Origin of the sequence: Streptomyces sp. NPDC088354 (assembly GCF_044753585.1) — a bacterium.
In the GTDB taxonomy this organism is placed as follows: Bacteria; Actinomycetota; Actinomycetes; order Streptomycetales; family Streptomycetaceae; genus Actinacidiphila.
In genome coordinates this window covers 55,235-110,164 of record NZ_JBIVNJ010000021.1, presented here as the reverse complement: position 1 = coordinate 110,164, position 54,930 = coordinate 55,235, and the positions used below count along the sequence as shown (strand labels likewise).

Here is a 54,930-nt window from a genome sequence, read left to right as displayed (position 1 = left end):
CTGACCACCGCCAACATCTTCATCGCGGTGCTCTGGACCTGAGTCCCTCAGCGGGGAGGCGGGGGACTCAGGCCATCCGGGCGTAGCCGTAGATCGGCATCTCGGTGATCGGGGCGATCTTCACCACGGTGCCCGTGTGGGGCGCGTGGATCATCTGCCCGCCGCCGATGTAGAGGCCGACGTGGGTCACGTCCGAGTAGAAGAAGACAAGGTCGCCGGGTTGCAGCTGGTCCGCGGTGACGCGGGTGCCGAAGTCGACCTGGTCGTAGGTGGTGCGGGGGATGGAGACGCCCGCGGCGGCCCAGGCGCCCTGGGTCAGGCCGGAGCAGTCGAAGGAGTTGGGGCCGGTGGCCCCGTACACGTAGGGCTTGCCGATCTGGGCGCGGGCGAAGTCGATCGCCTTCTCGGCCTTGGCGGCGTAGCTGCCCGACGCCGTCGAGGTCGTGGTCGAACCGCCCCCCGCGACCGAGGTGCCCCCGGCCGCCTTCCGCGCCGCCTCCTCCTTGGCGGCGATGGCACGGGCCTTGTCGGCGGCCTCCTGCTCGCGCTTCTTCTCCAGGGCGGCCAGCCGCGCCTTCTCCTGGGCGGTCAGCGTGTTGAGCAGTCGCTGTGCGGCGGCCAGCTTCTCCTTGACCGCCCTCTTCTCCGTGGCCAGCCGCGTCTGCGCCTCGGTGAGCTTCTGCAGGCTCTGGACGGCCTCCGTGCGCTTCTGCGTGGTCGCCTCCTGCTGCGTGCGGAAGGCCTCCATCGCGTACTCCTGGCGCTCGGACAGGCGGTCCATCAGGTGCGCCTGGTCCAGGAACTGCTGCGGGTCCGAGGTGAGCAGGAAGGTCGTGGTGCCGTCCAGGCCGCCGCCGCGGTACTGGGCGGAGGCGTACTCGCCGATCGTGCGGCGGGCGTCGTTGAGGGTCTGCGTCTTGCGGGCCACCTGGTCGAGCAGCCGGTCGGCCTGCGTCCGCTGCCTGTCGGTCTGCTCCTTGGCGCCGTTGTAGCGCTCCGTGGCCGCCTCGGCCTGGTGGTACAGGGCGTCCACCTTGGCCTTGACCTCGGTGATGGAGGGCTTGTCGGGGGAGGCGGGTGCCGCGCTGGCGCTCTCACCGAGGAGGGTGACGGTCGCCAGAGCGGCGGTCGTGAGCCCCACGGCCGTGCGCGGGCCGGGGACGGTGAGCATGCGGGGGCGCGGCTTGCGGTGCGTCGCCAAGTCGGACGGCTCCTTCCGTGGACCGCCTACCGGGTTAGCTGTCGGGTTCGGGCTTCGGAAGGCCGCCCTACGGTCGTCCGGGCACACGCGCGGTGCGCCCGTACGGACCGATTCACCCCAAAGTGGTGGGTCCCCGGCTCCGGCGGTCGCCGGACTCAGCGGAGGCGGCCGTGACGGCTCGGTCGCCGCCGTTCGGTGCGGACCGCCTGAGGGGGCACGCTAGTCAACTGGGGTGGCTCCTGGGAAGGCTGGTGTTCGAATTGTCCGCAATCATTTCGTGACCTTTACGCATCCGGGCCGTTGCCCGCCCCTCCGGTGGTAATGCGGCGGCCCCCCGGCAGGCGCCACCACCCCTCCCGCGTCCGCGGGCTCCCGGAAGCGGCGCACCGGTGTCGGTCCCACCGCCTAGACTCGGGAGGCGATGAGCAGCCTCTTTGACGACAGCTTCCTGGCCGGCTTCGAACCGAGGGAGGAGCACCCGCCGCCGCCCCCCGAGGAGGAGGCCGAGGCGGTTCCGCACGACCTCTTCGAGGGGCGCTTCGACGCGCCCGCGGACCGGGACGCGTACTACCGGGACGGCGCGCCGCGCCCCGCCGTCGACCCCGCCGCACTGCTGGAGGGACTCAACGAGCAGCAGCGCGCAGCCGTCGAGCACACCGGCTCCCCGCTGCTCATCGTCGCGGGCGCAGGCTCCGGCAAGACCCGGGTGCTCACCCACCGCATCGCCCACCTGCTGGGCGCCCGCAAGGTGCACCCCGGCCAGATCCTGGCGATCACCTTCACCAACAAGGCCGCCGGCGAGATGAAGGAGCGCGTCGAGCAACTCGTCGGTCCGCGCGCCAATGTGATGTGGGTCTCCACCTTCCACAGCGCCTGCGTCCGCATCCTGCGCCGGGAGTCCAAGAAGCTCGGCTTCACCTCCAGCTTCTCCATCTACGACGCGGCCGACTCCAAGCGCCTGATGGCGCTGGTCTGCCGCGACCTGGACCTGGACCCCAAGCAGTTCCCGCCGAAGTCCTTCAGTGCCAAGGTCTCCAACCTCAAGAACGAGCTCATCGACGAGGAGACCTTCGCCGACCAGGCGGAGAACCCCTTCGAGAAGAAGCTCGCCGAGGCCTACGCGATGTACCAGTCGCGGCTGCGCGAGGCCAACGCGCTCGACTTCGACGACATCATCATGACCACGGTCAACCTGCTCCAGGTCTTCCCGGACGTCGCCGAGCACTACCGGCGCCGCTTCCGCCACGTCTTGGTCGACGAGTACCAGGACACCAACCACGCCCAGTACACCCTGGTGCGCGAACTGGTCGGGACCGGGGAGGCGGAGGAGGGCGGCGAGGGGCCGGCCGAGCTGTGCGTGGTCGGTGACGCCGACCAGAGCATCTACGCCTTCCGCGGCGCCACCATCCGCAACATCCTCCAGTTCGAGGAGGACTACCCCCAGGCGCGCACGATCCTGCTGGAGCAGAACTACCGCTCCACCCAGAACATCCTGACCGCCGCCAACGCGGTCATCGAGCGCAACGCATCCCGCCGCCCCAAGAACCTGTGGACGGAGGCCGGCCAGGGCCCGGTCATCACCGGCTACGTCGCCGACCAGGAGCACGACGAGGCGCAGTTCATCGCCGACGAGATCGACCGGCTCACCGACGCGGGCGACGCGCGGCCCGGCGAGGTCGCGGTCTTCTACCGCACCAACGCGCAGTCCCGTGTCTTCGAAGAGGTCTTCATCCGCGTCGGCCTGCCCTACAAGGTCGTCGGCGGAGTCCGCTTCTACGAGCGCAAGGAGGTCCGGGACGTCCTGGCCTATCTGCGCGTGCTCGCCAACCCCGAGGACACCGTCCCGCTGCGCCGCATCCTCAACGTCCCCAAGCGCGGCATCGGCGAGCGCGCCGAGGCGATGATCGACGCCCTGGCCTCGCGCGAGCGGATCTCCTTCCCCGCGGCGCTGCGCCGGGTCGACGAGGCCTTCGGCATGGCCGCCCGCTCGGTCAACGCCGTCAAGCGCTTCAACGAGCTGCTGGAGGAGCTGCGCACGGTCGTCGACTCCGGCGCCGGCCCCGCCACCGTCCTGGAGGCGGTGCTGGAGCGCACGGGCTACCTGGCCGAGCTCCAGGCATCCACCGACCCGCAGGACGAGACCCGCGTCGAGAACCTCCAGGAACTCGCGGCGGTGGCCCTGGAGTTCGAGCAGGAGCGCACCGAGGAGGAACCCGGCACGCTCGCCGAGTTCCTGGAGCGCGTCGCTCTCGTCGCGGACTCCGACCAGATCCCGGACGACGAGGAGGGGGGCGGCGTCATAACGCTGATGACCCTCCACACCGCCAAGGGCCTGGAGTTCCCGGTGGTCTTCCTGACCGGCATGGAGGACGGGGTCTTCCCGCACATGCGCGCGCTCGGCCAGACCAAGGAGCTGGAGGAGGAGCGCCGGCTCGCCTACGTCGGCATCACGCGGGCGCGGCAGCGGCTGTACGTGACGCGGGCGAGCATGCGCAGCGCGTGGGGCCAGCCGTCGTACAACCCGCCCTCGCGCTTCCTGGAGGAGATCCCGGAATCGCTCATCGAGTGGCGGCGCACGGGGTCCTCCCCGGCACCGTCCGCCTCGGTGTCAGCGGCGGCCTCGATGCTGTCGCGGTCCTCGTCCAAGGGCGGCCCGTCCGGCTTCGCCACCCGGCGCACCCAGGACCGGCCGGTCATCGCGCTGACGGTGGGGGACCGGGTCAACCACGACACGTTCGGGCTGGGCACGGTCGTCTCGGTCGACGGCAGCGGTGAGAAGGCCAAGGCCACCATCGACTTCGGCGACGAGCGGCCGAAGGTGCTGCTGCTGCGCTACGCCCCGGTGGAGAAGCTCTAGCGGGCCGGGATGCCGGTGCGGCTTCCGGCGAGGGAGCCGCACGGCGTCCGGGGTCTTGCGGGAGGGGGCTCAGCGCGGGTCGAGGCCGTGCTTGAGCAGCCACGGCAGCGGGTCGATCGCCGAGCCGCCCGCGGGGCGCACCTCGAAGTGCAGGTGCGGTCCGGTGGAGTTGCCGGAATTGCCGGAATAGGCGATGACCTCACCGGCCTTGACGCTGCCCCAGCGGATCTTGGTGCTGCTCAGATGGCAGTACCAGGTCTCCGTGCCGTCCGGCGCGGTCACTATCGCCATGTTGCCGTAGGCGCTGTTCCACTGCGTGCGGACGGTGCCGTCGGTCGCGGCCATCACGGGGGTGCCGTAACTGACCGGGAAGTCGATGCCCGTGTGGACCGACATCCAGTTGACGCCCGCCTGGCCGAAGTACGCGCTCAGACCGTGCTCGGTCACCGGGAGCAGGAACTTGGGGCGCAGCGCCTCCTTGCGGGCCGCCTCCTGCGCCTTCTTCTTCCGCTCCGCGGCCTGGCGCTCCTTGATGTCCAGCCGCTCCTGGGTGCGGCTGGCACGGGAGGCGAAGTCGTCGACGTCCCGGTTCACCCCGGCCAGCTGCTGGTCGAGCTTGGTGGTGGGGGTCTTGGCACCGACGATGCCGTCCGCCTGCGTCGTGCTGGTGTCGCCCTCTTCGGTGGTGACGGTCACGGCGGCGGCGCAGGCCGCGACACCCATGACGGCGACGGAGGGAACGGCGACGGTCAGCAGCGCCGAGCGGCGGGCCGGGCGGCGCCGGCGGCTGCCGGCGGCGCGGGGGCGCGGGAGGACGGGTGCGCTGTCCGGGTCCGCGTCGTACCCGGCGTCGTCGGCGTCGTGCGCGGAGTCGTACTCCTCCGGCTCGGCGCCGTGCGGGCCATCGCCGTGGAGGTCATCGCGGTGGAGGTCGTGGCCCGCGGCGTCGTGCCCGTCGAACGCGTAGGCGTCCTCGCCGTCGGCCCAGTCCTCGATGCCGGTCCCGTGGGGACCGGCCTCCGGCTCGCGGGCGTGGGGCACGTACGCCCGGGCCTCGTGCGGGAGGGTTTCGTGGGTGGGCGGCTCGTGCGGGAGCGCCGGCTCCGGCTCCTGGTACTCGTACACCGGGGCGTGCTCGTATGCCGGGTAGTCGTACGTCTCGGCCGCGGGCTGTGCGTACCAGGTGCCCGTGGCCGCCGCGGCGGGGTCGCCGTAACCGGCGGTGGGGTCCTGGGGCTGCCAGTAGCCGGTCGCGGTGGTGTCCCACGAGCCGGTGGCCTGGGTGCCGGTGTCGTACGCGGGGTAACCCTGGCACGTGCCGAACAGCGGGTCGTCATCCGTCTGGACAGCGCCTGCGGACGGGTACGAGGCGCTGGAATAGCCCTCGTGCCCGTAGGCGTTGTACTCAGGGGCATACCCCGACGGGTGACGGTCGTTCACCGCTTCTCTTTCGCCTCGGCAGCAGGAGAATTAGCGGCGACTGTATCCCCCTGCGGCCGACGGCGACAATCTTCGGCGGGATTCCGGCAAGGACGATGCCTTGTGTTCGATGGCGTTTCGATGCTTATGGGGCACAGGTCCGTCAGGCGGCGTCGACGGCGCCGGACGCCCGTTCCTCCCCGAGCAGTGCCTGCCGGATGCCGGCCGCGATGGCCGCGTGCACCGGCATCGTCAGATGCCCGACGCCCGCGACGTGCACATTGCGGGCGATGAGGTCAGGGTGGTCCAGGCGGGCCGCCTCGACCGGACTCATCATCTCGTCCCAGTCGCTCCAGAACGCCACGAAACGGGTACGGCAGCCGGGCGCGGGTTCGGCCAGTTCCTCTATCAGGTCGGAGTTGGGCCGCATCTGCCGGACGATGGGATGCGGGTTCAGCAGGGGCGCGGCACGAGTGCCGGAGTGCGGGGTGCCGAGGGTGATCACGGTGCGCACCCGGCTGTCCCCACCCAGTCGCTGCGTGTAGTAACGCGCGATGAGCCCGCCGAGGCTGTGGCCCACGATGTCCACCCGGCTGTGCCCCGTCTGCTCGCAGATCTGCTCCACGTGACGGCCGAGCAACGCCGCGGCCGTGCGGATGTCGCAGGTCAGGGGGGAGTAGTTGACCGCCTGTACATGCGGCCAGCCGTGCCGCCGCAGGGACCGGCGCAGCATCGCGAACACCGAACGGTTGTCCACGAAGCCGTGCAGCAGCAGTACCGGAGGGTGACTGCGGCCCGCGGTGGGGATGCGGGTCGGTTCCTCCGTCTCGCCGACCGGGGGCTCCGGCCCGCGCTCCTGGAAGATGCCGGTCGGGTACAGGAAAACGTGACCGGTCAGGATGGCGATCTCGATCGCCGCGGCTCGTACGTAGGCCGCCTGACGCACCAGGCGGTCTCCGACACCGAAAGACAGGACGCCCATGGCCTACCTCCCGTGCGGCACACGGAGACGGCTCTGTCCCCCGTGCGCCGAGAACGCGAAAGCCCGCGTCGCCTGCTCAACCGATGACGACCACGGGCCGAACGCGTTTCTAACGTGAACGTGTCCCAATAGGTAATTTCCCCCTCCGGGGCCTTCGCGAAACTGTCCGGTCGGGGGATGCTGGCGATAACGTTCGTTCACAGAAGTGCCCGCTGAGCGCAGTAATCGTGTTGGAGGCAGTGATGGGAGTGTCCGGTCCGATCCGGGTCGTGGTGGCCAAGCCGGGGCTCGACGGCCACGACCGCGGGGCCAAGGTCATCGCCCGCGCGCTGCGCGACGCCGGTATGGAGGTCATCTACACCGGCCTGCACCAGACGCCCGAACAGATCGTCGACACCGCGATCCAGGAGGACGCCGACGCGATCGGGCTGTCCATCCTGTCCGGCGCTCACATGACGCTCTTCGCCAAGGTGCTGGAGCTGCTCAAGGAGCGCGACGCGAGCGACATCAAGGTCTTCGGCGGCGGCATCATCCCCGAGGACGACATGGCCCCGCTGCGGGAACTGGGCGTCGCCGCGATCTTCACCCCCGGTGCGACGACGACCGAGGTCGTGGACTGGGTCAACGCGAACATCCGGCAGCCCGCCGGCGCCTGATCGCGGCCCGTGGCCCGGCCCGGCCCGGACCGGGCCACGGGAGTCGCCCGAGAGGTGGGATCCAGCGGCTCAGGCCAGTTCCTCACTCATCGCGGCGCGCAGCCGCAGGGTGCCCACCAGGCGCTGGAAGGCCTCGGCCCAGTAGGCGCCCGCGCCCGGTGAGGTGTCGGCCGATTCGGCGGGCACCGCGGTGAGCGGGGTCGCGCGGTCCGCCTCCGCGGGGTCCAGGCAGCGCTCGGCGAGGCCCATGACCCCGCTGAAGCTCCACGGGTAGCTGCCGGCGTCGCGGGCGATGTCCAGTGCGTCCACCACCGCCCGTCCCAGGGGCTCCGTCCAGGGAACGGCGCACACCGCGAGCATCTGGAACGCCTCCGACAGGCCGTGCGAGGCGATGAAGCGCGCCACCCATTCGGACCTCTCGCCGGCCGGGAGCACCGCCAGCAGCTTCGCCGGGTCGCCCACCGGGGCGACCGCCGTCGCCGCGGTCGGTATCGGCCCGAGCAGCGCCCGGGCCCAGGCGGTGTCGCGCTGGCGGACCGCCGCCCGGCACCAGGCCGCGTGCAGGTCGCCCTGCCATTCGTCGGCGACCGGCAGCGCGATGATCTCCTGCGGCGTGCGGCCGCCGAACCGTTCCGGCCATGTCCCGAGCGGTGCGGCGTCCACGACCTGGCCGAACCACCACGACCGCTCGCCCCGGCCGGCCGGGGGTATCGCCACCACGCCGTCGCGCTCCATCGCCGCGTCGCACTCGTACGGAGCCTCCACCACGATCCGGCTCTCCCCGGCGTCCCAGGCGACGCAGGTCCGGGCCCTGGCCGCCATCCGGCCGGCCAGCGCGGAGCCGGGCAGGGCGGAGAGCAGTTCGGCGGCGGTGGCCCGCACATTGCGGCTGCGGTCGGCGAGCGCCTGTTCCAGGAAGGGCTCGTCCGCGGCCGACAGCCCCTCGCGCAGGGAGTCCAGGAACATCAGGCGGTCCTCGGCGCGCTCACCGCTCCACCCGGAACGCAGCAGTTCCAGCGCGCCCCGGGGGTCGCGGGACCGCAGGTGCGTCAGCAGTGCCACGCGCTCGGCGAACAGGCCCTCCTCCCACAGCTGCCGCACCTCGGGGCCGTCCGCCGCGTCCCCGGCGGGCGGTGCGGCACCGGAGGCGCCCGCCCGCAGCGCGAAACGCCAGTCCGTGTTCAGCTCCGCCAGCCAGAGTCCGCGCGGGCCCGCCAGGGCGAGCGCGTCCGGTCTCAGGTCGGTGCGGGCGCGGGCGGCGTCCAGCAGGGCCGGCAGCAGCTCCGGCGGGGCCGCGTAACCGCGCGCGGTGGCCTCGCCGAGCCACTGCGGCAGCAGCTCGGCGAGGTTGGGCGCCGCGCCCCGGCGACCGCCGCTCCCGCCGGACCGGTCCGCCAGCAGCAGTCCGAGCCGCCGTCGTGCGGCGGCCGGCAGGGCGGGGCGTGGATCGTGCGGGGCGGTGGCCGGCCGCTTCCCCGCGGCGGCCGGCCGCAGCCCCGCACGACGTCTCAGGACGGCGAGCGCGGCGGCGTCGAGCAGTTCGGCGGGCGTCCCGCCCTTGCGTTCGGTGCCCATCAGGGCGGTCCCGACCAGATCGGCCCAGGTCGCCGTCTCCATACGTCCCCCTTCGGTGTCGTTCGCATCCGTTTGTGGTGCGGCCGGCGGCGGCCGCGGTGCGCTACGGCGCCAGTGCGACCGCCGCCGTGCCGCCCTCGCCCCAGACCGTGTACGGCCGGAATCCGCGGTGTCCCAGCTCGCCGAAGACCGTCACGGGCCGGCCGCCCGAGACCGCCGCCAGGCGCCACAGCCCCCCGGCGCCGCTGCCGCCCCCCGCGGCCACCGGCACCGCGTCGGCCCCCTCCCCGTCGGCGAGCTGCCAGCCCGTGTCGCCCGGTACGGGCACCACCCCGGCGAGGACGGTGGGCCAGGCGTCCAGCCACGGGTCGTCCGCCAGGGCCTGCCCGTACACCGCCAGTGCCGCGCCGACCGGCAGCCCGGGCGGCACGGAGCCGGGGCCCGGCGCGGCATGTCGGGTGCCGAGCACGGCCCGCAGCGGCCGCGCACCCGGGTGGTACGCCAGCTCGGCGTCGACCCCGAGCCCGACCGGCAGGGCGAGCTCGGGGGCGCGGCCGGCCGCGCCGAAGGAGAGCAGCAGCGCGGGGCGCCCGGTGTCGCGGCCGTGCAGCCATATGCGGCGGGTGGTCAGCCGGTCGTCGGCAGCGTCGTGCTGGGCCAGCACCAGCCAGTGGTCCCGCACGGTGGGGCCGGACAGCAGCTCCGCCGAGTCCACCGTGAAACCCACCCGGCTGCGCACCGTCGCGGCCAGTGCCCCGGGAAGCCGCTCCTGCCCCAGACAGCCCCGGTTCAGCAGGTGCAGCAGCGCGGTCTCCTCCAGCAGCCGGGACGGCCAGTCGCCCCCCGAGGCGGCGACCGCGCCGAGCTCGCGTACCCGCGACGCGAGCCCCGGGGCCTGGGCGTCGACCATGCGGGCGGCGGTCTCCTCCCAGCGCCCGTAGCCCTCGCGGTCGGCGCCGGCCAGCCCTCCGAGCAGCAGGTCCGTCAGCCGCTGTTCCAGTTCGGCCGCCCCGGCCGCGACCCGGCGCTCCCGTTGCTCGGCGCGCTTGCGCGCCGCCGCGGGGTCACCACCGCCCGCCGGGGCGCTCTTGCGGTCCTCACGCGCGCGGCGCGCTTCGAGCCATTCGGTGACCCAGTCGGGCCGGCCGCCCCCGTGTGCGGCCGGCCCGACCTCGCCCCCGGACCACAGGAGCAGCAGTCCGATGGCGTGTTTGCAGGGGAACTTGCGGCTCGGGCAGCTGCACTTGGCGCCGGGCCCGGCCGTGTCCACGACCGTCTGGTACGGCTTGCTGCCGCTGCCCGCGCACAACCCCCACACCGCCGTGCCCGACGTGCCCGTGCCCGACCAGCGCGCGGCCGCCGCCAGACCCGTCCCGGCCTTCCGCGACGACGCGTCGGGCGCGAGGGCCAGGACCTGGTCGGCGGTCCACCGCTCGGGTCGCTGTTCGTCCATCCCGTCCATGCCCAAGACGGTAGGTCCGGGCACTGACAATCGGTTCTGACCTGGCGTTACATGCGGGGCGAGGGTGATTGTCAGTGGGGTCGTGCATCGTGGGAACCGCGGACGACGCAGGGGGTCTGACGGATCGTCCGCCTCATCCGACCTGCCCGGAACAGGGGGAGAACCATGTCCGCGGACACCGCACTCCGGCCGCATGCCGAAGACGCGTTCGCCGAGGAGCTCAAGGCTCTCGCGGCGGCCGACGACCGGCCGCGCCCGGCCCGCTGGAATCTGTCGCCGTGGGCGGTCGCCATGTACCTGCTGGGCGGCGAACTTCCCGACGGCACCGTCGTGACACCCAAGTACGTGGGACCGCGCCGCATCGTGGAGGTCGCGGTCAGCACCCTCGCCACGGACCGGGCCCTGCTGCTGCTCGGGGTGCCCGGCACGGCCAAGACCTGGGTCTCGGAGCATCTGGCGGCCGCCGTCAGCGGCGACTCCACCCTCCTCGTGCAGGGCACGGCCGGCACTCCGGAGGAGGCGATCCGCTACGGGTGGAACTACGCGCAGCTGCTCACCCACGGCCCGACCCGGGAGGCGCTCGTGCCCGGCCCGGTCATGCGGGCGATGGCCGAGGGCCGGATCGCCCGCGTCGAGGAACTGACCCGTATCCCCGCGGACGTGCAGGACACGCTCATCACGATCCTGTCCGAGAAGACGCTGCCGATACCGGAGCTGGGCGCCGAGACCCAGGCGGTGCGCGGCTTCAACCTCATCGCCACCGCCAACGACCGCGACCGCGGGGTCAACGACCTGTCCAGCGCGCTGCGCAGGCGTTTCAACACCGTCGTGCTGCCGCTGCCGGCGACCGCGGAGGAGGAGGTCGACATCGTCAGCCGCCGGGTCGGCCAGCTGGGCCGGTCGCTGGACCTGCCGTCCGTGCCCGCCGGAGCGGACGAGATCCGGAGGGTCGTCACCGTCTTCCGCGAGCTGCGCGGCGGGGTCACCGCCGACGGCAGGACGAAGGTGAAGTCCCCGTCGGGCACGCTCTCCACGGCCGAGGCGATCTCGGTGGTCACCAGCGGGCTCGCGCTCGCGGCCCACTTCGGCGACGGGGTGCTGCGCGCCGGCGACGTGGCGGCGGGCATCCTCGGCGCGGTGGTGCGCGACCCGGCGGCCGACCGCGTGGTGTGGCGGGAGTACCTGGAGACGGTGGTCCGCGAGCGGGAGGGCTGGAAGGACTTCTACCGCGCCTGCCGCGAGGTGACGCCGTGACGGACGGTGTGGCGCTGCTGGGGGTGCGGCACCACGGGCCGGGGTCGGCCCGCGGGGTCCGCGCGGCGCTGGAGCGTTACGCGCCGCAGATCGTGCTCGTCGAGGGACCGCCGGAGGCGGACGCGGTCGTGGGGCTGGCGGCCGAACCGGGCCTGCGGCCGCCGGTCGCGTTGCTCGCGCACGTCGTCGACGAGCCGTCCCGGGCCGGGTTCTGGCCGTTCGCCGACTTCTCGCCGGAATGGGAGGCGATCCGATGGGCGACAGCGCGGGGGGTGCCGGTCCGCTTCATCGATCTGCCGGCCGCCCATTCGCTGCTGATGCGGGACGACCGCGACGACGGGGCGGACGGGGCGGGCGGCGAGGGAGCGGCGGCGGAAGAAGGGGACGACCGGCCCGGGGACCGGGTGCGGATCGATCCGCTCGCGGTGCTCGCGGAGGCGGCCGGTCACGACGACCCCGAGCGGTGGTGGGAGGACGCCGTGGAGCACCGGGGCGGCCAGGAGCGGGCGGACGCGGCGGACGACGCGCTCGTGGCGTTCGGGGCGGTCGCCGAGGCCATGGGGGCGCTGCGCGCGGAGTACGGGGACGGGGGACATCCGCAGGACGCCGTGCGCGAGGCGCACATGCGGCTGCGGATACGCGACGCCCGCCGCGAGCACGAGCGGGTGGCGGTGGTCTGCGGCGCCTGGCACGTGCCCGCGCTCGCGGCCACGACCGGTGTGACCGCCGACCGGGCCCTGCTGAAGGGGCTGCCGAAGGCCAAGGTCGAGATCACCTGGGTGCCCTGGACCCACCGCAGGTTGTCCCGGGCCGCCGGGTACGGGGCCGGGATCGCCTCGCCCGGCTGGTACCGGCACCTGTTCACGGCACCGGACCGGCCCGTCGCGCGCTGGATGACCAAGGTCGCCGGGCTGCTCCGGGAGGAGGACCTGCCGGTCTCCTCCGCACACGTCATCGAGGCGGTGCGGCTCGCCGACACGCTCGCCGCGATGCGCGGCCGCCCGCTGGCGGGCCTCGGCGAGACCACCGACGCGATACGGGCCGTGATGTGCGACGGGTCCGATGTGCCGATGGAGCTCATCCGGGACCGCCTGGTGGTCGGGGACGTGCTGGGCGAGGTCCCCGACGGCGCTCCCGCGGTGCCGCTCGCCCGCGACCTGGCGCGCGAGCAGCGCAGGCTGCGACTGAAGCCGGAGGCGCTGGAGAGGGAGGTGGAGCTCGACCTGCGCAAGGAGACCGACGCCGGCCGCAGCCGCCTGCTGCACCGGTTGCGGCTGCTCGGCATCGGCTGGGGCGAGCCCGCCCGGTCGCGCGCCGGCACCGGCACCTTCCGCGAGACCTGGCGGCTGCGCTGGGAGCCCGAGTCGGCGGTGCGGGTCGCCGAGGCCGGGGTGTGGGGGACCACCGTGTCCTCGGCGGCCACCGCCAGGGCGGAGGACGAGGCGGTGCGGGCGGGCACGCTCGCCGAGGTCACCGGGCTCGCCGAGCGCTGTCTGCTCGCGGAGCTGCCCGACGCGCTGCCGACCGTGATGCGGGTGCTCGCCGACCGTGCCGCGCTCGACGCCGACGTCGGCCACCTCGCACAGGCGCTGCCCGCGCTGGTGCGGTCCGTCCGCTACGGCGACGTCCGGGGCACGGACGCGGCCGCGCTGCGCGAGGTCGCCGAAGGGCTGGCGCAGCGGATATGCGTCGGGCTCCCGCCGGCCTGCGCCGGGCTGGACGCCGAGGGCGCGGCCGAGATGCGCGGCCATGTCCACGGCGTGCAGGAGGCCGTGGTGCTGCTCGCCGACGAGGGGCTGCGCGCACGGTGGGCGGGGGTCCTGCGGTCCCTGGCGGTGCGCGACCGGGGTATGCCCGGGCTGCTGCGCGGCACCGCCGCCCGCCTGCTGCTGGACGACGGCCGGCTGGCGGCCGAGGAGGTGGCCCGGCTGATGGGGCTGGCCCTGTCGGCCGGGACACCGCCGCAGGAGGCGGCCGCCTGGACGGAGGGCTTCCTCGCCGGGGGCGGGATGCTGCTCGTCCACGACGCGCGGCTGCTCGCCCTGGTCGACGACTGGCTGTCGGCGGTCCCGGCCGCCGCCTTAGACGACGTCCTCCCGTTGCTGCGGCGTACGTTCGGCGAGTTCGACGCGGGCGTGCGGCGCACGGTGGGGGAGTTGGTGCGGCGCGGTCCGGCGGCGGGGTCGCCCGAGGCGGCGGACCAGGGCGTGCCGGGCTTCGCCGCCGGGCTGGACGAGGCCCGGGCGGACGCGGTGCTGCCGACCGTCCGGCTGCTGCTGGGACACGACCGACCGACAGGGGGAACGGCGACATGAACGGCGACGTCAGGACGGACGCCGGCATCGACGGCGAGGAGCGGCTGCGCCGCTGGCGGCTGGTGCTGGGCGCGGGCCCCGCCGACGGCACGGGCCACACACTCACCGGCCGCGACGCCGCCATGGACCGGACACTGGAGGCGCTGTACGGGTCCGGCCCGCGCGCCGACGGCGGGACGTCCGGGCGGGGCGGGCCCAGGTCCGCCGGGCTGGGCGGTTCCGCGCCGCAGGTCGCACGGTGGCTGGGCGACATCCGCAGCTACTTCCCGAGCAGCGTCGTGCAGGTGATGCAGCGTGACGCCATCGACCGGCTCGGTCTGTCGGCGCTGCTGCTGGAACCGGAGATGCTGGAGGCCGTCGAGGCCGATGTGCATCTGGTCGGCACGCTGCTGTCGCTCAACAAGGCGATGCCGGAGACGACGAAGGAGACCGCCCGGGCGGTGGTCCGCAAGGTCGTGGAGGACCTGGAGAAGCGCCTGGCCACCCGCACCCGCGCCACCCTGACCGGGGCGCTGGACCGCTCGGCGCGGATCGACCGCCCGCGCCACCGCGACATCGACTGGGACCGCACCATCCGCGCCAACCTGCGGCACTACCTGCCGGAGCACGGCACGATCGTCCCCGAGCGGCTGATCGGCCACGGCCGTGCCGCGCGGGCGGTGAAGAAGGACGTCGTCCTGTGCATCGACCAGTCCGGTTCCATGGCGGCCTCGGTCGTCTACGCCTCCGTCTTCGGCGCGGTCCTCGCCTCGATGCGCAGCATCGACACCAAGCTGGTCGTCTTCGACACCGCCGTGGTCGATCTCACCGAGCAGCTGGACGACCCGGTCGACGTCCTCTTCGGCACCCAGCTCGGCGGCGGCACCGACATCAACCGGGCGCTGGCCTACTGCCAGTCGCTCATCACCCGGCCGGCCGAGACCGTCGTGGTGCTCATCAGCGACCTCTACGAGGGCGGCATACGGGACGAGATGCTCAAGCGCGTCGCGGCCATGAAGGCCTCCGGCGTCCAGTTCGTGGCCCTGCTCGCGCTGTCCGACGAGGGTGCCCCCTCCTACGACCGTGAGCACGCCGCCGCCCTGGCGGCCCTCGGCGCCCCCGCGTTCGCCTGCACGCCCGACCTGTTCCCGGCGATCATGGCGGCCGCGATAGAGAAGCGGCCGTTGCCCGTGCCGCAGGGGTGAGGCCGCGAACGCGCCGCCCGTGTCACCTGGATGGAGCAATCCTCCAGTCGTCACTGGCGCGGTCTGTGACTGTTCTCACCGCTCGTCGACGACCTGGGATTTAGTCGAGCCGCCCGCGCGGCGCTAACCTGCGAGACGGACATGCCGCGTGCTCGGCCGACGTGTGCGCCCCCCGTACGACCGTACGCATGGATCGTTACGAAGACGTCAGCGACGACCGCCCCGGCACGCTCACGCCAACAACGAACCCGCGATTACCAAGGACGGACGCGCGTGGACCTGTTCGAGTACCAGGCGAGGGACCTCTTCGCCAAGCACGGTGTACCGGTGCTGGCCGGTGAAGTCATCGACACGCCTGAGGCGGCGCGCGAGGTCGCGGAGCGGCTCGGTGGCAAGGCTGTCGTCAAGGCACAGGTGAAGACCGGTGGCCGAGGCAAGGCCGGCGGCGTGAAGGTGGCGTCGGACCCCGAGGACGCGGTGGCCAAGGCCGGGCAGATCCTCGGCATGGACATCAAGGGCCACACGGTCCACAAGGTCATGCTGGCCGAGCTGGCCCCGGAGATCGCCTCCGAGTACTACGTCTCCTTCCTGCTCGACCGTGCCAACCGGACCTTCCTGGCGATGGCCTCGGTCGAGGGCGGCATGGAGATCGAGGAGGTCGCGGCGACCAAGCCCGAGGCCCTCGCGAAGATCGCCGTGGACGCCAACGAGGGCGTCACCCCGGAGAAGGCCCGCGAGATCGTCGAGGCGGCCGCGTTCCCGGCCGACGTCGCCGACCAGGTGGTCGAGATCCTGCAGACCCTGTGGAAGACCTTCATCGCCGAGGACGCGCTCCTCGTCGAGGTCAACCCGCTCGCCAAGGTCGCCGACGGCCGCGTCATCGCGCTCGACGGCAAGGTCTCCCTGGACGAGAACGCCGACTTCCGCCAGCCGGAGCACGAGGCGCTGGTGGACCACGCCTCCGCCAACCCGCTGGAGGCCGCGGCCAAGGCCAAGGGCCTGAACTATGTCAAGCTCGACGGCGAGGTCGGCATCATCGGCAACGGCGCGGGTCTCGTCATGAGCACCCTGGACGTCGTCGCCTACGCCGGCGAGGGCCACGGCAACGTCAAGCCCGCCAACTTCCTCGACATCGGCGGTGGCGCCTCCGCCGAGGTCATGGCGAACGGTCTTGAGATCATCCTCGGCGACCCGGACGTCAAGTCCGTCTTCGTCAACGTCTTCGGCGGCATCACCGCCTGCGACGCGGTCGCCAACGGCATCGTCCAGGCCCTGGAGCTGCTCAAGTCCAAGGGCGAGGAGGTCACCAAGCCGCTCGTCGTCCGTCTGGACGGCAACAACGCGGACCTGGGCCGGCAGATCCTGACCGACGCCGCCCACCCGCTGGTCGAGCAGGTCGACACCATGGACGGCGCCGCGGAGCGCGCCGCCGAGCTGGCTGCGAAGTAAGGGACAAGGTCACCACATCATGGCTATCTTCCTGACCAAGGAAAGCAAGGTCATCGTCCAGGGGATGACCGGTTCCGAGGGCACCAAGCACACCCGGCGGATGCTCGCCTCGGGCACCAACATCGTCGGTGGCGTGAACCCGCGCAAGGCCGGCACCACCGTGGACTTCGACGGCACCGAGGTGCCCGTCTTCGGCTCCGTCGCCGAGGCCATGGAGAAGACCGGTGCCGACGTCACCGTCATCTTCGTCCCGCCGAAGTTCGCCAAGGACGCGGTCGTCGAGGCCATCGACGCCGAGATCCCGCTCGCGGTCGTGATCACCGAGGGCATCGCCGTCCACGACACCGCCTCCTTCTGGGCGTACGCGGGCAGCAAGGGCAACAAGACCCGGATCATCGGCCCGAACTGCCCCGGCCTGATCACCCCCGGTCAGTCCAACGCGGGCATCATCCCGGCCGACATCAGCACCGCCGGCCGCATCGGCCTGGTGTCGAAGTCCGGCACGCTGACCTACCAGATGATGTACGAGCTCAGCGACATCGGCTTCTCCTCGGCCGTGGGCATCGGCGGTGACCCGATCATCGGCACCACCCACATCGACGCGCTGAAGGCGTTCCAGGACGACCCCGACACCGACCTGATCGTCATGATCGGCGAGATCGGCGGCGACGCCGAGGAGCGTGCCGCGGCCTTCATCGCCGAGCACGTCACCAAGCCGGTCGTCGGCTACGTCGCGGGCTTCACCGCGCCCGAGGGCAAGACCATGGGCCACGCCGGCGCCATCGTCTCCGGCTCCTCCGGCACCGCCCAGGCGAAGAAGGAGGCCCTCGAGGCCGCCGGCGTCAAGGTGGGCAAGACCCCGTCGGAGACGGCCCGCCTCGCGCGCGCCATCCTCCAGGGCTGATTTCCCGGTACGGCAGCGGGCCCCCCCCCCCCGGGGGGCGGGCCCGCTGCCGTTTCCGGAACGGCCGTCGTCCCGGGGCCGGTGTCAGGGGGAGAAGCGGATGTCGATCAGCGGCGTCGACACCGAGAAGTGATCGCTGAGCGGGCCGAAGACGAGGCCGCCCGCGGTCAGCAGGACGAGGACGATCGTGGCGGCGACCGATCCGAGGGTCTGGTGCCGCAGCCGCTCCTCACTCATCTCGCGCACCTGCTCCGCGGGGAGCTCCGGCACGCGCGGTTCGTTGAGGAGCCCGGCCAGCCCGGCGACCGCCTCCTCGCCGAGCGCGTCACGGGCCCGGATGATGCGCGCCGCCGTCGTGGGTGTGCTGGCCATGCTCTCGGCCGCCGTGCGGCGCAGGCCGAGGCCGAGGCCCTCGTGGAGCAGCACGGCGTGCCGGGCGCCGCGCGGCAGCCGCTGGAGGTCGCCGCGGGCGCGGCGCGGTGTGCGGTGCCAGGGCAGGAGCTGCTGCCAGGGGGCGAGCGCGAGCTCGAACGCCTGGGAGCGGAGCCAGCCGACGGGATCGGGGTCGGTCGCGACCTCGGGCCACCGCAGCCAGGCCCGGTCGAAGGCGCGGTGGACGGCGTACCGGGCCAGTTCCTCGTTGCCGGTGAGCACCTCGGCCTGCCGGATCAGGGCGGGGGCGGCGTGCGCGTAGAGGGTGTCGAAGGCGGCCTCGGCGGCCTCGGCAAGGCGCAGCTCCGCCTCCTCGGCGGCCGCCTCGGCCTGTTCGGCCGCGGCCCTGGTCTCTTTCGCCGCTGCTTTCGCCGCCGCCTTGACCTGTTTCGCCGTCGGCTCGGACGCCCCGACCGCCGCGTCGTCCCCGGATGCGGGCGCGCCGGAGTCCTCCGGTGTCCCGGAGAGCGGCCCGGTGGGCGGCTGGGAGGCCGGCTCGGAGGGCGCGGCGGACCGGTCCGGCTCCGCGGGTCGCGGGGCTTGCGGTGGCTCGGCCCGGGGCGCGCGCGGCGACCCCGCCGACCCGGCCGCCCCCTCTGGAGGGGCGGCCGGGGGCGGAGCCGGTGGTGCGGTCCGCGGGGTCGTCGCGGGCTGCGGGTGGGGCCGCCGCTTCTTGGCGGTCCGTGCCGTCTTCGTCAGGTGGGCTCGGGTCATGCGATCGACCACTCGGATCGTGTGAAGATGCGCATAACGCCATATTCCGCGACACGACGGACATTCGCATGCTGCGACGGTAAAAGGGGTCTTCTTGGCAGCATGGGGTGCCGTGACCGCCGCACGCGCTGTGAGCCTTGCCTTCCGCCGTGTCCGGGCTGCGCACGAGGCCCTGCGCACCGCGGAATCCGTGCCCGCCTTCACCGGCGGCGTGCTCGCCGCCGGGCTGGGACTCGGCGGCTTCGCCGTGCTGGTGCTGTTCCTCTGGATCATCTCCCCGTTCCCCGACAGCGGGCTGTACGGGGCCCTGCACATCGCCGCCGACTGCTGGCTGCTGGCGCACGGGACGGACCTGGTGCGGGTGGAGACGCTCTCCGGTGTTCCCGCGCCGGTCGGGGTCACACCGCTGCTCCTGGCGGCCTTCCCGATCTGGCTGCTGTACCGGGCCGGAGCGGACGCCGCCGCCCCCGCGTCGACCGACCGGGCGGCGGCGTCGGCCGTGGCCTGGCTGATCGGCGGGTACGTCGCGGTGGCAGCGGGCGCGGCGATCCTCACCTCGTACGGGCCGGTGCGGAGCGACGCGCTCAGCGCCGGGCTCCATGTGCCCGTGGTCGCCGCCCTTGCCGCGGCCGCGGGGGCGTGGGCCGAACGGGGGCGGCCGCACATCCCCCTTCCGGCGGCGTTCCACCGGGTGACCGACCGCGTGCCGGCGGGGGAGACCGGGCCGGTGGCCCGGTCGGCGGCGGCCGGGGTGGCGGTGCTGCTCGCGGGCGGCGCGGTGCTCACGGCGGTCGCGCTGGTCCTGCATCCCGGGGCCACGGGGGCGTCGTTCAGCCGGCTCAGCGAGGCACTGTCCGGGCGGCTGGCAGTGCTGGCCCTGTCGGTCGCGCTGATCCCGAACGCGGCGGTGTGGGGGGCGGCCTACGCCCTCGGGCCGGGGTTCTCGCTGGGCACGGAGGCGGTCGTCCGGCCCGCCGGGGCGGTCGGCGATCCCGTGCTGCCCGACTTCCCGCTGCTGGCCGCGCTGCCGCAGGCCGGGCCGGGCACGGTGGCGACCTGGCTCGCGCTGCTGGTGCCGGCCGTGGCGGGGGTGACGGTGGGGTGGTTCGCGGTCGACCGCGAGGCCGCCGCGGGCCCGGGCCGCACGGCCGCACGCGCGGCACTGGGCGGCACGGCCTGCGGCGTGGTCCTCGCTCTGCTCACGGAGCTCGCCGCGGGGCCCCTCGGCTCCGGCGCGCTCGCCGACTTCGGCCCCTCGCGCTGGCTCACCGCGGCCGCGGCCGTCGGCTGGACCGTCGTCATCGGTGCCCCCACCGCGCTCGTGGTGCGCTGGGTCCGCCGCTTCCGTGCGTCCCGTGCCGACCTCGACGAGGCGTACGACGCGTACGACGGGTACGACGACGCCGACGACGCCGACGACGCCGATGACGCCGACGACGCCGACGAGGCGGATGAGGTGGACGGGACGGAGTCCGGGACCGGCAGCGAGGACGGCCGGACGGAGACCGCGGCCCCGGACCCCGCCTGACCGCGGCGGCATCCGCGGGGACGCGAACGCCGGGTCCGCGGCGCCGGGAGCGGCGCGGACGGACCCGGCGAGGGCGGGGTGGGGCTCAGGCCTTGCGCAGCCAGACCGGAGGGGCCGGCATGTCGTGGGCGCAGGAGTCGCGGGCCGACTGGGTGAGGGCGTCCCCGACGCAGGCGTAGTAGTCGCGGTAGGCGTACTCGCTGCTGAGCAGGCCGGCCACGAGGCCGACCGCGAGGGCGCCCATGACGATGCCGCCGACGGCGGCGGGCCGCTGGGGCTTGGCGTTGGGGTCGGCCGGCGGGGGCGGCGGCTCGGCGGGGCCGTCGGCCAGCAGGGCGGCGGCCTCGGCGCGGGCCTTGGCGCGTTCCTCCGGTTTCATGCGGAGCGCGTTGACGCCCCAGTAGAGGGCGAGTCCGCCGAGCAGCAGGGCGAGGTACGTCCAGCCGAGCAGCAGGGCGAAGAACAGTCCCCACATGCCGCACAGCAAGGCGTAGCGGGCACGCCGCTGCGCCGGGTCGGTCGGGTCGAACCGCGGCCCGTCCGGGCGCCGGCCGCCGTAGCCGCCGTCCCCGCCGGGGCGGTCGCCGAGACCGCCGCCGCGGCCCGGCTGCCGGTCGCTCCACTGGCTGCCCCAACCGGGCGGCGGGGGTGGCGTGGGCCGCTGGTCGGAGTCCTGCTCGTCCGAGGGCTGCTGCGGCCTGCGCGGCTGCCACGGCTGGTCGGGAGCGTCCTCCGGCGGCGGAGCGAACGGGTTGTCCTGCTCATGGCCGCGGCCACTGCTCATGGTTGCCTGGGTCATCCCCTTGCCGTCGACTCCTCGAGTTGTCGGACGCGTCGTTACGCCGTTCTCCCCCCAGACGCTACCGTCCGGGCGCTCCCCCGTCCCGTGGGGGGCGGTCGGGTGTGCCGGTATCGTTGCTGACGGTCGACGGGCTCGTAGGGTTCCCCGGAATGCGAGGGATCTTCGAGTCGTACGATCCTCCAAAGCGCCGGACCCGAGAGTTGAGCCGCAGTGGCCGCAGTGTTTCCGCCCCTTTCCCGCCCCGCCCGACTCGTCGTGCTCGTCTCCGGTTCCGGTACGAACCTGCAGGCGCTGCTGGATGCCGGGGCGCACGTCGTCGCCGTGGGCGCGGACCGCTCCGGCATCGCGGGACTGGAGCGCGCGGAGCGGGCCGGGGTGCCGACGTTCGTGTGCCGGGTGAAGGACCACGGCGACCGCGAGGCGTGGGACGCGGCGCTGGCCGGGGCGGTCGCGGCGTACGAGCCCGACCTGGTCGTCTCGGCCGGTTTCATGAAGATCGTGGGCAAGGAGTTCCTGGCCCGGTTCGGCGGCCGTGTGGTCAACACCCATCCGGCGCTGCTGCCCAGTTTCCCGGGCGCGCACGGGGTGCGCGACGCCCTCGCGTACGGCGCGAAGGTCACCGGCTGCACCGTCCACTTCGTCGACGACGGCGTCGACACCGGCCCGATCATCGCCCAGGGCGTGGTCGAGGTCCGGGAGGACGACACGGAGGAAGCTCTCCACGAGCGCATCAAGGAAGTCGAGCGAAGGCTGCTCGTCGACGTCGTGGGGCGGTTGTCCCGCGACGGGTATCGCATTGAGGGACGAAAGGTTCTGTTGCCGTGAGTACCAAGCGGGAGATCCGGCGCGCGCTGGTCAGCGTCTACGACAAGACCGGTCTGGAGGAGCTGGCCCGCGGCCTGCACGAGGCGGGCGTCCAGCTGGTCTCCACCGGCTCGACGGCCGGGCGGATCGCCGCCGCCGGGGTGCCGGTGACGAAGGTGGAGGAGCTGACCGGTTTCCCCGAGTGCCTGGACGGCCGGGTGAAGACCCTGCACCCGAAGGTGCACGCGGGCATCCTCGCCGACCTGCGGCTGGAGGACCACCGCCGGCAGCTGGAGGAACTGGGCGTCGAGCCCTTCGACCTGGTCGTGGTCAACCTCTACCCGTTCCGTGAGACCGTCGCGTCCGGCGCCTCGGACGACGTGTGCGTCGAGCAGATCGACATCGGCGGCCCGTCGATGGTGCGCGCCGCCGCCAAGAACCACCCGTCCGTGGCGGTCGTGACCAGCCCCGAGCGGTACGCGGACGTGCTCGGCGCCGTCCGCGAGGGCGGTTTCGACCTCCCCACGCGCAAGCGCCTGGCCGCCGAGGCCTTCCAGCACACCGCCGCGTACGACGTCGCGGTCGCGAGCTGGTTCGCGGACTCCTACGCGCCGGCCGACGACAGCCCGTTCCCGGACTTCCTGGGCGCCACCTACGAGCGCAAGAACGTGCTGCGCTACGGCGAGAACCCGCACCAGGCCGCCGCCCTGTACACCGACGGCGGTCCGGGCCTCGCCAACGCCGAGCAGCTGCACGGCAAGGAGATGTCCTACAACAACTACGTCGACACCGAGGCCGCGCGCCGGGCGGCGTACGACCACGAAGAGCCCTGCGTCGCGATCATCAAGCACGCCAACCCCTGCGGCATCGCGGTGGGCGACGACGTCGCCGAGGCGCACCGCAAGGCGCACGCCTGCGACCCGCTGTCGGCGTTCGGCGGTGTCATCGCCGTCAACCGGCCGGTGAGCGCGGCCATGGCCGAGCAGGTCGCCGAGATCTTCACCGAGGTCATCGTGGCGCCGGACTTCGAGGAGGGCGCGGTCGAGGTCCTGGCCCGCAAGAAGAACATCCGCGTGCTGCGCTGCCCCGAGGCGCCCGTCGCGCAGACGGAGTTCCGCCCGGTCGAGGGCGGGCTGCTGCTGCAGGAGAAGGACCGTCTCCAGGCCACCGGAGACGACCCGGCCACCTGGACCCTGGCGACCGGAGAGCCGCTGGCCGAAGCGGAGCTGGCCGAGCTCGCCTTCGCGTGGCGGGCCTGTCGGGCCGTGAAGTCCAACGCCATCCTGCTGGCCAAGGACGGCGCGACGGTCGGCGTCGGCATGGGCCAGGTCAACCGGGTCGACTCCGCCAAACTCGCCGTCCAGCGGGCCGGCGAGGAGCGCGCGGCCGGCTCCTACGCGGCGTCCGACGCCTTCTTCCCGTTCCCCGACGGGCTGGAGGTGCTGACCGCCGCAGGGGTGAAGGCCGTGGTGCAGCCGGGCGGTTCGGTGCGCGACGAGGCCGTCGTCGAGGCGGCGCGCCAGGCGGGCGTGACCATGTACCTCACCGGGACGCGGCACTTCTTCCACTGACGCGGAACCCGTAGCCGTGCCGAAGGCCCCCGCACCAGCGGGGGCCTTCGGCACACCGCGGGCCGGGGCGGCCCGCCTCACGGCCTCAGTACTGCGGCCGCCCGAACCATGCCGCGGTCTCCGCCTTCGCGGCGAAGACGATCAGCAGGATGCTCGGCACCAGCGGTACGACGGCCAGGAACGCGCCCGTGACCAGGCTGCTCACGAGGCCGAGCGTGCTCATCGCGCCGATCACGATGGAGCCCGTGCGCGTCCCGCTGCCGCCGGTCCGGTACTTCGCCGCCACGCCGACCGCCACCAGGGCGAGCGCCAGCGCCAGCACCCCGGCGACCCACAGCAGGCCGCCGTACTTCGCGGCCAGCCCGGTGTCGTCGTCGACGTTCGCCAGCACGACGCCGACCAGCAGGACCAGCAGCCCGCTGAGGGTCCACATGCAGGCCAGCACATAGAGCATCGCGCGGGCCGTCCTCGCCGACGACGGCATCGGCTGCGGCCCGCCCGGCTGCCCGGCCCAGCCGTACGGCGGCTGGGGTTGCTGCGGCCCGCCCCAGTGCTGCTGCGGCTGCTGGGGGAAGCCGTACCAGGGCTGGGTCGGGTGCTGCTGGGGTTGGCCGTACGGCTGCCGCGGTGGCGTGGGCTGCGCGTTGTACGGATTGCCGGGGCCGGGCGGATGACTCACTTCTGATTCCTTCGCGCGGACGGGGCCTTGGGGTCGGCGTTGCTGCTGTGGCGATTGTTGTTGCCGAACGTCACCGGGGCGACTGGGTCTTGACGACCACGGAGCTGAGGATCTTGTCGGCGAAGGTCTGCTTCTTGTCGTCCCACAGCGGCCACAGGTAGCCGATGTAGCAGGCGGCGCCGTCCAGTCCGTGGCACAGCCGGCGCACGAAGGCCATGCCGAAGCCGAGCGGGCGGCCGTCGGCCTCGCGCAGCACGCTGATGCCGAGGGCCTTCTTGCCCGGCGTCTGGCCGGTCTTGCCCTCGCGGTAGCAGAGGAAGAGGCCGCCGACGAAGGACAGCAGCGCGCCGAGCCCGATCAGGGCGAGGGCGCCGCCCGGCATCTGCGGGCTGGGGCACACGTCGGTGTTGGCGGTGTCGCAGGCCTGCACCGCGTCCACGACCACGGCGACGAAGCGCCCGTACCCGATGCCGACCAGGATCATCGGGACCAGGCCCACGATCAGGAAGTCGAGCAGCGTCGCGCCGACCCGCGCCCCCCAGCTCGCGAACGGCGGCATGCCGGGCACCGGTCCGGCCGGGTAGCCGTGACCCCCGTAGCCGTACGGGCCCTGGGCCTGCTGCGGGACCGTGCCGTACGGGGGCTGCGGCTGCTGGGGGTAGCCGTAACCGGGCTGGGCCGGAGGCTGCTGCGGGTACCCGTAGGGCTGCTGCGGCTGGGGCTGCTGCGGCGGAACGGGCTGCTGGCCGTACGGGTTTGCGGGACCGGGCGGGTAGCTCACGGTGACTTCTTTCACGCTGATGTGAGTGGGGACGGCCCACATCGTCCTGGGCGGTGTCATCCGCTGTCCAGCGTCCGGGGGGAGACCTGAGAAGATGGAGGTATGACCGCCCAGATTCTCGATGGCAAGGCCACTGCTGCCGCGATCAAGTCAGAACTCTCCGTACGCGTCCAGGCGCTCAAGGCCCGCGGGGTCACGCCGGGGCTCGGCACCCTGCTGGTCGGCGACGACCCGGGCAGCCGCTGGTACGTCGCGGGCAAGCACCGCGACTGCGCCGAGGTCGGCATCGCGTCCATCCAGCGGGAACTGCCGGAGACGGCAACCCAGGAGGACATCGAGGCGGTCGTGCGCGAGCTCAACGAGGACCCGCAGTGCACGGGTTACATCGTCCAGCTGCCGCTGCCCAAGGGCATCGACACCAACCGCGTCCTCGGTCTGATGGACCCCGCCAAGGACGCGGACGGACTGCACCCCACCAACCTGGGCCGGCTGGTCCTCAACGAGCGCGGCCCGCTGCCGTGCACGCCGAACGGCATCGTCGAACTCCTGCGCCGGCACGGCGTGGAGATCAACGGCGCGCACGTGGCCGTGGTCGGGCGCGGGGTGACGGTGGGCCGTTCGATCGGCCTGCTGCTGACCCGCAAGTCCGAGAACGCGACGGTCACCCTCTGCCACACGGGCACCCGGGACCTGGCCGCGCAGCTGCGGCAGGCCGACGTCATCGTCGCCGCCGCGGGTGTGCCGCACCTGGTCAAGCCCGAGGACGTGCGGCCGGGCGCCGCGGTGCTCGACGTCGGCGTGAGCCGGGACGAGAACGGGAAGATCGTCGGCGACGTCCACCCGGGCGTGGCCGAGGTCGCCGGCTGGATCTCCCCGAACCCGGGCGGCGTCGGCCCGATGACGCGGGCGATGCTGCTGGCGAACGTGGTCGAGGCGGCGGAGGGCCGCTTCTCATGACCGGCGGCCCGGGCCAGGGCAGCGGCACCGGCACCGAGGACGAGACCGCGGCGGCGGGCACCCCGGTGGCCGCGGCCGCCGCGAAGACCGCCGAGGCGGCACAGGAGCAGGAGCGGGACCAGGCCGGCGTGAGCCGCCGCTTCCAGGCCGTCACGCGGGGCACTGCGCGGCCCGAGGGCGGCGGCCGTGCGGCGGCGGGCGACGCGCCCGCGCCCGCCCGTCAGTGGCCGATCCTGGGGGTCGGCGGGGCGGTGGCCCTGGGCCTGGTGCTGATCGCCGCCGACACCGTCCGGGCCGGCACGGTACTGATCGGCGCGGCGCTGCTCGCGGGCGCGCTGCTGCGCTGGGCGCTGCCCTCGGTCGGCATGCTGGCGGTGCGCAGCCGCTTCACGGACGTGATCACCTACGGCCTGCTGGGCGTCGTGATCGTGCTGCTGGCGCTGATGGCACAGCCGCATCCGGTGCTGGAGATCCCGTTCCTGGAGGACGTGGTCCGCTTCTCCGTGCGCTGAGCGCACCGCGCGAATGGGCCCCGCGACAGCACTGGGTGTCCCGTCCTCCCCCCGTCGGAGGACGGGACACCGTCGCGTAGGGTGCCCCCCTCTGGCTCCCCGGCGATGACGGTACGGGCAGGCCGCCCGCCGGGGCGTCCCGTTCTGGGTGGAGGTTTCCGCCCGGAGTACAACTTTCGCGGTACGGCGACGGGCTGACGCGGGTCCGGTCCGGCTCGCCTACGCTTCGCGCGTGCGGAACAAGGTGCTGGCGGACGTGGCGCTGGCGGTGGCTTTCACGGCGGCCAGCATGCTGCTGGGACACGAACAGCCACCGCCGGACTGGCATCGGCTGGACGCCGCGGGCTACGCGCTCACCGCGCTGGTCAACCTGCCCGTCGCGGCCCGGCGCCGCTTCCCGGTCGGCGTCAGCGTCTTCGTCTGCGTCGCCTGGGTGGTCTTCGTGGCGGCCGGCTACTGGCCGGTCGTCAACAGCCTGGCCCCGCTGATGGCGCTGTACACGGTGGCCACCGTGCGCCCGGTGCGCCTGGCGCTGGGCTGCGCGGCGCTCACCGGCGGGGTGTGGGTGTACGCGGGGCTGACGGCCGCGCAGAGTTCGATGGCCACCGTGGTCGCACAGGCACTGGTGTTCCCACTGGTCATGTGTCTGTTCGGGCACTCCGCGCGGGTGTCGGCGCAGCGTGCGGAGCGGCTCGGGGAGGTCACCGAGCGGCTGCGCGCGGAGCGGAAGGACGCGGCCAAGCAGGCGGTCGCGGAGGAACAGGCACGCATAGCCCGCGAATTGCACGACGTCGTCGCCCACCACATGTCCGTGATCTCGGTGCAGGCGGGCATGGCCTCGTACGTCTTCGCCAGCGAGCCCGAGAGCGCGCGCAAGGCCCTGGACACCATCTCCGACACCACGCGCGAGGCGCTGCAGGAGATGCGCCGCATGCTCAAGGTGCTGCGCGCCGGACCGGGGGAGCCCGAGGGGGGTGCGCCCTCCTACGACCCGATGCCCTCGGTGACCCGCATGGGCGAGATGATCGAGCGGGTGCGCGCCGCCGGACTGGCGGTGGAACTGCGCATCGAGGGATCGCCGCGCCCGGTCGCCCCGGGTGTGGGCCTGTGCGCCTACCGGGTGGTACAGGAGGCGCTGACCAACGTCCTCAAGCACGCCCCCCACGCGCGGGCGCGCGTCCTGGTGGCGTACGAGCCCCACCAGCTGCGGGTCACCGTCACCGACGACGGCGGTGGGGCCGGGCCGCACGGATCACCAGGTCGTTCCGATCCGGACACAATCCCCCAGGGAGCCGGTCATGGCTTGATCGGCATGCGTGAGCGCGCCAGGCTCTACGGAGGGACGGTGGACATCGGCCCGCTCGGCGATGGTTTCGAGGTACGCCTCACGCTCCCCACATCGGCGCGCGGGGCCGCGCGGCGAGGGGATTCATTGGACGCATGACCACGGTGCTCGTCGTCGACGACCAGTTCCTGATCCGGGCCGGACTGGTGGGGCTGCTGCGCGCCGCCCCCGGGATCGAGGTGGTCGGGGAGGCCGGCGACGGCGAGGAGGCCGTGGAGCGGGCCGCCGAGACCGCGCCCGAGGTGATCCTGATGGACATCCGCATGCCCGGCATCAGCGGCGTCACCGCGACCGAGCGCATCCTGGCCGCGGCCGGCGAGCGGGCACCGCGCGTCCTCATCCTGACCACCTTCGACCTCGACGAGTACGTGTACACCGCGCTGCGCGCCGGGGCCTCCGGCTTCCTGCTCAAGGACGCGGGCCCGGAACGGCTGATCGCCGCCGTCCACGCCGTCGCCGGGGGCGACACCTTGTTCGCGCCGAGCGTCACCCGGCGGCTCATCGAGGCGTACGCGCCGGTGCGGCCGACTTCGGATCCCGGCCGTCCGCCCCCCGCCGAACTCGCGGCGCTGACCGCACGCGAGCTGGAGGTGCTGCGGATGATCGCCAAGGGGCTGTCCAACGCGGAGATCGCCGAGCGGCTCTTCATCAGCGAGGCGACCGTGAAGACCCATCTGAACCGCACCATGGCCAAGCTGGGGATCGGCAGCCGCGCCCAGGCGGTCGTGCTGGCGTACGAGACGGGACTCGTGACCCCGCGAAGAGGATGAGGATTCTCCGGATTTCAAGCGTCGAGCGTATGTGCGTCGCTACCGTGGGTTGACCGACGGAACCGGGGGGTGCGTGGTGGCGCGATGGGAACCATTGCCCGAGACACTTGACGCCGCCGCGCGCCGACTGGCCGTGCACCTGCGCAGGATGAAGGACCGCAGCGGGCTGAGCGTGCCCGCGCTGGCCGCGCGCACCGCTCAGAGCACCGAGGCGTGGGAGCAGTTCCTCAACGGTGTCCGGGTGCCGCCGCGCGACGCGGTCGAGGTGCTGGGCCAGTTGAGCGGCGCGGACTACGAACGGCTCGTCGCGCTGTGGGAGTTGGCCGACCGCGGGGTCAACGACACCATGACCGGCTTCAAGTACTCCGATCCGCTCGATCCGCTCGCACCGGTCGAGGGCATGCCCCGGCACGCGGCCCGGCGGCGGCGCAGGGCGCTGCTGGTGGGTGCCGGGATGCTGGCCGGGGCGTTCGGGCTGCTGGTCGTCGCCGGGATCGCCACCGACGGGGCCCCACGCGCCCAGGCACCGCTATCGGCGCACCCCACGGGGGCCGCGGCGGGCGGCGGCGCACCTTCCGCCACCGCTCCCGGGGCCGTGGTCACCACCCGCTCCGGGACGTCCTCGCCGGCCCGGGAGGGGACGCCGGCGCGGCCCGGTGCCCCGCGCACCGGGGCCGGGGCCGTCACCCCGGACGGCGGGACGCCCGCGGCGCCGGTCGACGACGTGAGCGAGCGCCCCGCGGGCGGCCACGCCCCGGCGACGGCCGGCACGGGCGGCACGGGTGACTCCGGCGATTCCGGTGACGCCGGCGGCACGGGCGGTTCCGGCGGCGGGCACGGCACGACGGCGCCGGGCGGCGGCGCGACCACGCCGCCGCCGGCCACCACGGCACCGCCCGCCCAGACCCCCGCGCCCTCCTCCGCCGCACCGAGCCCGAGTTCCGGCCACGGGTTGTGCCTGGGGCTGATCGTCCTCGGCATCTGCATCGGGTGACGGGGCGGGCCGCACCGCAGCACGACACGCACTTCGGCAAGGCAAGCAGGGGGACCGCACCATGACCCGTTGGCGACCGCTGGCGGACGATCTCGACCCACGCGTCCGGGAGTTCACCGAGCACCTGCGGCGGCAGGTCGACCGCGGCGGCCTGAGCGCCGCCGCGCTCGCCGAGGCCACCGGGTACAGCAGAAGCTCCTGGGAACGGTATCTGTCCGCCCGGCTCCTGCCGCCCCGGTACGCCGTCGTCGCGCTGGCCCAGGTGACCGGCGCCGACCCGCGGCACCTCGTCACGCTGTGGGAGGTCGCCGAACGGGCCTGGAGCCGGGCCGAGGACCGGCACGACGTCACGATGGAGGCCGGACGGGTCGCCGAAGCACGGGCCGCGCTCGGCGAGTTCGGGCCCCCTCCGGGCAGTGCCCCGGCCCCGCGCCGGTCCCGGCGGGCCCTGGTGCTGTTCGCCGCGGGTGCGGTCGCCGTGGTGCTGGCGGTCGTCGGCGTGGGCCTGCTCGGCGGCGGGGGCGGCGGCACGGGCCGCGCGGCGGACGCGCGGGCGCCGCACCCCTCCCGCACGGCCCGCGCCGACGAACTCCCCTCCGGGGTCAAGTGCACCGGGGCCACCTGCACCGGAGAGGACCCCGAGGGCATGGGCTGCGGTGGGGCGCACGCGCGGACGACGGCCTCGGCCTGGATCGGCGGCGCCTACGTCGAGACGCGGTACAGCGAGGTCTGCGCGGCCGCCTGGGCACGGATATCCGCCGCCGCCCTGGGCGACACCCTCACGGTCGGCCCCGCCCGGGCCAGCGGCCCCGCCCAGCGCACCCGCATCGGCCGGACCGCCGCCGCGTACACCCCCATGCTCGCCGCCCCCGCCCCTGCCGCCGTCCGCGCCTGCGCCACCCTGGCCTCGGGCCTCCACGGCTGCGCGACCCCGTTGGCCACTCCCTGACGCCCGCGTCGTGTTGGCCAGTGGTCGTACGGGTGCGTTACTCGACAGGGCGGTTCCTGGTGCCGTGGCGGGAACGGTCCACCGGGTCGCGGTGCCCGGCACGTCCCCAGGTGGTCCAGGGCAGGCGGACGGCTTCGATCTCGGGGTCCGTGAGCAGTGCCTCGACAAGCGGGCGCGGGCCGCAGACTTTGGTGCCCCAGAGGTCGTAGTCGGTGCAGACGACCCAAGAGCGGTCCGCGGCCCACAGGTTGGACGGGGTGTACAGGATGTCCGGGTTGTCGAAAAGGGGCTGGGCGTGGCCCAGGCGGCCGGAGCGGACATGCCCCTTTTCGAAGTCCTGCGTGATGATCGGGTTGTAGTACGCCAGGCAGTCAGTGTCTGCCCCCTGGGGGCTGTGCGCCGTGAGGAACCGGATCAGTTGGTTCCATGTCGGCCTGTCGAGGCTGCCCTCCGCGGGCCATTCGATGGAGCCGGGCTGGATCCCCGCCTCTTTTGCGGAGGGGAAGCAACGAAAGCAGGGGTACAGGCCCTGCGGTACGACCGGATCGCCGATGCGGGCGGCCAGTTCCGTCCAGCGCAGCCGCTCCCACCCCGGGCCTGGGTGCTCGGACCGGCTTTGGGCGTGGTTGGCCGAATCCCCCGCTGTTTCCCTGCGCTCGTACATGCCGCCGAGCACCCAGGCGGCGTCGGGCCGGCCGGGCGCCTCGTAGCCGGTGAGGCCGTCGTCCTGGGAGAGTTCGGCGAGCCAGTCGGTCCCGGAGGCGGGCGCGCGGGGCCACAGATCGAGGATGTCATCGGGCATCCGGCCAGGCTATGGGCCCGCGCGCGACCAGTGCCGGAGCCCGGTGACCCTCCCCGGTCACCGCCTCGGCGACGTGCCCCACGGAAGCGGCCTTGGCCGGGTGGGTCGTCGAGATGCGAATTCGGGCAGCCCAGTGCTCGGCCGAACCGGGGGCGGCCCCCCTGCCGCCTGTGCGGCGCCACGCCTGCCGCGGGCGTGTGGGGGTGCACGGCACCACCGGTCCCAGGGACGGTCAGGGAAGCGTCACCGAACCGGTCCGGGTCGGTTGTCCGCCGCGCGGACCCGGCGTGGTCGCGCCGGCCGGTCCGGCTGGGGTCGCTTCCGCTCGGTCCTGGGGCGTGCCGCACGGGGGTGGGTCGGGGCGCGGTGTCACGGCCCGGGCGGACGTGAGCGCGTCCGCAGGACCGCCGGTGTTCGCCGCCTCCCGCCCCCGCGTCCCGCGCGGAGCCGCTCCGGACGCCGGGGGCGCGGTGACCGGGGCCACACCCGGTGTGGCAGCCGCCGGGACGGCACGGGTATAGCCTGGCGTGGGTCTCTTGACGCCGAGAGATCCCCGTTCCGGGAGCAAGGGACGCTGCCGGGGCGGCATGGGATCCAGCAGCAGAAGGCCAGGAGAAGGCAATGACTCGCACTCCCGTCAACGTCACCGTAACCGGAGCGGCCGGACAGATCGGCTACGCGCTGCTGTTCCGCATCGCGTCGGGCCACCTGCTCGGCCCCGATGTCCCGGTGAAGCTGCGCCTCCTGGAGATCACCCCGGCGCTCAAGGCCGCCGAGGGCACCGCGATGGAGCTGGACGACTGCGCGTTCCCGCTGCTCCAGGGCATCGACATCAGTGACGACCCGAACGTGGCCTTCGACGGCGCCAACGTCGGCCTGCTGGTCGGCGCCCGCCCGCGTACCGCCGGCATGGAGCGCGGCGACCTGCTCGAGGCCAACGGCGGCATCTTCGGCCCGCAGGGCAAGGCCATCAACGCCCACGCCGCGGACGACATCCGCGTCCTGGTCGTCGGCAACCCGGCCAACACCAACGCGCTCATCGCGCAGTCCTCCGCCCCGGACGTCCCGGCCGACCGCTTCACCGCGATGACCCGCCTGGACCACAACCGCGCGATCTCGCAGCTGTCGAAGAAGACCGGCGTGCCGGTGAGCGAGATCCGCCGCCTCACCATCTGGGGCAACCACTCCGCCACCCAGTACCCGGACGTCTTCCACGCCGAGGTCGCCGGCAAGAACGCCGCCGAGACCGTCAACGACGAGAAGTGGCTGGCCGAGGAGTTCATCCCGACCGTCGCCAAGCGCGGTGCGGCCATCATCGAGGCCCGTGGCGCGTCCTCCGCCGCCTCGGCCGCCAACGCCGCGATCGACCACGTCTTCACCTGGACCAACGGCACCGCCGAGGGCGACTGGACGTCCGCGGGTGTCGTCTCCGACGGCTCCTATGGTGTGCCGGAGGGCCTGATCTCCTCGTTCCCCGTCACCGCGAAGGACGGCAAGTTCGAGATCGTCCAGGGCCTGGACATCAACGACTTCTCCCGCGCCCGCATCGACGCCTCCGTCAAGGAGCTCGAGGAGGAGCGCGACGCGGTCCGCGGCCTCGGCCTGATCTGACGCGTCCGCGACGGCCCGCTGCCGGACCCCTCCCGGGTCCGGCAGCGGGCCGTTGGCGTTCCCGGCGGTCAGCTCCGCTCGGCCAGCAGCGCGCACAGCGCGTCGAGCGCCCCGGCGAAGGCGTGCTCGGGCGGGGTGCCGTAGCCGACGACGAGCGCGTCGGTGTCCCGGCCGCCGAAGTCGTCCAGGCTCTGCAGCCCCAGGCCCCGGGCGCGGGCCGCGGCGACGACCTCCGCGGCGGGCGTGCCGGGCGGCAGCCGGAGCACCGCGTGCAGTCCCGCGGCGATGCCGGAGACCCGGACGGCGGGGGCGCGTTCGGCCAGTGCCGCGACGAGCCGGTCGCGCCGCCGGCGGTACTGCAGCCGCATCCGGCGGACATGGCGGTCGTACGCGCCGGAGACGATCAGTTCGGCCAGCGTCAACTGATCGAGGACGGGGGAGTGGTGGTCGGCCAGCCGCTTCTCGTCCAGGAGGGGTTCGACGAGGGCGGGCGGCAGTGCCAGCCAGGCCAGCCGCAGGCCGGGCGCCAGGCTCTTGCTGGCGGTGCCGGCGTAGACGACGTGCTCGGGGGCGAGGCCCTGCAGGGCGCCGACCGGCTGCCGGTCGTAGCGGAACTCCCCGTCGTAGTCGTCCTCGACGACCACCGCGCCGGTGGCACGGGCCCAGGCCACCGTGGCGGTGCGCCGCTCCGGTGACAGAGGACTGCCGTACGGGAACTGGTGGGCCGCGGTCAGCAGCGCGGCGTCCACGTCCTGGTCCAGCGCGTCGACCTGGGCGCCGTCGTCGTCGACCGGCAGCGGGACGGTCGTGAGCCGCGCCGACCGCAGGATCTCCACGGTGTGCGGGTAGCCGAGCGCCTCGACGGCGACGCGGCGCGCCCCGCCGGCCCGCAGCGTGCGGCCGAGCAGGCCGGCGGCCTGCACGAACCCCGAGCAGACCATCAGGAGTTCGGGCCGGGTGCGGACCCCGCGCACCCGCCCGAGGTAGACCGCGAGCGCCTCGCGCAGTTCGGGCCGGCCGCGCGGGTCGGTGTAGCCGAAGGCCTCGTTGGGCGCGGCCGCCAGCGCCCTGCGGGCCGCCGCCCCCCACGCGGCGCGCGGGAAGGACGAGACGTCGGGGGAGCCGGGGCGCAGGTCGTAGGCGAACCGCTCCCGGTCGGGCAGGACCCCGGCCGTCTCGGCGAAGCGACCGCCCCCGGTTTCCGGGGCGGCGCCGCGCGGGGCGGCGGCCTGGAGGCGTCCGGGCCGGGTGGGCGGCCCGGACGGGCGCCGGCCGTCGGCGACGCGGGTGCCCGAGCCCTGGCGGGCGGTCAGCCAGCCCTCGGCGACGAGCTGCCCGTACGCCTCGGCGACGGTGTTGCGGGCGAGGCCGAGGTCCTTGGCCAGCACGCGCGAGGACGGCAGGCGGGTGCCCGGGGCGAGCCGCCCGATGCGCACGGCCTCCCGCAACGCCTGCTCCAGTCCGGCCCGCGCGCCGGTCCCCCCGACGAGGTCGAGATGGAGGTCGACTCCTGAATTGGCCCACTCGTTCACCCTTCAAGTGGACCACGGGACAGGGACACTGCGTCGGTAGTTTGGCTGACATGACGACGACCACGACTTCCGCAGACACCGCGTCCGGCCAGGGTCCGGACGAGCTCGTCCCGGCCCCCGCCCCCCGCATGGCGCTGGCCAAGGCCGCCCCCGACTTCTACAAGGCGATGATCGCCCTCGACACCGCGGCCGGCAACGGCCTCGACCCCGTGGTCGCCGAGCTGGTCAAGGCGCGCGCATCGCAGGTCAACGGCTGTGCCTACTGCGTCGACCAGCACATCGCCGACGCCCGCAGGCTGGGTGTGTCCGAGCAGAAGGTGCACGGGCTGACCGTGTGGCGGGAGACCCCGTTCTTCACCGCGCGCGAGCGGGCCGCCCTGGCCCTCGCCGAGGCGGTGACCCGCCTCGGCGAGCACGGTGTCCCGGACGACGTGTACGACGAGGCCGCTCGGCTCTTCGACGAGGACGAGCTGCCCCGCCTGATCGCCATGTGCATCACCATCAACGCCTGGAACCGCATCGGCATCACCACGCGGATGTCGCCGGCGCGGCGCCCCGAGGGGATCTGACCGCACCCCCCGGGGCTCCGCCGTCAGGCGGACAGTACGGCCCGCAGCTGGTCCAGGCCCCAGTCCAGGTCCTCCTTGGAGATCACCAGCGGCGGCGCGAGCCGGATCGTGGAGCCGTGGGTGTCCTTGACCAGGACACCCCGCCCCAGCAGCCGCTCGGAGACCTCGCGGCCGCTGCCGTGCCCGGGGGCGATGTCCACCCCGGCCCACAGGCCGCGGCCGCGCACCGTCGTGACCGCGCCGCCGCCGGCCAGCAGGGCCAGCTCGTGGTGCAGATGGTCGCCGAGCTCGGTCGCCCGCTGCTGGTACTCACCCGTGCGGAGCATCGCGAGGACCTCCAGTGCCACGGCGCACGCGAGCGGGTTGCCGCCGAAGGTCGAGCCGTGCTCACCCGGGCGGTACACCCCCAGCACCTCCGCGGACGACACGACCGCCGAGACCGGTACGACGCCGCCGCCCAGGGCCTTGCCCAGGACGTACATGTCGGGGACGACGCCCTCGTGCTCGGAGGCGAACGTCCTGCCCGTACGGCCCAGTCCCGACTGGATCTCGTCGGCGATGAAGAGCACCCCGTGCTCGGAGGTCAGCCGCCGGACTCCCGCCCAGTAGCCCGCCGGCGGCACCAGCACCCCGGCCTCGCCCTGGATGGGCTCCATCAGCACGGCCACCGTGTTCGCGTCGATCGCCGCCTCCAGCGCCGCGAGGTCGCCGTACGGCACGATCTCGAAGCCCGGGGTGTACGGGCCGAAGTCGGCGCGGGCCTCGGGGTCGGTGGAGAAGCTGATGACGGTGGTCGTGCGGCCGTGGAAGTTGTCCGCGGCCACGATGATCTTCGCCTGGCCGTCCGGCACGCCCTTGACCCGGTAGCCCCACTTGCGGGCCGTCTTGACCGCGGTCTCCACGGCCTCCGCGCCGGTGTTCATCGGCAGCACCATCTCCATGCCGCACAGCTCGGCGAGTTCCGTGCAGAACCGGGCGAACCGGTCGTGGTGGAACGCCCGCGAGGTGAGCGTGACCCGGTCCAGCTGCGCCTTGGCCGCCTCGATCAGGCGGGAATTGCGGTGGCCGAAGTTGAGCGCCGAGTAGCCGGCGAGCATGTCGAGGTAGCGGCGGCCCTCGACGTCCGTCACCCATGCGCCGTCCGCGGAGGCGACGACGACGGGGAGCGGGTGGTAGTTGTGCGCGCTGTGCGCTTCCGTTGCGGCGATGTGCTCGGCGGCGGTCGACACGTGAGTGCTCCGTTCGTGGTACGTCGGGAGGTGTGGCGCTGGAGCCCGGTGGAGCTCCTTTCCATTGTTCCTGTCGTCTGGTCCTATCGTCGCTCGCCCGGGATGCGAAAAAACATCGCGGCGACGTCCCGACCCCGCGTTGCTACGCTGGCCGTGGGCCGTGACTGGCGCGCTGGGATGGGATCGACCATCGGGGAGCGGCCCGTGATCTGTGTGCCGTGCGCCTGGGCCATCCGGTATGCCGTGCCGCGCAGGAGGTCCGCATGTCCAGTGGTCGCACCGAATCCACCGCCTTCCGCAGTGCCCTTGACGTGATCAGGGGGGTCGAGCCGCGCGTCGCCGACGCGATCGGCCAGGAGATCGAGGACCAGCGGGCCTCGCTCAAGCTCATCGCCAGCGAGAACTACGCCTCCCCGGCGGTGCTGCTGGCCATGGGCAACTGGTTCAGCGACAAGTACGCCGAGGGCACCGTCGGGCGCCGCTTCTACGCCGGGTGCCGCAATGTCGACACCGTCGAGGCCGTCGCGGCCGAGCACGCGCGGGCGGTCTTCGGCGCCGAGCACGCCTATGTGCAGCCGCACTCCGGCATCGACGCCAACCTGGTCGCCTTCTGGGCCGTGCTGGCCGACCGGGTGGAGGCACCGGCGCTGGAGCGGGCCGGGGTACGGCAGGTCAACGACCTGACCGAGGCGGACTGGGAGCGGCTGCGCCACGAGCTCGGCGATCAGCGCATGCTGGGCATGTCCCTGGACGCCGGCGGCCACCTCACGCACGGCTTCCGTCCGAACATCTCGGGGAAGATGTTCCATCAGCGCAGCTACGGCACCGACCCCGCGACGGGTCTGCTCGACTACGAGTCGCTGCGCCGCACGGCCCGCGAGTTCCGCCCGCTGATCATCGTCGCGGGCTACTCGGCCTACCCCCGGCTGGTGAACTTCCGCATCATGCGGGAGATCGCCGACGAGGTCGGCGCCACCCTGCTGGTCGACATGGCCCATTTCGCGGGCCTGGTCGCGGGCAAGGTCCTGACCGGGGACTTCGACCCCGTCCCGCACGCGCCCATCGTCACCACCACCACGCACAAGTCGCTGCGCGGCCCGCGCGGCGGCATGGTGCTGTGCGACTCCTCGCTGGCCGAACAGGTCGACCGCGGCTGCCCGATGGTGCTCGGCGGCCCGCTGCCGCACGTCATGGCGGCCAAGGCGGTGGCCCTGGCCGAGGCCCGCCACACCGACTTCCACGGCTACGCGCAGCGCATCGTCGACAACTCCAAGGCGCTGGCCGAGGGGCTGCTGCGGCGCGGCACGACCCTGGTCACCGGGGGCACGGACAACCACCTGGTGCTCATCGACGTCGAGTCCTCCTACGGCCTCACGGGACGTCAGGCCGAGGCGGCCCTGCTGGAGTCCGGCATCGTCACCAACCGCAACTCCATCCCCCAGGACCCGAACGGCGCCTGGTACACCTCCGGCATCCGCATCGGCACCCCGGCGCTCACCACCCGCGGCCTCGGCACGGGCGAGATGGACGAGATCGCGGGCCTGATCGACCGCGTGCTGACCACCACCGAGGCCGGCGTCACCTCGGCCGGCAAGCCGTCCAAGGCGCAGCACGTGCTGGACGCGAAGGTCGCCGACGAGATCGCGCAGCGCGCCGCCGACCTGCTGGCCGGCTTCCCGCTCTACCCGGGGATCGACCTCAGTTAGCCGGGCCGGCGCCCGGCCGGCGGCGCGACCACCACCGTCGGCCGAGCGCCGTCGACACCGACCCGGCGGCGAGACCGGGCAGGGCCCACCACCACCCCTCCGCCGCACCCTCGCCGCCGGCCGGGGCCGTACCCGCCTGCTTCGGCCGCCCACCTGGCTCGTCGGGCTCGAACAGCCCCAGGCGGGCGAGCAGGGGGCCGAGGGACGCGGGCGCGCGATGCCACAGCACGTCGTCGTCGGCGACGTAGGGCGCCGAGTCCGTCCGTACCCATACGCCGTCTCCCGTATCGGGGAACACCTGGTCGACCTGGAACAGGGGACCGCCGGCTTCCAGGTGCCAGCGGACGGTCACACTGCCCGCGACGGCCCGGTCGGCCATGGGTCCGGGCGGGTCCGGCGTGCCGCTGTCGTCGTTCAGCACCAGGGCCGTGGCGAGCGGCATGTGGTCGGGCGACGAGGAGTCCAGTCCTGTCGTACGGCCCGTCGCCACCGACGTCAGCACCGCGGTGCCGGGCACCTTGGCGGCCGCCGGCCCCGCTCCGAGCACAACAGCGGGCAGCAGCAGCGCCAACGTGGCCAGGGGTACGCGCGGGCGGATTCTCACGCGTCGACCAGTTCCTGGCGGGGGCCGGGGTCGCGGGGTGTCCGGCGGGACATCAGACGGGAGGCGAGCAGGGTGCCGGCGCTGCCGAGGGCGAGGCCGGCGCCCAGTCCGGGGAGGGACAGCCACCAGTCGGTGCCGCCTGCGGTGTCCTCGGCCGCCGCGGGGGCGGGGGAAGAGGCGGCCGGGGAGGAGCCCTGCGCCACCCCGAAGGGATAGTCGGGAGCGCTGACGCCGAGCCCCTTGTCCGGGCCGAGGAGGCCCATGCGCCCGAGCAGCGCGCCCAGGGCCTTCGGCTGGGCGGCGTGGTGCCACACCCCCTGCTCCGGCAGACCCTTCTCCCCCACCTCGCGGGTGTGGATCCAGGGACCCCCGGCGGCGTCCGGGTAGACGAAGTCCACACGCCAGACCGACACGTCGTGGACGAGCCAGGTGACGGTGACCTGGCGCTGCCCACCCGCCTCCACATCCGTCAGGGACGGCGGAGCGGAGGCGGCGGGCTCCCGCCCGATGGACGCGTCCAGCGTCTGGTAGTCCGGGGACGTGGTGTAGATCGCCGCGGCCTTGCCGCTCCCCGGCGCGACCAGCATCACGCTGGTCGGCCCCCCGGCCGTGGCCGGTCCCGCGCCGGTGAGCAGGGCGCCGAGCGCCGCGCCCGTGACTCCCGCCCAGGTGACGAACCTTCTGAACCGCATGGGTCCCCCTCTCGCTCGGTCCTGCCCCTGTTACACCGCCCGGGCCGGCCGGGTTCCCGCCGAACGGCGTCCCCACGGGGCCAAGGGCCCCGGCCCGTCCGCGGGAGGGGCGGTGATCCCGGCGAGGACCGCGACCGCTGCCGAGCGGTTTCGTCCCCGCGGGGCCCGCCGACCTGGCCGCGCGGGCCGAGGAGCCTCGCCGCCGCGCGGGGGCCTCCGGCCGGTCAGACGGACGGGCTCGCCGCGCCCCGCGGACGGGCCGACTCGGCGATCGCGAGCGCTCGCGCCCTGTCGGGTACGCCCTCCAGACGCAGCGTCACCTGGCCGCGCTGCCAGAGCAGGGTGGGCCCGGCCGCCCGGGGCGGCTCGCGGCGCGTGCGTCCGTCGGGGTCGACGAGCCGGACGTAGTGCGGCTCGGCGAACCACATCGCGAACTCGCCGCCGACCTCGACCCATTCGGCCGCGGAGCCGGTGGTCTTGAGGAAGACCACGTCGATCGAGGCCCGGAACTGGTCGAGCCGGATCGTGCGGCCGTCGCGCCGCCAGGTCATCGACAGCACCCGCCCGCCGTCGGTCACCGCGACCCCGTCCGGCTCGCCCAGCGCGGCCGGGACGAACGCCCCGTCCAACGGTGCGTGTCCGCGGACCGGAGGCGGGCTCCCCGCGCCCGGGGTCGCCGAGGGGTCGTGGCGCACGGCGACGCCGCCGAAGCCGAACCAGTCCGAGACCGCGGCCCGCACCGGTGGGGTGAGCACCAGCACGGCCAGTACCCCGCACAGCAGCGCCACCAGGGTCCGCCACCGTGCCGCGAGCCCGATCCGGGCGCGCCGCACGCGCCCCTCACCGGGCACGGCCTCGGCGAGCAGCCGGGCCAGCACCTGCTCGGCCACCGAGTCCGGCGACGGCGCCGGGATGTCCAGCCGCCGCCCCGCCTCGCGCAGTTCCTCCGGGAGCCGGTCGGTCATCGCAGCCCCCCGTTCCAAGCGGCCGGCACCGGTTCGGCGAGTCCGGTCCGCAGCCTCGCCAGGGCGCGGTGCAGCCGGGACTTGACGGTGCCGCGCGGCCAGCCCAGCACCGCGGCCGTCTCCTCCTCGTCCAGGTCGAGCAGATAGCGGCAGGTGACCACCAGCCGGTGCGGCTCGCTGAGGGCGCCGACCGCGGCCAGCAGCGCCGCGTGCCGTTCCCGGGTCACCGCCAGGGTCTCCGGATCCTGGTCCGGCGGGGGCAGGGCTTCCAGCGCGGCGTTGCGCTCGACGGCCGAGCGCAGCCGCCGGGCGGCCCGCGCCGCGTTCCGCGCCTCGTTGGCGACGATGCGCAGCAGCCAGGGGCGGAAGGCGGAGCCCTCCCGGAAGCCGCCGAGGGCGCGGTACGCCTTGACGAACGAGTTCTGCACCACGTCCTCCGCGTCGGCACCGGCCCCGAGCAGCACCGCGGTGCGGTGCGCGACGTCCGCGTGGACGCGCACCAGCTCCGCGTACGCCTCACGGTCCCCGGCGCGTACGCGTGCGATCACCGCCGCCTCCCCCTCCGTGGCGGCCCCCTTTCGCTCCCCGGCCGCCCCCGTGCGACCCCGTCACCCCTTCTACACCGCTCCCCGCGGCCGGGTTCCCGTTGCGGACGGACAATCCCCGGGGACCTGAGAGAATGAGTGGCATGGCTCTCGATCGTCCCCGTGTGCTCTCCGGCATCCAGCCCACCGCAGGCTCGTTCCACCTGGGCAACTACCTGGGCGCGGTCCGCCAGTGGGTGGCCCTCCAGGAGTCGCACGACGCCTTCTACATGGTCGTCGACCTGCACGCGATCACCGTGCCGCAGGACCCGGCGGAGCTGCGGGCCAACACCCGGCTGGCCGCCGCGCAGCTGCTCGCGGCCGGGCTCGACCCGGAGCGCTGCACGCTCTTCGTGCAGAGCCATGTCCCCGAACACGCGCAGCTCGGCTGGGTGTTCAACTGCCTCACCGGCTTCGGCGAGGCGTCGCGCATGACGCAGTTCAAGGACAAGTCCGCCAAGCAGGGCGCCGACCGTTCGACGGTGGGCCTGTTCACGTACCCGATCCTGCAGGTCGCGGACATCCTGCTGTACCAGGCGAACGCCGTCCCCGTCGGCGAGGACCAGCGCCAGCACATCGAGCTCACCCGGGACCTCGCGGAGCGCTTCAACGGCCGCTTCGGCGACACCTTCACCATCCCGGCGCCGTACATCGTCAAGGAGACGGCGAAGATCTACGACCTGCAGGACCCGCAGGCGAAGATGAGCAAGTCGGCGGCGTCCCCGAAGGGCCTCATCAACCTCCTGGACGAACCGAAGGCCTCCGCAAAGAAGATCAGGAGCGCGGTCACCGACACCGACACCGTGATCCGCTTCGACGAGCAGGAGAAGCCGGGCATCAGCAACCTGCTGACCATCTACTCCACCCTCACCGGGACCGCGATCCCCGAACTGGAGCAGCGGTACGAGGGCAAGGGCTACGGCGCGCTGAAGACCGAGCTCGCGGAGGTCTTCGTGGAGTGGGTCACCCCGTTCCGCGAGCGTACGCAGGAGTACCTGGGCGACCCGGAGAGCCTGGACTCGGTGCTGGCCAAGGGCGCGGAGAAGGCCCGCGCCGTGGCCGCCGAAACCCTGGCGAACGCCTACGACCGGGTCGGTTTCCTGCCCGCCAAGCACTGAACGGGGCATTCCGGCACCCCGTGGCGCGGGCCTTTGGTCCCGCGCGAATGTGACGGACGACGCTCGCGCCTCGGGGCGCGAGCGCGTCACACTTGCTGCGGAGGCGCTGTGCCGCACACCGTGCGTACGATGCCTCCGGCCCGCCCGGGACCGGACGGGAGCGGGCCGGAAACCGACGGTGCGAGGACCGGGGTACGACCGGGAAAGGGGTGAACTCGTGGGAAACCGCATGATCGGCGTGTCCATCGCGGTCCCGGAGCCGTACGGCAGCCTGCTGCAGCAGTGCCGCGCCGACTTCGGGGACCCAGTGGCCTACTGCATCCCCACCCACGTCACACTGCTTCCGCCGACCGAGGTGGACGCCGCCGTCCTCCCGGCCTTCCGCGAGCACCTGGGCGAGGTCGCGGCGGCCTGCCACGCCTTCCCGATGCGCCTGGAGGGAACGGCCAGCTTCCGGCCGCTGACGCCCGTGGTCTTCGTCGAGCTCGCCCAGGGCGGCCTGGACTGCGCCGAACTGCAGGAGCGGGTGCGCTCCGGCCCGGTCCGCCGCGAGCTGCAGTTCCCGTACCACCCGCACGTCACCATCGGTCACGGCATCCCGGACGAGGCGCTGGACCGCGCGCAGATGGAGCTCGCCGACTTCACCGCCGCGTGGACGGCCACCTGCTTCTCCCTCTACGAGCAGGACGACGAGGGCGTCTGGCGCCCCTTGCGCGACTACGCCTTCGGGGCCGCCGCCCCCCACCCCCTGCTCCCCCAGCAGCCGGGGGCCTGCGAACCACTCGGTACGGCTCCCGCGCGGGGTACGCAGCCCGCGTGAGCGGCCCGGACCGGCCGGAGCCGGCCGGCCCGGACCCGTGGACGACGCCGGTCCGCGCGACGCCGCGCCGCCTGCCGGGTGACGCCGCCGGCGGGCCACTTCTTCGCCGGTGGCCCCGGACCCGCTGACCGCGGCGTGCCTAGGCTGCCGCCATGGATGCCCTCCTCGCGGCGGACCGCGACCGCTTCCCCGACCTCCTGCGCTCCGTCACGGATCTCGCCGCCCGTGAACTGGCCGCCGTCGACGAGCGGCCGGCCGCCCACCCCGGCCCGGCCCCCGCGCCGGAGCCGCTGCCGGATGCCGGGGTCGGTGCGGACGGCGCGCTGGAGCGCTTCGCGCGACGCTGGGCACCGGGGTTCTCGGGCAGTGCGGGTCCGCGGTACCTGGGCTTCGTCACCGGCGGTGCCACGCCCGCCGCCGTCGCGGGGGACTGGCTGACCGCCGCGTACGACCAGAACGCCGGTTCGGACACGGGCTCCTCGGCCGGCGCCCTGGAGCGCGAGACCCTGGCCTGGCTGCGTGAGCTGTTCGGCCTGGGCACCGCGCACAGCGGTGCGTTCGTCACCGGCGCGACGGTCTCCAACACCGTGGGTCTGGCCGTCGCCCGCGAATGGCTCGGCGAGCGGCAGGGCGTGTCGGTGTCCCGGGACGGCGTCGCGGCGCTCGGCCCCGTGACGGTGCTGTCCGGCGCGCCGCACTCCAGTACCGAAAAGGCCCTGTCGGTCCTCGGCCTCGGCCGCGCGTGCCTGACCCGTGTCCCGCTGCTGCCGGGCGGCCGCGAGGCGGTGGACGTCGCCCGGCTGGCGGAGGCGCTGGACGCGCTCGACGGCAGGCCCGCCATCGTGGTCGCCAACGCCGGCACCGTCGACACCGTGGACTTCGACGACCTGCGCGCCATCGCGGCCCTGAAGGACCGTCACGACTTCTGGCTGCACGTCGACGCGGCCTTCGGCGGTTTCGCCGCGCTGTCGCCCCGTCACGCCCGTCTCACCGCCGGGCTGGACGCAGCGGACTCGGTCTGCGTCGACCTCCACAAATGGCTCAACGTCCCCTACGACGCCGCCGTGCAGTTCACCCGCCGCCAGGACCTGCAGGCGCGGGTCTTCCACAACGCCGCGCCCTACCTGGGCCTGCCGGACCTGCCCGACCCCGACTTCCTGCACCTGACACCCGAGAGCTCCCGCCGCCTGCGCGCCCTGGCCGCATGGTTCTCGCTCACCGCCTACGGCCGGGAGGGCCATCGCGACATCGTCGAGCGCAACATCGCCCTCGCCCACCGCCTCGGGGACCGCATCGCCGGCACGGCGCACCTGCGGCTGCTCGCCCCCGTCCGGCTCAACGTGGTCTGCTTCACCTTCGCGGGCGAGGCCCCGGTGGAGGAACTCCGGGAGCGCGTCGCCGCCGCCGCCCGCGCCGTCGCCGCCTCCGGCGAGGCCTTCCTCACCCCGACGGTCCACGCGGGCGTGCCGGCCCTGCGTGCCGCCTTCAGCAACTGGCGGACGTCCGAGGCCGACACGGACCGTGTCTTCGAGGCGGTCACCGCCGCCACGGCGCCCGCCACCTAGAGTGCAGGGGGTGACGGAGGGTAGGCGCGCGGTATGGAATGGCTGACGAAAATCCCGGTGATCGGTCCGTGGATCGCGCGGCTCATGCGCACCCACGCCTGGCGCACCTACGAGCACCTGGAGAGCGTCCACTGGACGCGGCTCGCCGCCGCCATCACCTTCGTCAGTTTCGTGGCGCTCTTCCCGCTGCTCACCGTCGGCGCCGCGGTCGGGGCGGCACTGCTGTCCCCCTCCCAGCTCAAGCAGCTCCAGGACAAGCTCGCCGAACAGGTGCCGGGGATCGCCGACAAACTCAACATCAACGGGCTGGTGGACAACGCCGGCACCGTCGGGGCCATCGCCGCGATCCTGCTGGTCCTCACCGGCGTCAGCTGGGTCGCCGCTCTGCGGGACTGCCTGCGCGCCATCTGGCACAAGGACGACGAGAACGGCAACCCCTTCCTGGACCGGCTCAAGGACCTCGGCGTCCTGATCGGCCTGGGCGCGGTGGCCCTGCTCTCCGTGGCCTGCTCGACCCTCGCGGGCTCCGCCATCAACCGCCTGGGCGACGCCGTCGGCCTGGACGAGAACGGCCCCGGCCGGGTCCTGCTGTCCGTCGTGGGCTTCTGCGTCGCCGTCCTCATCGACGTCGGCATCTTCGCCTACCTGCTCACCCTGCTGCCGGGCGTGCGCCCCGACCGGCGCGACGTGATCGTGGCGAGCCTGATAGGAGCCGTCGGCTTCGAGGTGCTGAAGCTGCTGATCAGCGGCTATCTGCAGAGCGTCGCCACCAAGAGCATGTACGGGGCCTTCGGGGTGCCCATCGCGCTCCTGTTGTGGATGAACTTCACCGCAAAGCTGCTGCTGTACTGCGCGGCGTGGACGGCCACGCCGCACAGCGCCGAGCTGCGGGCCGCGGCCGGGACCAAGGAGCCGAGTTGACCGAGATCGCCCTGAACGAGGCCGTCGCCTGCCTCGTCCCCTACACGTTGACCGGGATCGACCGGGACGGGCTCACCGGCGTCTTCGCGTTCGCGACCCGTGAGTCCCTGACGCCCGGCGCGGTCCTCCAGGCGCACTGCCCGTTCCGGATGACGCACGGGGGCGACCTCGTGCTCGGCTCCGAGGACATGCGGTGGCCGAAGGCCCGCGGCGCCGACCCCGTGGTCGCCCTCGCCGACTCCACCACGCGCTACGACGCGCAGGCGCGCGAGCTGTGCGGGCGATTGGGCGACCATCCGCTGGACGTCGTGCGCTCCACCCTCGGGGACGGCGGGCGCGTCACGGTGGAGATGGAGGACGCCTGGGTCCTGGAGGTCCTCCCGGTCACCTCCGAACCCGCCGAGTCCTGGCGCGTCTTCTTCCGCGGCGGCGACCACGTCAGCTACCGCGGCACGCCGTGACGCGCCCCGCCGCGCCGGGAGCGGTCAGCGGCCCGGCAGGCCCGGCCAGGCGCCGAGGCGGGTGAGCGCCAGGGCGAGGGCGGCGATGTTCCAGGAGTCGTGCTCGCCGCAGTGGTGACGGCCTTCGAGCGGGAGCCCGGCGATCTGCAGGGCCTCGACCATGCCGGGCCGCTTGGCCAGGCCGTGCGCTTGAGTGAAAAGTGTCTTGACGTTGATGTGCCGGCTGCCGAAGGGGTATGTCGTCCCGGTCGCCCGGCACTGCCGGTTGAACTGGTGCCGGTCGTAGTCGCCCCAACTGGCCCACGCACGGGGGCCGGCGTGGTGCTCGGCCGCCAGGAGCTTGCAGGCGTCGGCGAAGTCGACGCCCTGATCGACCTCGGCCTGCGTGAGCCCGGTCAACTCGGTGCAGAAGTCGCTCACCTGCGACCGCGTGGGCCGTACGAGGATGCGGTGCCGGGCGACGCGCTCGCCCCGGGCGAGGTCCACGACGGTCAGACCGATCTCGATGATCTCGCTCACCGCTCCGGGCGGCGGCTCGCCGTCCCAGCAGGTCGCCTCGACATCGATGACGTTCAGCAGTCCCTCATCACTCTCCATGACGGGAAACAGTACGTCTGTTTCCGGCCATGGGTCACTACTCTTTGCGCAGGCATTTACCACTCTCAGTTCGAACCAGACCGTTTTGCCGATCCCGTACGGACGGGGCTGGACATCCCACGCGTCCGCCAGCGCCTCCACCAGCCCCAGACCGCGCCCCGACTCGTCCTCCGGTGACGCGGCTCGCGGACGCGGGTGGGTGTCGCTCGCGTCGCACACCTCCACCCGCAGCCGGTCCCCGGTCAGGACGGCCCGCGCCGCCACGTGGCGGTCCGGCGGTACCCGGGCATGGCGGACGGCATTGGTCAACAGCTCGCTCAGCAGCAGCACCGCCGTCTCCGTGGTCTCCACGGGCAGACCCCACACCGCGGCCTGCTCGCGCAACCGCGCCCGCGCGAGGCGCACACTGCGGGCCCGGCGCGGAAAGCGCCACTCCGTCGGGGGAGTTGTCTCGTTCATGACTCCAAAGGTGCAGGTCAGTGCGTAGCCTCGGAAGTGACCAGGCGTGTACGGAGGGTGGTTGTACCCCATGGCGAGCGAGACGTCCCCGCCCCCGATGGCGTGGCGCTACTGCGGCAACCAGGTCAAGCTCTGGCGCGAACAGGCGGGCGTCTCCCGCGAACAGCTCGCCGACGAGGCGGGTTACGGCTGCGAGACGGTGCGCTCCATGGAGCTCGGCCGGCGCCGGCCCACGATCCGGCTCCTCCAGGTCGCCGACCAGATGTGCGGCGCGGGCGGCAAACTCACGGCGGCGGACGCGTTCCTGAAGCCGGAGCGGTTCCCTTCGTATTCGCAGGACTTCATGCGGTACGAGGCGGAGGCCATCGCCCTCGGCTGGTACGAGACCCAATTCGTCCCTGGGCTGCTGCAGACCGAGGAGTACGTCCGTGAACTGTTGGCGTCCCATTGGCCGCCCCTGGGCGCGGAGACCATGGAGGAGCGGGTTGTCGGCCGCCTGGAACGTCGGGCTCTGCTCCGCGAGCAGACGAAGTCGTTCAGCTTCGTTGTCGAGGAAGGTGTCCTGCGCCGCCGGTGGGGTACGAGCGAAGCGCGAGTTCGGCAGCTGCGGCATCTTCTGGGGGTGGCGGCGCAGCGCAATGTGACGATTCAGATCATGCCGACATCAGGACGGTTCCATCCGGGACTACAGGGGCCCTTTGTTCTCCTTGAGACCCCTGATCACGACCATCTGGCATACGAGGAGGGGCAGGTGGCGGGCGTACTCCACGCGGACCCGGCGAAGGTCAGCGTCTTCATGCGGCGTCATGACATGATCGCGCGGCTGGCCCTCAGCCCGGAGGGGTCGGAACGGTTGATCGTTGAGTTGGCGGAGGAACCGTGAGCGGTGAACTGACGTGGTTCACGTCGAGCCACAGCAATTCCGACGGAGGCGCCTGCGTCGAGGTCGCGTTCGGCCCCGGGGCCGTCCTCGTGCGGGACTCCAAGGACAGGGCCGGGGCCAGGCTGACGTTCACGCCCGACGCATGGCGCGCGTTCGTCGGGTTCGCGGTCACGCACGACGCAGGCGGCGCCAGGCGACGAGACCCATGAGCAGGCCGATGACGACCGGTGTGGCGACGTTCTCGCCGTCGAAGCAGGCGATCTGGAACAGCGCGGCCCCGGTCATGAGGCCGATGAAGGCGATCGCGGTGATGCCGGCGAGGCGCGGGAGGACGAGGCCGACGGCGCCGGCGAGTTCGAGGGTGCCGATGAGGTACATGAACCACGTGCCGTAGCCGATCGTGTCGAAGCTCTGGACCGCCGACGGGTGGGCGATGAGCTTCGGCATGGCGCTGGCGAACGCGAAGAACAGGGCGAGGACGATCTGCAGCGTCCACAGGACGGCGTTCGCGCGGCGGCCCGGGCGCGGAACGGCGGGAGCGGACGCGGGAGCGGCGGCGGTCATGGTGGTCTCCTCCGGTGTCGGGTGTACGGGGAGGTGGACCGGCGGACCGCCGCCGACTCATCGGTTCAGCGCAGGAAGTGCGCGACCGTGAACCAGGTGACGGCCAGGACGACCGCGGTGACCAGGATGAATCCCGCCAAGTAGGTCCCCGCGACGACCGCCCCGGGAGCGGCGGCCGCCCAGCCGAAGCGGGCGGCGGGAATCCTGGTGCGCAAGGCGGCCCGGACGCAGTAGACGGCGACCGCGAGCCCCATGACGAGTCCGATGACGGACAGTACGCCCATTGACCTTTTCCCCTCGGTGTCCCCGTGTTCCCGCGTCCCTGTCCCCTGGGTCATGTCCGGGGCGGGGGTCCGTGCCACCTGCACGGTGGGGGGCGGTCGGAGCGGGGTGGGCGCACGCGCCGCATGAGCGCCGTCGAGCGCCCCCGCGGGAAGCGCGGGGGCCGGACGGGAGCGGCGACGGGGCCTAGGACCGGTCGGCGCCGGCCTCGGCGGTGGTGGTCCGCTTCGGGAGCGGCCAGCGCTTGCGGACGAAGAAGCCGACCGCGGCGACGACCAGGGCCGATCCGCCGGTGACGGCGAGCGCGGTCCACAGACCGCCGCCGGACGAGGTGGCCGCGGACGCGGACGTGGTGTCGGCCGGGTTGCCCGCCCGGGCGGTGCCGGCGGGGGACGGCGCGGGCGACGGCGATGCGGTGGCGAGGGCCGACTTCGGGGGCACGAGGACACCGACCGGGGTCACCTTGCCGTCCGCCTTGAACCCCCAGTCGAACAACTGCCTGGCCTCCTTGTAGACCATGTTGTGGCCCTCGCTCGGATGCATGACGGTGACGAGCAGCGTGCGGCCGCCGCGCTGGGCGACCCCGGTGAAGGTGTTGCCGGCCTTGCTGGTGTAGCCGTTCTTGACGCCGGCTATGCCCTGGTACGACGGCAGGTCGTAGTCGCCGGTGAGCAGGCGGTTGGTGTTCTGGATCTCGAAGGTCTCGCGCTTCTTCGTCGCCTTCTTGCCACCCTTGGCCTTCGTGGTCTTCCACTCGCCGGGGAACCTGGCCCGCACGGTCGAGCAGTAGTCGCGGAAGTCGGGGTTCTGCAGGCCGGAGCGCGCGAAGAGGGTGAGGTCGTAGGCCGAGGAGACCTGGCCCGGCATGTCGTACCCGTCGGGGGACACGACCTCGGTGTCGCCGGCCTGCAGGTCCTCGGCCTTGGCCTGCATCTCCAGGACGGTGGCGTCGACACCGCCGTTCATGGCGGACAGCACGTGCACCGCGTCGTTGCCGGAGCGGAGGAAGACGCCCAGCCACAGGTCCTTGACGGTGTAGGTCAGGTTCTCCTTGATGCCGACCAGGCTGCTGCCCGCACCGACGCCGTCGAAGTCGGAGACCGCGACCTTGTGCGTCTGCGTCTTGTCGAACTTCGGCAGCACGGTGTCCGCGAACAGCATCTTGAGCGTGCTCGCCGGCGGCAGCCTCCAGTGCGCGTTGTGGGCGGCGAGGACCTCGCCCGACTCGGCGTCCGAGACGATCCAGGAGCGGGCGGTGAGTTTCGCCGGCAGTGCCGGGGCGCCGCCGAGCGGGTCGACCTGCGTGCCCGGCGCTCCCAGCCGTTCGCCACCCACCGTCGACATGCCCGCGGGCGGGGTCGGGGTGGGGGTCGGTGAGGGGCCCTTCGCGTGGGCGAGGGGGGCGGTCGTCAGGACCGCTCCGCAGGACAGCGCGAGGGCGGACACGACCAGGGCAGGGCGGCGCACGGACCGGCGGGAGGAGTTGGGCACGGGGAGAAGCTACAGGGAGAGGGTGACGTGACGGCAGCCGCGGGGGCTGATCCTGGCCGTGACCGTTCCCACGCCCCCGGAGTGCAACCATCCACCGTGCGCGGCCGTCTCGTTCGGAGCCGGGGTGCGTCCCCGGCCGGGGAGTAGGGACGGCGGACCGTCCCCACAGCGGGCATAACGGGATGGAATTGGATATCGGGGGCACGTGGCGGCCTCGTCGCGGCCCCCGTGCCGGGGCCCGCGAAGGGGCCCGCATACTGGACGTATGAAGCTCAGCCGCCCCGTGTCCTGGTTCCTGGCCGCCTTCGGGGTGTGGAGCTGGATCGTCTGGACCACCTTCGTCAAGAACCTGTGGAAGGACGCGAGCGGGCTCGCGTTCGAAGGCGGTGACCACGGCTCGCCGACCACGTACTTCTGGGTGCACCTCACCCTCGCGATCACCTCGCTCGCGCTCGGCACCGCGATCGGCGTGATCGGCGTGCGCGGATTGCGGGCACTGCGCCGCTCCACGCCGGACGCGGTGACCTCGACGCGGCCCTGACCGGGGCGGTGCCGGGGTGGCCGCTAGGCCATGCGCGGCCCGGAGGACCCGGCCGCGGCCTCCGCTTCGGTGAACGGCACGGTCGAGCGGGTGACCGGACCGTATTTGGCCATCGTGGCGGCCTGGCCCGCGGTCACCGCGAGCAGGGCGGCCAGGGCGGCCGACTCCGCGAGCGCGGTCCAGTGGGCCTGGAGCATCGACAGGTGCGCCAGGAGCAGCAGGATCATCCCGCGCCCCACGACGGCGACCGCGGAGATCAGCGCCTCCTCCCGCCGGTGGCCGGGCCCGGTGGCCAGGGCGCGCAGCAGCCACAGGGCCCCGGCCAGGCAGAGGCCGGTGCTGAGGGCGTACGCCGGCCCGGGACGGGCGGCCGCGATCAGCACCGTCGTGCCGATCACCCAGCAGCAGGCGCTGAAGAGGCAGGTCGGACCGCGTCCGTGACGCACCAGGAAGGTCCGCTTGCCGAACAGCGCGTCACCGCGCAGATCACGGAAGTCCTTGAGCAGGATCCGTCCGATGAAGCCGATGTACAGGCCCGCCAGCAGCAGCAGGTCGCCCGGCCGCACCGCGTGGCGGGCGGCGAACACGCCCACGAAGTAGGGCACGGCGACGTAGCAGGCCGGCAGCACGAGCGCCGCGACCGCGCCCCGGTCCGCCAGACGCACCGGGCGCAGGGAGTAACCGGCGCTGACCGCGAGCCCGGCGGCCGTGACGGCGGCGGCCCGCGGATCGAGGGCGAGGCTGACCCCCAGCGCCACGGCACCCGATGTGACCGCCACCACGACCATGTCCCGCGCCGCCGCGCTGCCCGTCACCAGCGGCCGTCCGGCCGCACCGGGGAGATTGATCCGGTCGACGGCCACGTCGGCCAGGTCGTTGCAGGCCACCGAGAACAGCAGGAAGCCGAGGACCGCCATGAGCGATCCGGCCAGCGGCACGGGGTCCTGGCCGTGGCCGGCCCGGCTCAGGCCGACCGCCGCGTAGAGCGCCAGGAGCAGGGCCACGGGGGGCCTGCTCAGCAGCACCAACAGGCGCACACGTGCCCTCATTTGTTGCTCCCCCAGTTCGAGAGTGCGACGGAGGCGAGGACGAGCACGCCGACGACCGCGAGCCCCGTCATCCCCAGGACGACCGCCAGGACGACACCCGCGGTGGCCCAGGGGGACCTGCGGGGGCGGCGCGACGGCGGATGGTGCGGCGGATCGGCTGACGGATCATCAGGCATGGTCGGCCCCTCGTTGAGTGCTGCTCCCGCAGCTCCTGCTGCTCCCGACGCCACGATTATCGGGAGCGCTCAGTCCCCGGCCATGAGTACGGATACTCAGGTTCCCCGCGGCGGCCGCCGCGACGGCCGGTAGCACGAACGTGACCCGCGCCATGCCCGGCGTTCGAGTTTGGCCGGAAAGTGCCCACCGGGAGCGGCAATTCCGGCGTCCGGCGCTTCGGCGGCCCCGAATCCGGAAATGCATGCCGCAACGGTGAAGGGGGAGGTTCGCTCATGGGGAGGGTGACCTGATGAGGCGGAGCACGTTCCGGCTGCCCAGACATCCCACGTCGGTAGGACTGGCCCGGCACCGGGTCCGCGACCACCTGGTGGGATGGGAGCGGGGGAACGAGACGGTGGAGTCCGTGGTTCTCGTCGTGTCGGAGCTGGCCACCAACGCCGTGCGCCACAGCCCGCTGCTGGAGCGGGAGTTCGAGGTGGCGGTGACGATCGAGGCGGACGGCTCCTGCGTGGTGGAGGTGTCCGACGGCGCCGCGCACGTGCGTCCGGTGCCCCGCGAGGCCGCCGACGGCGACGAGTCGGGGCGGGGCCTGCGCCTGGTGGAGGCGCTGTCGCGGAACTGGGGTGTGCGCGAACGCGGCCGGGACGGCAAGACGGTGTGGGCCGTGCTGGCCTCCGCCTGAGCGGCGCACCGGGTCCGCGGAGGGCCCTACCGCTCGAAGAGGAACTCCTTGAGCAGTTCGCGCACCTCGCGCACGATCGGCCGCAGCAGCCGGTAACGGGAGAGCTTGAGGATGCGCGCGCCGAGCGGTGCGGTGCGGGCCACCAGCCGGCGCGTGCGCTCGCAGTCGGGGGAGTGGTCGAAGACCCAGTAGACGACGATGCCCATCTGGTACATCCACATCAGCTCGGGCAGCACCTCGGCCAGTTCGGCGTCGAGCTTGATGTCCGAGCCGGAGAGCACCCGTTCGTGGATCGAGATCGCCGCGTCGCGCGCCGGGTGCGACTCGGGGGAGAACGGGCTGAGCGGACTGGCCGGGTCGGCGGCGTTCTTGAAGAACTGCGCCGCGAACTGGTGGTAGGGGCGCGCGACGTCCAGCCAGGCGTCCATGACCGTGAGCAGCCGCCCGGCCAGGTCCTTGGTCCCGCCCTCCGCCAGTACCCCCTGGACCGCGGCCTCGTGGTCGGCGGCGAGCCGGCCGTAGAAGCCCTGGACGAGATGTTCCTTGCCGGCGAAGTAGTAGTAGGCGTTGCCGACCGAGACCCCGGCCTCGTTGGCGATGGCACGCATCGTCGTCTTGTCGTAGCCGCGCTCCTCGAAGAGCCGCAGGGCGGTCTCGAGGATCAGGGCCCGTGTCTGCTCGCTCTTGGCGGTGCGCGGGGTTCCGGTGGTCCTGCCGGGGGGTGCTTCGTCCACGGTCGAGAGCCTAACGGGGCGGTGCGCAGCCGCCCGCGCAGGCGCCGGGTGCGGCGGGGGAGTCCGGGCCGGCGGGGCCGCCGGTGCGGGTCCAGCCGTCCTCGGGGTGGTACGTCCAGCCGTCGGCGGTCCCGTGGACCCGGCCGCCCCAGCCGGGACCTGCCGCCCCGCGGTTCCACTGGGACTCGCGGTAGCGGGCGGCCATGAGCACGGCGCCGCGGGCGAGCGGCGCGCCGGTGCGGGTGCTGAGCCTGTGCGCGGTGGGCCGGTACTCCGACAGCGCCCACAGGCAGACCAGCCAGGCGCCGTCGCCGCGGTAGACCTGGCCCGCGTCGCCGATGACGGTGATCTCGCGCAGGGTCGAGGCGTGGTCCAGCCGCGGGAAGCGGCGCCGCGCCTCGTCGGAGCCGACCGGGACCGTCTCCAGGGGAACGAGCTGCCGTTGGCGGGAGAGCCAGTCCCGGACGAAGGAGCACAGCCGGCAGTCGGGGTCGTACAGGACGGTCAGCCGGCGGACCGGCACCGGGGCCGCCGTGGCGGCCCCGGTCGCTGGGGTGCGGTCCATCACCGTCACACCCCGGGGACGGCCGGGGGCGTCCAGCCCTGCGGCGCGACCGGCGGGGTCTGCTCGCGGTCCATCACGCCGCGGCGGCGGATCTTGTTCAGGACGTAGACGTTGCACAGGTGCAGCACACCGAGCACCAGCAGGACGACGCCCAGCTTGACCGACAGCGCCTCGAAGAGGCCGCGGGCGTTGTCGACGGCGTCCGCGTTCTTCAGGTAGAGGGCGACGAAGCCCAGGTTCACGAGGTAGAAGCCGACCACCAGGAGGTGGTTGACGGCATCGGCGAGCTTCTCGTTGCCGTGCAGGACGTCTTCGAGGAAGACCTTGCCCGCCTTGCTGAGCGTCCGGGCCACCCACACCGTCAGCGCGACGCTGACCAGCAGGTAGATGACGTATGCGACGACCGTGAGGTCCATGGGTCCCACCCTTGTTTGAACGTGTTCAAAACCCGTTGCGGGACTGACTGTAGACCTGTTTTTGAACACGTTCAAGTCGCTTGCGGGCCAGGGTTTCCGGGCTTTCCGGTGGGTGCGGCAGTGGGTGCGGCGGTGGGTGCGGACGCGCCGGGTTGGGACCCGGCGGGCACCGACGAGCCGACCGTGCGGACGCCCGGCACCGCCGCCGTCGCGAGGCAGGCGATCGCCACCAGCGCCGCGCACACCCCGAGCGGTGCCGCGCTGCCCCACGCGGCCGCGGCCGGCGGTGCGAGCGCGTAACCGAACGGCATCGCGGCGAGCGACAGCAGCCAGTCGTACGAGGTGACCCGGGCCAGCGCCTGCGGCGGCACCTGCTGCTGGACGACGGTCTCCCAGACCGGGCTCAGGAAGCCGAGCGCGGCCATCGCGAGACCGTAGGCCGCGATCAGCAGTGGCGCCGGGGCGGCCACGGCGAGCAGGGTCAGCGGCAGCGCGTACGTCGCCAGGCCGAGGTTGGCGATCAGCACCGGGCGGCGGGGCCGCAGCCGGGCGGCCGGCAGCGAGCCGAGGACCAGGCCGATCGCGCCGGCCTCCAGCACCCAGAACCAGACGCCCTCGCCGCCGAGCCGGGCGATCACGACGGCCGGCCCGAGGGTGGTGAGCACGGCGGCGGCGCCGTTCCATGTGGCGTGCGCCACCAGGCTGGTCCAGTACCAGTCACGAGAGCGGACCTCCCGCCAGCCCTCCTTGAGGTCGGTGAGCACCGACGCCCGCGGCAGGGGGACGCGTGCGACCCTGATGGCGGTCAGCAGGGCCGCGCTCACCGCGAACGACGCCGCGTCCAGCATGAAGGCCAGGCCCGGTCCGGCGGCCCAGATCAGCGCCGCCGCCAGCCCCGGCCCGCACAGCCGGGTGGCGCTGCTCGCCATGCCCATCAGCGCGTTGGCCCTGCGGCGCGCCTCGCCGTCGGCGGACGCGGCCACGGTGCCGGCCACGAGCGGCGACTGCGTCGGCATGGCGAAGGCCGAGGCGGCGCCGCCGACCGCCTCGGCGGCGGCGATGTGCAGCAGGACCGGGTCGCCGCCGAGGAGGCCGAGCAACTCGGCCCCGACCAGGAGTTGGGCCACGCAGCGCACGAGGTCGGTGGTGAGGGCCACCCGGCGGGCGTCGAAACGGTCCGCGACCACCCCGCCCAGCGGCAGGAGCAGCAGTCGC

The 54,930-nt window shown here is 73.4% G+C and carries 55 protein-coding genes, 3 pseudogenes and 2 riboswitches (2 of these 60 only partly in view); of the genes and pseudogenes, 30 read left to right on the top strand and 28 right to left on the bottom strand.

The features are described 5' to 3' along the window. On the top strand, positions 1-42 hold the 3' end of the coding sequence (locus tag ACIP98_RS26910; RefSeq protein ID WP_319658563.1) for a hypothetical protein. The gene continues 312 nt to the left of window position 1, outside the view; 42 of the gene's 354 nt are visible here — the last part of the coding sequence; the start codon falls outside the window, past its left edge; it ends in the stop codon at positions 40-42. 25 nt (positions 43-67) lie between these two features. Here ACIP98_RS26910 and ACIP98_RS26905 read toward each other — a convergent pair whose 3' ends face one another. After that, positions 68-1,201 (bottom strand): NlpC/P60 family protein, encoded by a 1,134-nt coding sequence (locus ACIP98_RS26905; RefSeq protein ID WP_401978335.1) that lies wholly within the window; start codon positions 1,199-1,201, stop codon positions 68-70. Positions 1,202-1,208: 7 nt separating this feature from the next. Next, positions 1,209-1,372: riboswitch (cyclic di-AMP (ydaO/yuaA leader) on the bottom strand. 250 nt (positions 1,373-1,622) lie between these two features. On the opposite strand from ACIP98_RS26905, the gene pcrA reads away from it, so the two are divergent. Continuing rightward, positions 1,623-4,058, top strand: coding sequence for a DNA helicase PcrA (gene pcrA, locus ACIP98_RS26900; RefSeq protein ID WP_319658565.1), 2,436 nt, complete (start codon positions 1,623-1,625; stop codon positions 4,056-4,058). Between the two features lie 69 nt (positions 4,059-4,127). On the opposite strand, the gene ACIP98_RS26895 is transcribed toward pcrA, so the two are convergent. Both ACIP98_RS26895 and ACIP98_RS26890 read right to left on the bottom strand, forming a co-directional pair. Next, positions 4,128-5,498, bottom strand: a complete 1,371-nt coding sequence (locus ACIP98_RS26895; protein WP_401978334.1) for a M23 family metallopeptidase — start codon at positions 5,496-5,498, stop codon at positions 4,128-4,130. Positions 5,499-5,640: 142 nt separating this feature from the next. Then, on the bottom strand, positions 5,641-6,459 hold the full coding sequence (locus ACIP98_RS26890; protein ID WP_319658567.1) for an alpha/beta fold hydrolase: 819 nt from the start codon (positions 6,457-6,459) through the stop codon (positions 5,641-5,643). A gap of 242 nt (positions 6,460-6,701) precedes the next feature. Between ACIP98_RS26890 and ACIP98_RS26885 the strand changes: the two genes are divergently transcribed. After that, positions 6,702-7,115 (top strand): cobalamin B12-binding domain-containing protein, encoded by a 414-nt coding sequence (locus ACIP98_RS26885; RefSeq protein ID WP_319658568.1) that lies wholly within the window; start codon positions 6,702-6,704, stop codon positions 7,113-7,115. A 69-nt stretch (positions 7,116-7,184) separates the two neighbouring features. On the opposite strand, the gene ACIP98_RS26880 is transcribed toward ACIP98_RS26885, so the two are convergent. Together ACIP98_RS26880 and ACIP98_RS26875 are read right to left on the bottom strand one after the other, a co-directional pair. Beyond that, the gene (locus tag ACIP98_RS26880) at positions 7,185-8,732 is read right to left on the bottom strand and encodes a DUF5691 domain-containing protein (RefSeq protein ID WP_401978333.1); all 1,548 of its coding nucleotides are present in this window, start codon (positions 8,730-8,732) and stop codon (positions 7,185-7,187) included. 61 nt (positions 8,733-8,793) lie between these two features. Further along, positions 8,794-10,152 (bottom strand): SWIM zinc finger family protein, encoded by a 1,359-nt coding sequence (locus tag ACIP98_RS26875; RefSeq protein WP_401978332.1) that lies wholly within the window; start codon positions 10,150-10,152, stop codon positions 8,794-8,796. A 165-nt stretch (positions 10,153-10,317) separates the two neighbouring features. On the opposite strand from ACIP98_RS26875, the gene ACIP98_RS26870 reads away from it, so the two are divergent. From ACIP98_RS26870 to sucD, 5 genes are all read left to right on the top strand, one after another. Then, the gene (locus tag ACIP98_RS26870; RefSeq protein ID WP_401978330.1) at positions 10,318-11,406 is read left to right on the top strand and encodes an AAA family ATPase; all 1,089 of its coding nucleotides are present in this window, start codon (positions 10,318-10,320) and stop codon (positions 11,404-11,406) included. Further along, the gene (locus ACIP98_RS26865) at positions 11,364-13,721 is read left to right on the top strand and encodes a DUF5682 family protein (RefSeq protein WP_401978358.1); all 2,358 of its coding nucleotides are present in this window, start codon (positions 11,364-11,366) and stop codon (positions 13,719-13,721) included. The genes ACIP98_RS26870 and ACIP98_RS26865 overlap by 43 nt, the downstream gene beginning before the upstream one ends. After that, positions 13,718-14,905 (top strand): VWA domain-containing protein, encoded by a 1,188-nt coding sequence (locus ACIP98_RS26860; protein WP_319658573.1) that lies wholly within the window; start codon positions 13,718-13,720, stop codon positions 14,903-14,905. Before ACIP98_RS26865 ends, ACIP98_RS26860 begins: the two co-directional genes overlap by 4 nt. Positions 14,906-15,178: 273 nt before the next feature. Continuing rightward, a complete protein-coding gene (gene sucC, locus ACIP98_RS26855; RefSeq protein WP_319658574.1) occupies positions 15,179-16,354 on the top strand; it encodes an ADP-forming succinate--CoA ligase subunit beta in 1,176 nt (391 codons plus the stop codon). Positions 16,355-16,373: 19 nt separating this feature from the next. Continuing rightward, the gene (gene sucD, locus ACIP98_RS26850; RefSeq protein ID WP_319658575.1) at positions 16,374-17,258 is read left to right on the top strand and encodes a succinate--CoA ligase subunit alpha; all 885 of its coding nucleotides are present in this window, start codon (positions 16,374-16,376) and stop codon (positions 17,256-17,258) included. An 84-nt stretch (positions 17,259-17,342) separates the two neighbouring features. Here sucD and ACIP98_RS26845 read toward each other — a convergent pair whose 3' ends face one another. Beyond that, positions 17,343-18,404 (bottom strand): hypothetical protein, encoded by a 1,062-nt coding sequence (locus tag ACIP98_RS26845; protein ID WP_401978329.1) that lies wholly within the window; start codon positions 18,402-18,404, stop codon positions 17,343-17,345. 112 nt (positions 18,405-18,516) lie between these two features. On the opposite strand from ACIP98_RS26845, the gene ACIP98_RS26840 reads away from it, so the two are divergent. Next, a complete protein-coding gene (locus tag ACIP98_RS26840; protein WP_401978327.1) occupies positions 18,517-19,932 on the top strand; it encodes a DUF6350 family protein in 1,416 nt (471 codons plus the stop codon). 85 nt (positions 19,933-20,017) lie between these two features. Here ACIP98_RS26840 and ACIP98_RS26835 read toward each other — a convergent pair whose 3' ends face one another. Continuing rightward, entirely contained in the window at positions 20,018-20,731 is a 714-nt protein-coding gene (locus ACIP98_RS26835; RefSeq protein WP_319658578.1) for a hypothetical protein, read from the bottom strand. Between the two features lie 222 nt (positions 20,732-20,953). On the opposite strand from ACIP98_RS26835, the gene purN reads away from it, so the two are divergent. Continuing rightward, positions 20,954-21,559, top strand: coding sequence for a phosphoribosylglycinamide formyltransferase (purN, locus tag ACIP98_RS26830; protein WP_319658813.1), 606 nt, complete (start codon positions 20,954-20,956; stop codon positions 21,557-21,559). After that, complete coding sequence (gene purH / locus ACIP98_RS26825; protein ID WP_401978326.1) at positions 21,556-23,109, top strand: bifunctional phosphoribosylaminoimidazolecarboxamide formyltransferase/IMP cyclohydrolase; 1,554 nt, start codon at positions 21,556-21,558, stop codon at positions 23,107-23,109. Before purN ends, purH begins: the two co-directional genes overlap by 4 nt. A gap of 85 nt (positions 23,110-23,194) precedes the next feature. On the opposite strand, the gene ACIP98_RS26820 is transcribed toward purH, so the two are convergent. Both ACIP98_RS26820 and ACIP98_RS26815 read right to left on the bottom strand, forming a co-directional pair. Further along, complete coding sequence (locus tag ACIP98_RS26820) at positions 23,195-23,788, bottom strand: hypothetical protein (protein ID WP_319658580.1); 594 nt, start codon at positions 23,786-23,788, stop codon at positions 23,195-23,197. A gap of 70 nt (positions 23,789-23,858) precedes the next feature. Continuing rightward, positions 23,859-24,569, bottom strand: coding sequence for an RDD family protein (locus tag ACIP98_RS26815; RefSeq protein WP_401978324.1), 711 nt, complete (start codon positions 24,567-24,569; stop codon positions 23,859-23,861). Positions 24,570-24,671: 102 nt separating this feature from the next. Between ACIP98_RS26815 and ACIP98_RS26810 the strand changes: the two genes are divergently transcribed. The 6 genes from ACIP98_RS26810 to ACIP98_RS26785 all read left to right on the top strand — a co-directional run bounded on the left by ACIP98_RS26810 (position 24,672) and on the right by ACIP98_RS26785 (position 30,096). Beyond that, a complete protein-coding gene (locus ACIP98_RS26810; RefSeq protein ID WP_319658582.1) occupies positions 24,672-25,526 on the top strand; it encodes a bifunctional methylenetetrahydrofolate dehydrogenase/methenyltetrahydrofolate cyclohydrolase in 855 nt (284 codons plus the stop codon). Then, the gene (locus tag ACIP98_RS26805) at positions 25,523-26,038 is read left to right on the top strand and encodes a DUF3017 domain-containing protein (RefSeq protein ID WP_401978323.1); all 516 of its coding nucleotides are present in this window, start codon (positions 25,523-25,525) and stop codon (positions 26,036-26,038) included. The genes ACIP98_RS26810 and ACIP98_RS26805 overlap by 4 nt, the downstream gene beginning before the upstream one ends. Positions 26,039-26,270: 232 nt before the next feature. Next, the gene (locus tag ACIP98_RS26800) at positions 26,271-27,482 is read left to right on the top strand and encodes a sensor histidine kinase (protein WP_401978321.1); all 1,212 of its coding nucleotides are present in this window, start codon (positions 26,271-26,273) and stop codon (positions 27,480-27,482) included. Next, entirely contained in the window at positions 27,479-28,153 is a 675-nt protein-coding gene (locus ACIP98_RS26795) for a response regulator transcription factor (protein ID WP_319658586.1), read from the top strand. Before ACIP98_RS26800 ends, ACIP98_RS26795 begins: the two co-directional genes overlap by 4 nt. Before the next feature lie 94 nt (positions 28,154-28,247). After that, positions 28,248-29,147, top strand: a complete 900-nt coding sequence (locus tag ACIP98_RS26790; RefSeq protein ID WP_401978319.1) for a helix-turn-helix domain-containing protein — start codon at positions 28,248-28,250, stop codon at positions 29,145-29,147. Positions 29,148-29,208: 61 nt separating this feature from the next. Next, positions 29,209-30,096 (top strand): helix-turn-helix domain-containing protein, encoded by an 888-nt coding sequence (locus tag ACIP98_RS26785; RefSeq protein WP_401978318.1) that lies wholly within the window; start codon positions 29,209-29,211, stop codon positions 30,094-30,096. A gap of 37 nt (positions 30,097-30,133) precedes the next feature. Here the strand turns inward: ACIP98_RS26785 and ACIP98_RS26780 are convergent, their stop codons facing one another. Beyond that, positions 30,134-30,898, bottom strand: coding sequence for a hypothetical protein (locus ACIP98_RS26780; protein ID WP_401978317.1), 765 nt, complete (start codon positions 30,896-30,898; stop codon positions 30,134-30,136). Positions 30,899-31,519: 621 nt separating this feature from the next. Here ACIP98_RS26780 and ACIP98_RS26775 point away from each other — a divergent pair. Then, the gene (locus tag ACIP98_RS26775) at positions 31,520-32,509 is read left to right on the top strand and encodes a malate dehydrogenase (RefSeq protein WP_319658590.1); all 990 of its coding nucleotides are present in this window, start codon (positions 31,520-31,522) and stop codon (positions 32,507-32,509) included. Positions 32,510-32,577: 68 nt separating this feature from the next. Here the strand turns inward: ACIP98_RS26775 and ACIP98_RS26770 are convergent, their stop codons facing one another. After that, positions 32,578-34,041, bottom strand: coding sequence for a PLP-dependent aminotransferase family protein (locus tag ACIP98_RS26770; protein ID WP_319658592.1), 1,464 nt, complete (start codon positions 34,039-34,041; stop codon positions 32,578-32,580). Between the two features lie 50 nt (positions 34,042-34,091). Here ACIP98_RS26770 and ACIP98_RS26765 point away from each other — a divergent pair, with 50 nt between their 5' ends. Continuing rightward, complete coding sequence (locus tag ACIP98_RS26765) at positions 34,092-34,610, top strand: carboxymuconolactone decarboxylase family protein (RefSeq protein WP_401978315.1); 519 nt, start codon at positions 34,092-34,094, stop codon at positions 34,608-34,610. 23 nt (positions 34,611-34,633) lie between these two features. Here ACIP98_RS26765 and rocD read toward each other — a convergent pair whose 3' ends face one another. Continuing rightward, entirely contained in the window at positions 34,634-35,839 is a 1,206-nt protein-coding gene (rocD, locus tag ACIP98_RS26760) for an ornithine--oxo-acid transaminase (RefSeq protein ID WP_319658594.1), read from the bottom strand. A gap of 150 nt (positions 35,840-35,989) precedes the next feature. Further along, positions 35,990-36,076: riboswitch (ZMP/ZTP riboswitch) on the top strand. Between the two features lie 26 nt (positions 36,077-36,102). On the opposite strand from rocD, the gene ACIP98_RS26755 reads away from it, so the two are divergent. Beyond that, positions 36,103-37,545 carry a glycine hydroxymethyltransferase gene (locus ACIP98_RS26755; RefSeq protein ID WP_319658595.1) on the top strand — a complete coding sequence of 481 codons (1,443 nt, stop codon included), beginning with the start codon at positions 36,103-36,105 and terminating at the stop codon, positions 37,543-37,545. On the opposite strand, the gene ACIP98_RS26750 is transcribed toward ACIP98_RS26755, so the two are convergent. The 4 genes from ACIP98_RS26750 to ACIP98_RS26735 form a co-directional block, all read right to left on the bottom strand. Then, the gene (locus ACIP98_RS26750) at positions 37,538-38,149 is read right to left on the bottom strand and encodes a hypothetical protein (protein ID WP_401978313.1); all 612 of its coding nucleotides are present in this window, start codon (positions 38,147-38,149) and stop codon (positions 37,538-37,540) included. The genes ACIP98_RS26755 and ACIP98_RS26750 overlap by 8 nt on opposite strands. Next, positions 38,146-38,841, bottom strand: coding sequence for a hypothetical protein (locus tag ACIP98_RS26745; protein WP_401978311.1), 696 nt, complete (start codon positions 38,839-38,841; stop codon positions 38,146-38,148). The genes ACIP98_RS26750 and ACIP98_RS26745 overlap by 4 nt, the downstream gene beginning before the upstream one ends. Before the next feature lie 224 nt (positions 38,842-39,065). After that, complete coding sequence (locus ACIP98_RS26740; RefSeq protein ID WP_401978309.1) at positions 39,066-39,806, bottom strand: hypothetical protein; 741 nt, start codon at positions 39,804-39,806, stop codon at positions 39,066-39,068. Continuing rightward, positions 39,803-40,354, bottom strand: a complete 552-nt coding sequence (locus ACIP98_RS26735) for an RNA polymerase sigma factor (protein WP_401978308.1) — start codon at positions 40,352-40,354, stop codon at positions 39,803-39,805. Before ACIP98_RS26735 ends, ACIP98_RS26740 begins: the two co-directional genes overlap by 4 nt. A gap of 140 nt (positions 40,355-40,494) precedes the next feature. Between ACIP98_RS26735 and trpS the strand changes: the two genes are divergently transcribed. From trpS to ACIP98_RS26710, 5 genes are all read left to right on the top strand, one after another. Further along, positions 40,495-41,508 carry a tryptophan--tRNA ligase gene (gene trpS, locus ACIP98_RS26730; protein ID WP_319658601.1) on the top strand — a complete coding sequence of 338 codons (1,014 nt, stop codon included), beginning with the start codon at positions 40,495-40,497 and terminating at the stop codon, positions 41,506-41,508. Between the two features lie 217 nt (positions 41,509-41,725). Then, positions 41,726-42,328, top strand: a complete 603-nt coding sequence (locus tag ACIP98_RS26725; RefSeq protein ID WP_319658602.1) for a 2'-5' RNA ligase family protein — start codon at positions 41,726-41,728, stop codon at positions 42,326-42,328. 152 nt (positions 42,329-42,480) lie between these two features. After that, positions 42,481-43,893, top strand: a complete 1,413-nt coding sequence (locus ACIP98_RS26720) for a pyridoxal phosphate-dependent decarboxylase family protein (RefSeq protein WP_401978306.1) — start codon at positions 42,481-42,483, stop codon at positions 43,891-43,893. Between the two features lie 33 nt (positions 43,894-43,926). Beyond that, on the top strand, positions 43,927-44,814 hold the full coding sequence (locus ACIP98_RS26715; protein WP_319658603.1) for a YihY/virulence factor BrkB family protein: 888 nt from the start codon (positions 43,927-43,929) through the stop codon (positions 44,812-44,814). Then, positions 44,811-45,275, top strand: a complete 465-nt coding sequence (locus ACIP98_RS26710) for a hypothetical protein (protein WP_319658605.1) — start codon at positions 44,811-44,813, stop codon at positions 45,273-45,275. The genes ACIP98_RS26715 and ACIP98_RS26710 overlap by 4 nt, the downstream gene beginning before the upstream one ends. A gap of 24 nt (positions 45,276-45,299) precedes the next feature. Here ACIP98_RS26710 and ACIP98_RS26705 read toward each other — a convergent pair whose 3' ends face one another. Both ACIP98_RS26705 and ACIP98_RS26700 read right to left on the bottom strand, forming a co-directional pair. Then, positions 45,300-45,872 carry a 3'-5' exonuclease gene (locus tag ACIP98_RS26705; protein ID WP_319658814.1) on the bottom strand — a complete coding sequence of 191 codons (573 nt, stop codon included), beginning with the start codon at positions 45,870-45,872 and terminating at the stop codon, positions 45,300-45,302. A gap of 87 nt (positions 45,873-45,959) precedes the next feature. After that, positions 45,960-46,331 (bottom strand): annotated as a pseudogene (locus tag ACIP98_RS26700) (ATP-binding protein); the annotation flags it as partial. A gap of 70 nt (positions 46,332-46,401) precedes the next feature. Here ACIP98_RS26700 and ACIP98_RS26695 point away from each other — a divergent pair. Beyond that, a pseudogene (locus ACIP98_RS26695) lies at positions 46,402-46,611 on the top strand (helix-turn-helix transcriptional regulator); the annotation flags it as partial. On the opposite strand, the pseudogene ACIP98_RS26690 reads toward ACIP98_RS26695, so the two are convergent. After that, positions 46,515-46,763: pseudogene (locus ACIP98_RS26690) on the bottom strand (hypothetical protein); the annotation flags it as partial. The pseudogenes ACIP98_RS26695 and ACIP98_RS26690 sit on opposite strands and share 97 nt — an antisense overlap. Between ACIP98_RS26690 and ACIP98_RS26685 the strand changes: the two are divergent. Together ACIP98_RS26685 and ACIP98_RS26680 are read left to right on the top strand one after the other, a co-directional pair. Further along, a complete protein-coding gene (locus ACIP98_RS26685) occupies positions 46,675-47,214 on the top strand; it encodes a DUF5753 domain-containing protein (RefSeq protein ID WP_401978356.1) in 540 nt (179 codons plus the stop codon). The pseudogene ACIP98_RS26690 and the gene ACIP98_RS26685 sit on opposite strands and share 89 nt — an antisense overlap. Further along, entirely contained in the window at positions 47,211-47,423 is a 213-nt protein-coding gene (locus ACIP98_RS26680; RefSeq protein ID WP_401978304.1) for a DUF397 domain-containing protein, read from the top strand. The genes ACIP98_RS26685 and ACIP98_RS26680 overlap by 4 nt, the downstream gene beginning before the upstream one ends. Here ACIP98_RS26680 and ACIP98_RS26675 read toward each other — a convergent pair. The 3 genes from ACIP98_RS26675 to ACIP98_RS26665 form a co-directional block, all read right to left on the bottom strand. After that, positions 47,383-47,778, bottom strand: coding sequence for a DoxX family protein (locus tag ACIP98_RS26675; protein WP_319658608.1), 396 nt, complete (start codon positions 47,776-47,778; stop codon positions 47,383-47,385). The genes ACIP98_RS26680 and ACIP98_RS26675 overlap by 41 nt on opposite strands. Before the next feature lie 65 nt (positions 47,779-47,843). Further along, a complete protein-coding gene (locus tag ACIP98_RS26670) occupies positions 47,844-48,062 on the bottom strand; it encodes a hypothetical protein (protein ID WP_401978302.1) in 219 nt (72 codons plus the stop codon). A gap of 184 nt (positions 48,063-48,246) precedes the next feature. After that, positions 48,247-49,551, bottom strand: coding sequence for a D-alanyl-D-alanine carboxypeptidase (locus ACIP98_RS26665; protein ID WP_319658610.1), 1,305 nt, complete (start codon positions 49,549-49,551; stop codon positions 48,247-48,249). Between the two features lie 265 nt (positions 49,552-49,816). Here ACIP98_RS26665 and ACIP98_RS26660 point away from each other — a divergent pair, with 265 nt between their 5' ends. Next, positions 49,817-50,092: an SCO4848 family membrane protein gene (locus tag ACIP98_RS26660; RefSeq protein ID WP_319658611.1), complete on the top strand. Its 276-nt coding sequence runs from the start codon at positions 49,817-49,819 to the stop codon at positions 50,090-50,092. Between the two features lie 23 nt (positions 50,093-50,115). Here the strand turns inward: ACIP98_RS26660 and ACIP98_RS26655 are convergent, their stop codons facing one another. Together ACIP98_RS26655 and ACIP98_RS26650 are read right to left on the bottom strand one after the other, a co-directional pair. Continuing rightward, complete coding sequence (locus ACIP98_RS26655) at positions 50,116-51,141, bottom strand: UbiA prenyltransferase family protein (RefSeq protein WP_401978299.1); 1,026 nt, start codon at positions 51,139-51,141, stop codon at positions 50,116-50,118. After that, complete coding sequence (locus ACIP98_RS26650) at positions 51,138-51,317, bottom strand: hypothetical protein (RefSeq protein WP_319658613.1); 180 nt, start codon at positions 51,315-51,317, stop codon at positions 51,138-51,140. Before ACIP98_RS26650 ends, ACIP98_RS26655 begins: the two co-directional genes overlap by 4 nt. Before the next feature lie 287 nt (positions 51,318-51,604). Here ACIP98_RS26650 and ACIP98_RS26645 point away from each other — a divergent pair, with 287 nt between their 5' ends. Next, positions 51,605-52,000, top strand: a complete 396-nt coding sequence (locus ACIP98_RS26645; RefSeq protein WP_319658815.1) for an ATP-binding protein — start codon at positions 51,605-51,607, stop codon at positions 51,998-52,000. A 26-nt stretch (positions 52,001-52,026) separates the two neighbouring features. Here ACIP98_RS26645 and ACIP98_RS26640 read toward each other — a convergent pair whose 3' ends face one another. The 4 genes from ACIP98_RS26640 to ACIP98_RS26625 all read right to left on the bottom strand — a co-directional run. Beyond that, the gene (locus tag ACIP98_RS26640; RefSeq protein WP_319658614.1) at positions 52,027-52,734 is read right to left on the bottom strand and encodes a TetR family transcriptional regulator; all 708 of its coding nucleotides are present in this window, start codon (positions 52,732-52,734) and stop codon (positions 52,027-52,029) included. 10 nt (positions 52,735-52,744) lie between these two features. Continuing rightward, entirely contained in the window at positions 52,745-53,299 is a 555-nt protein-coding gene (locus ACIP98_RS26635) for a DCC1-like thiol-disulfide oxidoreductase family protein (protein ID WP_319658615.1), read from the bottom strand. Between the two features lie 5 nt (positions 53,300-53,304). Next, positions 53,305-53,715, bottom strand: coding sequence for a hypothetical protein (locus ACIP98_RS26630; RefSeq protein WP_319658616.1), 411 nt, complete (start codon positions 53,713-53,715; stop codon positions 53,305-53,307). A 71-nt stretch (positions 53,716-53,786) separates the two neighbouring features. Beyond that, a protein-coding gene (locus ACIP98_RS26625) for an MFS transporter (RefSeq protein ID WP_401978294.1) crosses the window boundary here: on the bottom strand, positions 53,787-54,930 show its 3' portion. Its footprint extends 197 nt past the window's final position; only the last 1,144 of its 1,341 coding nucleotides appear in the window; its start codon lies off the right edge, out of view — the gene reads right to left on this strand; the stop codon is at positions 53,787-53,789.

Excerpts from the sequence above, each read along its gene's own strand:
- ACIP98_RS26885 (WP_319658568.1), top strand. The coding sequence starts at position 6,702 with ATGGGAGTGTCCGGTCCGATCCGGGTCGTGGTGGCCAAGCCGGGGCTC.
- ACIP98_RS26810 (WP_319658582.1), top strand. The coding sequence starts at position 24,672 with ATGACCGCCCAGATTCTCGATGGCAAGGCCACTGCTGCCGCGATCAAG.
- ACIP98_RS26775 (WP_319658590.1), top strand. The coding sequence starts at position 31,520 with ATGACTCGCACTCCCGTCAACGTCACCGTAACCGGAGCGGCCGGACAG.
- ACIP98_RS26780 (WP_401978317.1), bottom strand. The coding sequence starts at position 30,898 with ATGCCCGATGACATCCTCGATCTGTGGCCCCGCGCGCCCGCCTCCGGG.
- ACIP98_RS26845 (WP_401978329.1), bottom strand. The coding sequence starts at position 18,404 with ATGACCCGAGCCCACCTGACGAAGACGGCACGGACCGCCAAGAAGCGG.
- ACIP98_RS26670 (WP_401978302.1), bottom strand. The coding sequence starts at position 48,062 with ATGGGCGTACTGTCCGTCATCGGACTCGTCATGGGGCTCGCGGTCGCC.
- trpS (WP_319658601.1), top strand. The coding sequence starts at position 40,495 with ATGGCTCTCGATCGTCCCCGTGTGCTCTCCGGCATCCAGCCCACCGCA.
- ACIP98_RS26660 (WP_319658611.1), top strand. The coding sequence starts at position 49,817 with ATGAAGCTCAGCCGCCCCGTGTCCTGGTTCCTGGCCGCCTTCGGGGTG.
- ACIP98_RS26745 (WP_401978311.1), bottom strand. The coding sequence starts at position 38,841 with ATGCGGTTCAGAAGGTTCGTCACCTGGGCGGGAGTCACGGGCGCGGCG.
- ACIP98_RS26685 (WP_401978356.1), top strand. The coding sequence starts at position 46,675 with ATGCGGTACGAGGCGGAGGCCATCGCCCTCGGCTGGTACGAGACCCAA.
- ACIP98_RS26890 (WP_319658567.1), bottom strand. The coding sequence starts at position 6,459 with ATGGGCGTCCTGTCTTTCGGTGTCGGAGACCGCCTGGTGCGTCAGGCG.
- ACIP98_RS26880 (WP_401978333.1), bottom strand. The coding sequence starts at position 8,732 with ATGGAGACGGCGACCTGGGCCGATCTGGTCGGGACCGCCCTGATGGGC.
- ACIP98_RS26635 (WP_319658615.1), bottom strand. The coding sequence starts at position 53,299 with ATGGACCGCACCCCAGCGACCGGGGCCGCCACGGCGGCCCCGGTGCCG.
- ACIP98_RS26835 (WP_319658578.1), bottom strand. The coding sequence starts at position 20,731 with ATGACCCAGGCAACCATGAGCAGTGGCCGCGGCCATGAGCAGGACAAC.
- pcrA (WP_319658565.1), top strand. The coding sequence starts at position 1,623 with ATGAGCAGCCTCTTTGACGACAGCTTCCTGGCCGGCTTCGAACCGAGG.
- ACIP98_RS26785 (WP_401978318.1), top strand. The coding sequence starts at position 29,209 with ATGACCCGTTGGCGACCGCTGGCGGACGATCTCGACCCACGCGTCCGG.
- ACIP98_RS26715 (WP_319658603.1), top strand. The coding sequence starts at position 43,927 with ATGGAATGGCTGACGAAAATCCCGGTGATCGGTCCGTGGATCGCGCGG.
- ACIP98_RS26755 (WP_319658595.1), top strand. The coding sequence starts at position 36,103 with ATGTCCAGTGGTCGCACCGAATCCACCGCCTTCCGCAGTGCCCTTGAC.
- ACIP98_RS26705 (WP_319658814.1), bottom strand. The coding sequence starts at position 45,872 with ATGGAGAGTGATGAGGGACTGCTGAACGTCATCGATGTCGAGGCGACC.
- ACIP98_RS26860 (WP_319658573.1), top strand. The coding sequence starts at position 13,718 with ATGAACGGCGACGTCAGGACGGACGCCGGCATCGACGGCGAGGAGCGG.
- ACIP98_RS26805 (WP_401978323.1), top strand. The coding sequence starts at position 25,523 with ATGACCGGCGGCCCGGGCCAGGGCAGCGGCACCGGCACCGAGGACGAG.
- ACIP98_RS26875 (WP_401978332.1), bottom strand. The coding sequence starts at position 10,152 with ATGGACGGGATGGACGAACAGCGACCCGAGCGGTGGACCGCCGACCAG.
- ACIP98_RS26655 (WP_401978299.1), bottom strand. The coding sequence starts at position 51,141 with ATGAGGGCACGTGTGCGCCTGTTGGTGCTGCTGAGCAGGCCCCCCGTG.
- ACIP98_RS26720 (WP_401978306.1), top strand. The coding sequence starts at position 42,481 with ATGGATGCCCTCCTCGCGGCGGACCGCGACCGCTTCCCCGACCTCCTG.
- ACIP98_RS26765 (WP_401978315.1), top strand. The coding sequence starts at position 34,092 with ATGACGACGACCACGACTTCCGCAGACACCGCGTCCGGCCAGGGTCCG.
- ACIP98_RS26650 (WP_319658613.1), bottom strand. The coding sequence starts at position 51,317 with ATGCCTGATGATCCGTCAGCCGATCCGCCGCACCATCCGCCGTCGCGC.
- ACIP98_RS26740 (WP_401978309.1), bottom strand. The coding sequence starts at position 39,806 with ATGACCGACCGGCTCCCGGAGGAACTGCGCGAGGCGGGGCGGCGGCTG.
- sucD (WP_319658575.1), top strand. The coding sequence starts at position 16,374 with ATGGCTATCTTCCTGACCAAGGAAAGCAAGGTCATCGTCCAGGGGATG.
- ACIP98_RS26870 (WP_401978330.1), top strand. The coding sequence starts at position 10,318 with ATGTCCGCGGACACCGCACTCCGGCCGCATGCCGAAGACGCGTTCGCC.
- ACIP98_RS26795 (WP_319658586.1), top strand. The coding sequence starts at position 27,479 with ATGACCACGGTGCTCGTCGTCGACGACCAGTTCCTGATCCGGGCCGGA.
- ACIP98_RS26630 (WP_319658616.1), bottom strand. The coding sequence starts at position 53,715 with ATGGACCTCACGGTCGTCGCATACGTCATCTACCTGCTGGTCAGCGTC.
- ACIP98_RS26675 (WP_319658608.1), bottom strand. The coding sequence starts at position 47,778 with ATGACCGCCGCCGCTCCCGCGTCCGCTCCCGCCGTTCCGCGCCCGGGC.